Below are 48,693 nucleotides of genomic sequence, written 5' to 3' on the forward strand. Positions count from 1 at the left end.
AAAAAAACCTCAAATGATTGCATAGCAATCATTTGAGGTTTTGGCAATTATGAATTCCTTTGAAATTAAATCTGCTTAAATATCTGCGGAATGTGGGCTTTAACTTCCTCATGTTCGCCTACTGGTTGTGCCATCTCAACAATATCTCCATTATGCAGTTCGTAGCGTACCGCCGAGTTTTCAGGCAGCCACTCCACAAATTCCTCGAAGTTTACGAGTTTGGGTAAAGCTTGAGTCATAGGTTTTCAGAATTACCGATAATAGAAATTATATCTCTATCCATCTGCGTTTATCTGCGTGCATCAGCGGTTACAAATTCCAACTCTGCCAGCCTTGCTAGATTCAGACAATTTAAAATGCTGGATTTAATCGGGCGCTTTTCATCCCAAAATACGAGTGCTGAATAAAAGTTAATTGCCGTCGGTGAATTCAAAAGCTCAAAAGTTTGACGTGCAACTCTCTCGCTGTCAAAGCTGAGAAAGTAAACAGTATCATCGAAAATTGCAGGTTTATTAGCTATTTCACCGATTAACCTAAAATCCAATTTTTTATAAAGCCCGCAAATCGCAATTTTCCAAGGTTGGAAGCTATAATCGCCTACTCCAAAAATCGAAAAGCGAGGGTTATTTTGGTAAATTTTGCTTTTGCGATTATCTAGATATTGCCCGCACTTCTCTAGATAACGTCCGGTTTTAGGGGCTATAGTTTTGATATTTTCGGTTGATTCACCGATAAATTTTTGAGTAACTAAGATATATCGATCTGTAGCATTAATGCGATTTTGAGCAACATCCGATCCTTTAAGTAGCGGAAATAGATAAGTTTCCTCAAGCTCGACAGATTCCCCAAATCCATTGACAAACAAATTATCAATTTTCCGAAACTCCATCACATTCGAGCAGTCATGCTTGACGCCCGATCGCCATTTCGTTCCTGAATTTACAGCATATAAATTAATCAATTTATTGAAAGAGTCTATATCCTTAACCAGGAGAGTGTTGTGATATCCAATGCGGTGACAGCCTGAACTTTCTAAACTGCTAAATACATCGCAGAAGTAGTTTTGCGAATGAGCGTCAAACTTGCAGTATAACAAACAGGCATCCACATTTGCACCAAAATACTTTTTAGCATCTATTTTGTAAGTTGCACAGCTAGCGAGATTAAGTTTTTTTGAATGAATGTAACTCAATAACTTTCTCGCCACGGAAGTCTTGCAAAGCATTGCCAGAGTGGCATCACGATTTTGCAACCATTGTATCGCATGGATCAGCATCCATTCTGAGATATCAAAGTTACTTTTACCTGTTAGTGCATCTAAGCCAGTGTGCTTTTGAAAATTACTTTTTTTGGGCAAGTTTTCACTAGCAATAGTTCCTTGTTGTGAGTTTGTTACCCAAGGAAAGTTGCCAAGTACCAGCACCCTATGGTTAAATTGGCTGATTAATGATGTCCAGTCAAACTCAAAAAAATCTCCGTGATTAACCTCACATCTTTCATCCTGTAATAATTCATGCTTAGCTTTTAATTCTATTAAATAACTTTGATTGATTTCAACCCCGATAATCTTGCTGGCGGATGGAAACGAATTTGCAGCAGCTTTAATGAAATTACCTATGCCGCAAGTTGGCTCAATGATGACTTTGGGGTTAACATCAAGTTCTATCAATTTCCGACACACCATCTCGGCTAATTCCAGCGGTGTCTGAAAATCCCCATATTCTAGTTTTGTTTGGCGATCGTTGGAACTCATCGGTTAGATTTATAAACTCTTAATTACAACTTACTATTGAAGAAATAACTTAGTTCCGACCACATTTCGCCATTACTCCAAAACAAAAATTTACCGGGATAGCTAAACCTATCAGCTAAAGCCACAGCAATATATTCCTTATAAACGGGATGTAATTTATATTCCAAGGATCGAATTTTAGTTACGAGTATCGTATCGATAAAACAAAGTCTACTGATAAGTTCTATGTAAAACTCTTCCGTTTTTTCCCAATCATTTAATTTCTCTATTCCTGAAGCTCCTAAAGATGTTTGAACGAAATAAACTAAATTATTATAATATTTTAATAAATTTATTTCATCATGATGACCCTCTCGTAGTCTTTTTATTATCTCCTTTAGTTGATCTATTTTTGCAAGCAGCAGATTAATTTCCTCATCCCGATTTTCAATTTGCAAACTATTAATTTTTTCCTCAAGAAGTGCAACTTTGTTTCTCTCGTTCTTAAGCTGTAGCTCTAAACTTATTTTGGCTTTTTCTAGCTCTATGGCATTACCTTCTAGTTGCTTAACTTTTGTTTCTAATTGAGGTGAATTGGAGTTTAATGAATTTAACTCATAAACCTTTCTTTCTAGCTGTAGCTCTAAACTTATTTTGGCTTTTTCTAGCTCTATGGCATTCTCTTCTAGTTGCTTAACTTTTGTTTCTAATTGACGTGAATTGGAGTTTAATGAATTTAACTCATAAAGCTTTCTTTCTAATTGGGTTTTTTCTTGCTCTAGCTGGTTATTATCTATCTCTAAAGGTTGAACTCGGTCTAATTCTCGTCTTATTTCTGACTCTAAAGAGTTTTGGCTAGCTCGGAGTTGTAGATTATCTTGTGTCAATCTAGTATTATTATCTTTAACTTGATTTAACTCTCTTCTCAGAACGTCTATTTCTTGCTGTAAATCCGTATTTGTTTTAATGAGGGATTGATTTAGGGCTATGACTTCATTAAGCTGTCTAGTAACCTCTTTAACTTTCTCGATTAAAAATTCCCAGGTTATAAACTCTATATCTTGACTGCTGAGAGAACCACCCAATTCTTGAATAAGAACTTTTTTATGAGCTTCTAGTTCTTCAATTTTTTGTTCAAAGTAAATATTTTCAATACGAAGATTTGTTGAAATTTTCCTTACTTCATCTCTTTCGATCTCAACGCTTGCTAACTGTTGTTGTAGCTTTTGAACCGTCTGCTTCAAAGAATTGTTCTCAGTAGTAGCTGCCTTGAGTTCTGCCTCTGTTTGCTTAAATCTTGCAAGGATTTGAACTATAAAGGCGGTAAATAGGTTATTTGCTTGTTGTAACTGCATTTGCCTCAGCTCAACTTTCTGCACTTCGAGCTGGTTATCATTCGGTTTGTTCTTACCCCTGCGAAGTTGCAGGTAAATTATTACGATACTTAGTAAAGCTATTAAACCAGCAGTTTCGTAAACCATACTAATACTTTTTTGAAAATAGCGTTTTTGGACATCGGTTACCAGGCAGAGCCTAGGAAGCAGTTAATCAAAAAAATAGAGGGCGAGTTTCGCATAAAACTCAACTTTAAAAGCCCAATTTTATGCTCTAAACCCGCCCTCGCAAAACTCTATTAATAAGCGTCTTGCAATTCGTAGAAATCAGGGGAAATGTAATCTTTCCGCAGCGGCCAGCCTACCCAATCTTCGTTCATCAAAATCCGTTTCAGATTCGGATGTCCTTCATAGACAATGCCGTACATATCGTAGGATTCCCGCTCTTGAAAGTCCGCTGCTTTCCAAATCCAGTAGACTGATGGCACTCTGGGATCTTCGCGGGGAATGAATACTTTGACGCGGACTTCTTCGGGATGGGAAGCATTATCTGTCAGCTTAGCCAAGTGGTAGACGCTGACTAAATCTTCTCCCGGCCCTTGGTCGTAGGCGCACTGGCACTGCATATAATTAAACCCGTAGGCATACAGTGCTGTTGACATCGGAATTAAGAAGTCTCGATCGACCTTTAATATCTCCACGCCCAAATTATCGGCCGCTAAAGCTTCGTGTTCAAAGCCATTCTGAGTCAACCACTGGGAAATTTTACCTGCTTCAACAATTGCAGATTCTTGCTCAGCCACGGTTGACCTCCTGTTTTTGTCCTGCAAGCAGGGCCGGTGGTACTGGCATTCCCATTGCTTCGGTCAATTCTTTCGGTGGCGCCATCCGGCCTGGAACTGACAAATATTTGCCATCTAAAATGTCGGCTACTACTTTCATCTTGTGGGGTCTGGTGTAGTAGCGGTGGGTTGGTAGCAAATTGGCCCGTTCTTGCATGGAATCGTTGGCGATTTTTTTCCGCAGTTTGATAATTGCGTCAATAATCGCTTCTGGGCGGGGGGGACAGCCGGGGATGTACACGTCTACAGGAATCAGTTTGTCAACGCCTCTGACTGCTGTGGTGGAGTCTACGCTGAACATTCCGCCGGTGATGGTGCAAGCGCCCATCGCGATGACGTATTTGGGTTCGGGCATTTGTTCGTACAGCCGCACCAAGATGGGGGCGTACTTCATGGTAATTGTGCCGGCGGTGATGATCAAGTCGGCTTGTCGGGGACTCGATCGCGGTACTAAGCCGAATCTGTCGAAGTCGAAGCGCGATCCGATCAAAGCTGCAAATTCGATGAAGCAGCAAGCGGTACCGTAAAGCAGTGGCCACAGGCTCGAAAGTCTCGCCCAATTGTAGAGGTCATCAACCGTAGTTAGGATGACGTTCTCTGATAATTCGGATGTGACTTCAGGGCGAATAGCGGGGTTGACAATTAGAGGTTTTTGTGATTTGTCAGAACTTAAGACCATTCCAAGGCTCCTTTGCGCCATGCATAGACAAGAGCAATAACGAGGATCGTGATAAAAAACAAGGCTTCGATGAAAGCCAACAGTCCTAGCTGGTTGAAAGCAACCGCCCAAGGATAGAGGAAGACCGTCTCTACGTCGAAGATGACGAAGACCAGGGCGAACATATAATATCGGATGTTGAACTGAATCCAGGCTCCGCCGATCGGCTCGACGCCGGATTCGTAGGTAGTGCGTCGGTCGTAGGGACGACTTTTGGGCCGCAGTACCTTAGACGCCGTGAGGGCGAGGATAGGGACTAGGCTGGAAATTAACAGGAAGCCTAAGAAATACTCGTAGCCGCTGAGTGCAAACACGATGAATAATTACTGCCTAGGTGAAAGGGTTCTGTAACTTGTCTGTTACATTATATAGATTTTGGGTAGCTAAAATTACGAGTTAGTTGAGATTAATCCTCCATCTTCTGCAATAATTTTTAATGTATATTTTAATATTGTAACTGCCTGTGGAAGACGGGCGGCTGCCTGTGGACGCTAAGTAAGACCATCCTCGACTTAAGTGTCGAACACCCAAGTGGTGTCCCTAACGTGGCATCGGCGGTTGAGACGGGAAACCTCGAAGACGAATAAGACCGTCCTCATATGAGTTTTAGTTGGAAGCCCCAACTCGAACGAAGTTTAGTTGAGGTACTTCACGATTAGCTGACCCATAATTTTGGATTTATGAGCGATCGAGCCACGGAGACTAATACCCTCGATCGGCACGAGTGCCGAGCCTGCGGCTACGTCTACAATCCTAAAAAAGGCGATCCTAAAAATGCAATTGCCCCTGGCACTGCTTTTACAGATGTCACCCCGACTTGGGTGTGTCCCGTTTGCGGGGCGCGCAAATCGATGTTTCAAAATCTCGGTCAGATGGAAGGGGTATCGGGATTTAAGGCAAATCAGCGCTACGGTGTCGGTGTCAACGGCATGACCGAAGGTCAGAAAAGTTTGCTGATTTTTGGCGGCTTGGTCGTTGGTTTCTTGTTGTTACTTAGTATGTATGGTTTGCAGTAAAACGATTGTGAGATTTTGGCAACGAATTGTAATGTTATTGGCCGCTGCGCTCATCTGTACGAGTTGCAGCACCATCGGTTCTGTGAGTTACAACCCCTGGCAAGTGATTTCCTTGCCGACGTCCGCTAATTTGCAGGATATTGCCTTTACGGGCAATCCTCAGCACGGCTGGGTTGTGGGTTCTGAGGCGACTCTGCTCGAAACGCTGGACGGCGGTACTAGCTGGAAGTCTATAGCACTGGATATCGACGATCCGAGGTCGCGTTTTGCGTCGGTGAGTTTTTCCGGTTCCGAAGGCTGGATTGTCGGCCAGCCTTCAGTTTTGCTCCACACGAACGATGAGGGCAAGTCTTGGACGCGGATTGCTTTGAGCTCTCAGTTGCCCGGTTCTCCGAGTACGATCGCAGCTTTGGGCCCGAATTCCGCCGAGATGACGACCGATGTCGGGGCGATTTACCGGACTTCCGACGGCGGCAAAAATTGGAAAGCTGTTGTGCAGGATTCTTTTGGGGTAGTTCGCAATATCAACCGTTCTGAAGACGGGCAGTATGTTGCAGTTTCCTCGAAGGGCAATTTCTACTCGGTGTGGAAACCCGGACAAGAAGCTTGGGAACCTCACAACCGCAATAGTTCTCGCCGCCTGCAAAATATGGGCTTTACCAAGGACGGGCGTTTGTGGATGCTTGCCCGCGGCGGTCAGATTCAGTTTAGCGACCCGTCCAATCCTGAAGGTTGGGGAAAACCGTTTTTTCCCGATCGCAAGGCGAGTTGGGGTTTGCTGGACATGGCTTACCGGACTGATAATGAAGTTTGGGTAGCCGGCGGCGGAGGCAATTTGCTGTGCAGTTTGGACGGCGGGAAAACTTGGCTAAAAGACCGCGAAGTTGAAGATGTTCCGGCTAATTTTTACAGGATTGTCTTTATGGGCCCCGATCGCGGATTTGTGATCGGCGCGAGCGGTACTCTACTTAAATATCAAGGTTCAGCGCAAGCTGCTTGATAGTAGAATAGTAAGAGAGATTGTCTGTCAATTTGTTGTTGAAAGGAGGATTCTAAATGGCTGGTACAACTGGAGAACGTCCGTTTGGGGACATTATTACAAGTATCCGTTATTGGGTAATTCACAGCATCACCATTCCGGCTTTGTTTATTGCTGGATGGCTGTTTGTGCAAACGGGTTTGGCTTACGATGCTTTCGGAACTCCTCGCCCTAACCAGTATTTCACACCGCAGCGCGAAGAAGTGCCGATTATCTCGGATCGCTTTGAAGCTAAGAAACAAGTAGATCAGTTCATTGCCAAGTAATTTAACAAGGATTTGGAAAAATGACGAGTAGAACCCCCAATAATGAGCCAATTTCGTATCCGATTTTTACGGTGCGCTGGTTGGCAGTTCATACTTTAGGTGTCCCAACAATTTTCTTTTTGGGCGCGATCGCAGCAATGCAATTTATTCAACGATAGGAGTTTACAATGCCTGAGCGCGTTCCTAATCCCAACGAGCAGCCTGTTGAGTTAAACCGGACTTCTTTGTATTTGGGTTTGTTGCTGATTTTTGTTTTGGGTATTTTGTTCTCCAGTTATTTCTTTAATTAACTGGTGTCTGAGTTGGCTTTCGATAGTTCCATCGAATTTGTTGAGCTGTAAATTAGTGAGGTGATGGCTATGTTTAGTGAAAGTGGCAGAATTCCTTTGTGGCTGGTAGCTACTGTTGCAGGCCTCGGTGTTCTCAGCATTGTGAGTCTTTTCTTCTACGGTGCTTATGCCGGTTTGGGTTCTTCGATGTAAGTAGAATCAAGCTGATTTTCGGCTGTTAACCCCCCTTGAAAAAGGGGGGTTTTAATTATGCGAATTGTGTTGGTAAATCTGGTATAGCCTTTCTCAGGAATGAAAATTAAATAACTTCCACAATAACAATTAAAATTGTAAGTTATTTAATTCGCGATCCTCAGTAACATGAGGTGCTCTCGCGGGCCTAGGGCATAGGGCATAGGACTCACCCCATACCTCACCACGCTTGAGAACCGCTATAAATGTTATCGAAAGTATTAATTTTGGGGCAAGTTTATGATAATTTAATTTCCTGGTGAGATCGGGATTTGTTGTGGCTGGGTGGAGATTTGCTCAAGGAAATGCTCGCCTTGCGGGTTCACCAATCACCCCAAAATCGATCGCCATTAGCCGACGATCGCTAAGAGAGTGTGAGCCGATCGTGAAATTAGCCAAAAGTTGCGAGTAGAATGGTGCAAGAGCCGATCGCTCGATCGTAGTCTACAGCGAAATATGACCCCACCGCAGCCGCCCCGCAAACCTCAAACCGTCTTGGGTGCTATTACCCAAGCAGTCCAGACTATTGCCAAGGTTAATTTTAACCAGCTAGCGCTGAAACCGAACGCCAAAGTACCCGAACTGTGGGTGCAGGATGCAGGTGCAGCTAAAGCAGAGGTTTATCCGCTGTTGGGCGATCGATATCTGTTAGGTCGATCGTCCAAATCTTCAGATATAGTAGTTCGCAATCCCGTTGTCAGTCACGTGCACTTATCCCTGTCGCGCGATACTCGGCGACGGACTCCTTTTGTCATCAAAGATGAAGACTCCACAAACGGCATTTACAATGGCAAAAGGCGAGTTAAAAGTATGTCCCTGCGTCACGGAGACGTGTTCACTTTAGGGCCGCCGGAACTAGCCGCCGCTGTCAGAATTCAATTCGTATATCCGCCGCCTTGGTATGTGCAACTTGTGCGTTACAGCTTTTATGGCGTCAGCGGAATCACCGCTTTGATTGCCGTGTTGGTAGGCATGGAATCGACAAAGTTTCAAGTGCGGCCTCTGCCAAGAAGTATCAATGGCCCCGTGATTGTTTACGCCCGCGATGGGCAAACTCCGCTGCGTCCTCCTCAGAATAACGCTCACTTAGAATTAAAGCAATTGCAGGATTTTTCGCCTTATTTATCCAAGGCGGTACTTGCTTCGGAAGACAGTCGCTACAATTGGCATTTGGGAGTAGATCCGATCGGAGTTTTGCGCGCGCTTTTGACTAATGTTCGCGGGGGAGGAATTCGCGAAGGCGGCAGCACTGTGACGCAGCAGTTAGCGAGGAGCTTGTTTCGAGATTATGTGGGCACTCAAGATTCGGCGGGACGCAAGTTACGGGAAGCTGTAGTGGCGTTGAAACTGGAGAATTATTACAGCAAAGATGAGCTGTTGCTGACTTATTTAAATCGGGTGTTTTTGGGGATCGATCTTTACGGTTTTGAGGATGCGGCTCGGTTTTATTTTGGGAAGTCTGCCAGGGATTTAACTTTGTCAGAGGCGGCGACTTTGGCAGGGATTTTGCCTGCTCCCAACAGTTTTAATCCGATTCAAAATTATCAGTTGGCGGTGCAGTACCGCGATCGAGTGATCGAACGGATGCGCGCACTGGGGACGATTTCTCAGGAAGAAGCCGATCGCGCGAGGCGATCGCGAATTGAGATCAATCCTAAAGCCCGCCAATATCTGCAAAGTACGATCGCTCCTTATTTCTACAGTTATGTATTTGACGAATTGGAGTTTTTGCTGGGGGAGCAGTTAGCCAGAGAAGGCAATTTTATTGTAGAAACAGGTTTGAATCCCGGCCTGCAAAAGTTGGCGGAAACTTCCCTCAGAAATGCTGTTGAAAATGCGGGAGCCAGTGCAGGTTTTTCTCAAGGAGCCGTGGTAACTCTCAATAGTACAACCGGGGAAGTCTTAGCTTTAGTTGGGGGCGTAGATTACTTAAAAAGTCAGTTTAATCGGGCTACCCAAGCTTTGAGACAGCCCGGTTCTACATTTAAGATTTTCAGCTATGCAGCCGCCCTGGAACAGGGAATCTCACCCGATAAAACTTATTCTTGCGCTCCCCTTTCTTGGGGCGGACAAAGTTACAGCGGCTGCGAAAGAACCAGCGGTAATGCTGATATGTATCGGGGTTTAGCACAGTCGGAAAATGCAGTTGCTTTGAGAATTGCACAAGATGTCGGTTTAGACAATGTAGTGGGAATGGCCAGACGTTTGGGAATTACTTCGGAACTGCGTTCTAACCCTGGTTTAGTATTAGGTGAAAGTGAAGTTAATGTGTTGCAATTAACGGGTGCATTCGGGGTTTTGGCAAATCGGGGCTTGGGAAATCGTCCCCACGTAATCAAGCGAATTATTGACAGCAGCGATTGCAAAGATCGAAATGATTTTAACAGTTGCCGGGTGATTTATGAGTATCAAAAAGATGGCATTGCCAATCGGCAGTTAGTTTCGGAGGCCGTAGCGGATACGATGACTGATATGCTGCAAGGTGTGGTGCGGGGAGGTACGGGTAGCAGTGCTGCTTTGGGGTTGGGAGAAGCTGGAAAAACAGGCACGACTAATGATAATAGAGATTTGTGGTTTGTCGGTTATATTCCGAGTCAGCAACTGGTGACTGGAGTTTGGTTGGGAAATGATGATAATTCTCCGACTGGGGGAGGTAGTTCAAATGCCGCTCAGTTGTGGGGGGAATATATGCGGCAGGTGGCGCGTTGAGTCATTAGTCATTAGTCATTAGTCATTAGTCATTAGTCATTAGTTAGTGGTTGGTTGTTAGGAATGAGAATTAAATAACTTCCACTCTTGAAAGTTGGATGGGCGTCCCGCCCGTCCTTTTTGGACGGGCGAGACGCCCATCCCACAATAACAATTAAAATTGTAAGTTATTTAATTCGCGATCCTTAGTTGTTGGCGAGCATAACTAATCGCCAAAAATAGATTTAGCAGTAAGGTGCGCGGCCCGGCGCACCCTACGAGGATTTAGGGGCAATTTCCCCGCTTATTCTACAGTCTGAGAAACAGGCCGACAGCCCGACAATATCGAGTGCAAATTGACGACGTTTCCGATGACCGCGATCGCAGGTGCTGCAAATCCGATCGCCTCAACTTGCTCTACAATTGTACCCAAAGTCCCGATCAATTCTTCTTGTTCCGGCCGCGTTCCCCAGCGCACTAACGCTATGGGCGTTTCTGCACTCAATCCTGCATCTGTTAACTGGCCGATAATGTAAGGCAAATTGTGGATTCCCATGTATACTACAATGGTTTCGGAGCCACGGGCGATCGCCTGCCAATTTACCTCCGGTCGATATTTTCCCGCTGATTCGTGACCGGTGACAAAGGTGACAGAGGAACTGTACGATCGATGTGTTAAAGGAATTCCCGCATAAGCAGGGGCCGCAATCCCAGAAGTTACGCCGGGGACGACTTCTACTGACACTCCAGCTTTTACCAACTCTTCCATTTCTTCGCCGCCCCGACCGAAGATAAACGGATCGCCGCCTTTGAGACGAACTACGATCGCATTATCTCCAGCTTTTTCTATCATTAACTGAGTGGTTTCGTCCTGCATTAACGAGTGACGCCCTTTGCGTTTTCCGGCATCAATTCGTTCTGCTTGGGGGTTGATTGCTGCCAAAATTTGAGGGCTGACTAAAGCGTCATAAATCACCACATCCGCACACTCTAACAAAGCTTTTCCCTTCAAGGTCATCAAACCCGGATCTCCGGGCCCCGCACCTACTAAATACACTTTTCCTAAAGACATCTTTCTTGCTTCCTTTACCTCTTCTGTGCCTCTGGGGTTCATTTTTGAATTAAATTCCCAATTAAGTCTGCTAATTGTACACTTGCGCCTAGAGGATTCGCGAGATGAAGTTCCGCCGCAGGAAATTGCTGCTTTAGCTGTGCGACATTTTTGGCGATCGCATCTGTAATTCCTCCATTAAATAAGAAGTATGGCACAATCCCTATTTGCTGCTGTCCACCACGAACCAAACTCTCAATTTGCTCTGACAAACTCGGCTTTACCGACCAATAAGCTGTCAGCGCACCGAGTTGGCTGGCGATTTCCTCAACAATCGAGTTACCTCCGGGGCGACGGCTGCCGTGAGATAATAAAATCCATTTTGGCAATAGCAGATTGGGGAGAAAAGTCACCTCTTCCATCTGACTTTTTACCAATTTTGTTAAGCCTGCTTCCTGGGAACCTAAATGCGGGCGCAATTCAATTTTTAGCTTGTCACCAAAAGTTTGTTGGGCAATTTCGACCTCTGCCGGTATGTCTTCGGCGACGTGAACACCAGGCAATAAAAATACAGGCAGGATTTGCAATTCTGTCAGTCCCAGGGACAGGGTACGTTCGCCAAAACTGCAAATTTGTTCGTGCAGCGGTGCGGGGCCGAGTTCTAAGGTGGCGGTTGCTACTGCTGGGAACGAGTCAGCCAAATTTTGAGACAGCAGTTGACCTAGGTTTTCCAAAGCTAGTTGGGGTCTGGGGTCACGGCTGCCGTGAGAAACTAATAAATAGGTCGATCGCAATTTCAATATAGATTTGATGTTAATGTTCGAGCCGAATTTCAAATAATTATAACACCGTTGGGCGCGTGACTTGAAAAATACTCAACGCAAAAGTTCGATATCCTACGGTGCGTGGCTTAAAAATCAATAAGGTTCAGTTAAGGAAAATTGTAGAGAAAATGTTGGGTTTCGTTCCTCAACCCAACCTACGCACTGGGCTTAAATCTTCTAAGCCGCCCACCTTACAAAAGAAGGTGCGCGGCTTAAAAATTAGTTAATACAGGGCTTAAATCTTCTAAGCCCCACACGCTAAACAAATCTCAAATTAAGCTTTGGGAGCGGGATCTGCAATGTATTTGAAAGTAGGTTCCGAGTTCCAAGGGCCGCGTTCATCCTTGCCATTTGTGGATAAGTTAAAGTAGAGATCCACAGTGGAATCTGGTGGAATATTGCCGAACATCGGATCGGTGAGTTTACCCAGCGATTCCAGCGCTTTCATGAACATTTGAGTGTGAGAAATTTCGCGAGTCAACAGAAACTGCAACGTCTTTTTCGTTCCCATATCCGGCGCTAGTTTAATCAACTCTTCGTAGGTTTGGCGAGCTCCTGCTTCCGCACCGATATTAGCGCGCAAATCGCGCACTACCTCCCCGCCTTCGTTGACATAAGCTGCCGTCCAAGCTTGACCTTGGCTGTCCAACAAGTGCGGGCCTACACCGCGCACCGCAAATAAAGTGCTTTTGTAAGCTTCTGTTTGGTCAACGTTTTTGGTGTGCATTTCGATAAGTTGGCCCACCATTTCTAAGTGGCTGAATTCTTCTATTGCAATATCTTGGAGCATATCCTTAATCCCTGCATCTTCACAGTGAAAGGACTGCACCCAGTATTGCAAAGCTGCTGTCAGTTCTCCGGTTGCTCCGCCAAACTGTTCTAGCAGCAATTGGGCAAAACGGGGGTTGGCTTCGTCTACAGTCACCGCAGCCATTAGTTGTTTTTTGTGAAAAAACATGGATAGATACCTCTCTTTAATTCTGTTGCTACAGTCTCAGGATCGCAGACTTGTAGCTGTGTTCACCTTCTGAATCCATTGTGCGACAATCGATCGCACCGAGCCTCGGTCGATGGATACATCTAGCTCAACAAATTTCTCTGCTTTCCGGTAGAGTTTAAATATGAAATTATACTTAGTGAGTCGGTAGACCGAATTACAATTTAGGAGCAGGATTATTGTCGCACTCGGTTAATTTTGCTGATAGGGCATCGAGGTGTCGCAGCCACTGAATGCCGCCAACCCAACTGCGAGAGGGGAGGTGTCCGATTGGTGCTTGCTGACTAAATTTAATCGGCCCTAAAGTAGTAGCAGAATTGTAGGTTTGCCAGTTGACCCGATCGCAAAATCTGATATAGTCTCCCTTAACGCTTTCATAAATCTCCTTTTGGACGCTGAAGCCAAACCGACCTTGACTGTAGTGCAACCAAAGGCGATCGACTGTTTGCAAATCTTCGCAGGGTAGCTGGTAAATTTGGCTAATTTCTAGCTGAGTTCCCGGTGGCTGAGAAAGAGACTGACACATCAAGCCCCAAGTTTCGCGATCGGCTTCTTTCCATTTTTTGTTTGACAAAAAATCACGCAGTTTGGTATAATCAACTCCCCGTGCCGAAATCATGGTCGGATCGAGATTTGAAGTAACAGATAAGGAAAAAGTTTCTGCGGAATTGGCGACGGCATTTGTGGGTAAAATCCGAGAATCAGAAGTTGGTAGCGCGTTGATATCGGCAGAGTTGTCGCTATTATTAAGAGCAGGAGCGATCGGCTTTTGGGGCGAAAGCAAATTTTGATGGCGAATATCTAAAGCTGCTTTGATATCGTCCAAAACTTCCGTAGCAAAACTGTACCGCTGAGTGAGACGAGTTTGCAGCAATTTATCTAAAATTTCACCTAACTCGTCGCTAATACTTGTGGCTTTGGGAAGAAACTCGCGCCACCACCAGCGCTCGTGGTTGCAGTCGTACATATCCAAGGGAGGAACTTGCGTCATGAGGCGAATGCAAGTAACCCCTAAACTGTAAAGGTCGCTAGCAGGAAATACTTTGCCGCGCATTTGTTCGGGGGCTACATAATCTTGACTGCCGATGAGCGTTGCTGAACGGAGTATGGCTGAATCAGTCAGCAGTTTGGCTATGCCGAAATCGATCAATACGAGTTTGTTGTCCGACTGGCGGCGGATAATATTTTCGGGTTTGATGTCGCGGTGAATGACGCGCTTGTCGTGGATAAATTGCAGCACGGGCAATAAGTCTTGCAGCAGTTGCCAAATTTGATTTTCATCGTAGACACTATTGTCTAATTCTTGTTTAAGAGTCGGCCCGTCTATAAACTCTTGAACTAAATAAATATGACCTTCTTGTTCAAATCCCGCTAATAATGTGGGGATTTGCGGGTGTTTTCCGAGTTCGTCTAAACGGACTGCTTCTTGGCGAAATAATTCAACGGCTTTGTTGAAAATTTCGGGGTCGCGGTCGTAAAAATAAAATTGCTTGACTGCACAGCGGGGATGAGATGGGATGTCTTCATCAATTGCTAGGAAAGTTTTACCAAATCCGCCTCTACCTAAAAGTTCAATCGGGCGATATCGCTGTCTCAGCAACAGGTTAAAGCCGCAGTTTAAGCAAAATTTGGCGGTGTGGGAGTTTTGAGGATTTTGACATTCTGGTTTGATACAGTAGCTCATATCGATTTTAGATTTTAGATTTTAGATTTTAGATTGCACAGAAGACTTTTTTTTAAACGAACCGCGAAGACGCGAAGCGGCGCGAAGGAATAGGGAAGAGAGAAGAGACAGAAGAGAGAGGGTTGATAACTGTCCCGCTTCTGGCGTTGTATTTTTTGGGCGGGCGGGACACCCCACAAGCATTTCATCTGAGATGTTGCACCATTCTCAATCAGGCTTTTAGGGGCGGGCTAGAAGAGCCCACCCTAAAAGAAATTCATTCTTTGTGGAACAGGCCGGAAAGCCTGTTCTTAAAAATGGTGTCAGAGGTGAGTTTTATCAAGCTGGACTGTAGATGCGCCTGGGCTGATAAGGCTATTTTAATGCGCGGGATCGAATCGGGACGCTGCCAGAGCTGCCGAACCCGGGCCCCATGACCGAAAGCATCCAGGATACCCGCCACGTGGTTCATCCGTGGAGACATAAAAAACCTGTATCCGATAAAGGAGCCCCCGAATTTATCTCGCGCAAGTCAATGCTTCAATTCTAAAATCTAAAATCTAAAATCTAAAATCTAAAATCGATTGAGTGCTGGGGGCGGGATAATTGCCGTTGGCGAAGCCCTCGAAGAGGCTCGCACAGGCCGATCGCTCACCCCGATCGCACAGAGCGAAAATTGTGCTAAACTCCTACTGTGCTTGGAATTTGAGGCACCATCGATCTGTCCGGTTCAGGGACGCTCAGAAATATTTCAAAATATTTTTGCCTTACCCCTAGACTTGTGCTGAGATATGATGCTATAGTTAAAACTGATACGGCGAGCGTAGCCAAGTGGTTAAGGCAGTGGTTTGTGGTACCACCATTCGTGGGTTCAAGTCCCATCGTTCGCCCTTTTGATTCTCAACTGTTTAATTCGATCGCCCGTTGCCTGTACGGTAATTTGCGATGGTCGTAGGGTGTGCAATGCACACCTTAATTTTTTTTGGGATGTCGCGGTTCTGTCGGCACAAGTTCCGATGTGCTAATCTTAAATCCAATCTAAAATCTAAAATCTAAAATCTAAAATCAAAATATGCCATCTTTAGTAACAGAAGATTGGGGATATAAATTTAGTGGCGATCGCACAATTAATAAGTTTATTCGGGATATAGAAGGAGAAGCTGCTTTAGGGAAATATTGCGATTGGGAATGCAAAGAACGTGCGGAAATTCTGATGTCGGAGATAGCTGGCAAATCCCACAATCTTTTCTACGTGCGTCGCCAAAAGGTAAATGAGAGATTTTCCGAAGAAGAAATCTGGGAATTGCTGCTTGCTACGGATGGAGATGATTTTGAATTACCTCAATTGTTGCAAAAAGCAGATCGCACTTTGCGGTTGTTAGCAACTGTACGCTGTGAAGACGGAATCGGCGGTTTAAAACTGCTGGATGCTGGTTTGGTGGCGCTTCCCAGAGGGAGGAAAGATGGGTATTCTTTGCCGGTTCAGTTGCGACTTTTGGCTAACAGTAGATCGCCAATTCCTGTAAAGTCGATCGCCCGCGTCCAACAAATGCCATTTTGGGACGACAGGCACATACCGACTACCGAACAACTAAAGGTTTGGCATACTTTTTTAAATGTAGAAAAACGCATTGCGGAAGCGCGTCAATTTTGTGTACCTTTCCGAGGACACAATTACGGTTCCGGCTTCAAAATCGTCACTTTTGAAATCGATCGTAATTCCGCAACTCTTGACGGCTACGAGGAAAATCCCTTACAAGTGGGCGACTTTCGCGACAGGCTGAAAAAAGCCAGAAATGAAGAAATTATCCTGTTTGATTCGCCGCCCGGAAGCAGAAGCAGCCGCGACGGAGAGACATTGGGTAGCATCGCCGAAATTGACTTTGAACATAGTAAATTACGCATTAAGTTAGATGTTGATTTAGGAGCTCGCATGGCGGGCGGCAGATATCAAATGCCCAAACAAGGATTCTTGTATTTTGAGGCTGCGGGCGATATTAGTCAGATCGAACGAAAGAAAAAAGCTTTAAAAATGCTGACAGATGGGCGCGCTCAAAATCCCTATTTGAGTGAGTTTTTATTCGACTCTTCTCAGGCGAGAAAGCCCGAAAAACTGATTAAATTGGATCGGGAAAACTTATTAAATCGCAATGCTAATGAGGACCAACTTGCTGCCGTAGAAACTGTGCTTTCGGCGCGGGATTTAATTTTGATTCAAGGCCCGCCGGGAACGGGCAAAACGACTGTGATTGCGGAAATTTGCTATCAAATTGCCCGTCAGGGTGGCAAAACGCTCATTGCTTCCCAAGCAAATTTGGCTGTAGACAATGCTTTGAGTCGGTTAGTTCACAATCCGGCGATTCGGGCTTTGCGGAAGGGAAAAGCTCATAAGGTGCAGGAAGAAGGGCAGCCGTTTTTGGAGGAAAATGCGATCGGCACTTGGCTGCAAAATACGGCGACAGACTGCGAACAAAAGCTCTCGCAGCGCCTGACTAATGTCAAATCTTTGCGGCAGTTGGTGGCAGAATCCGAGCGATTTACCGCCTACTGTGCCGCAGAGAGAGATTTTTTTAATGAACTAAAACACCTGCACGACAGTAAAGCAAGTATTGAGGAAAAGTGCAACCAGCAAGCAACCAATTATGAACTAATTTTAACCGAAAAAAGCGAGATTGAATCGGTGGTTTCGGGGCTAGAAAATCTACTGGATGCGCCGCAAGTTAACTGGGAATCTCCAGAAGTTGCCGAGTTTATGCCCCGACTAAAACCCTATTCAGAAGGCAATGTTTTAGTAGAAAACTTTATGGCAAAGGTTCGGATTGCTGCTAGCAATGCTATTCAAATAGGGTTCGATCGCCCTGCTTGCGGCGCGTTTGGGATTGCGGTTTGGCTGCAGGAAACTGTAGCAGCGCAAATATCGGAATTTAAGACGGCATTCGATCGCGCGGATGATGTTTGTCACGCTATGTCGGCGGTTGCGGAGTCGTTGCGGGTGTCGCGGCAGATGTCTGAGGCTGTGAATCAACTCGAATTGGGCGATCGGCAAAATCAGACGCACCGCCACAATCTCGAACAGAAAATCAAGAATTTGGAACTGCGAAAAGCGGAAATTGCAGCCGTTGTCGTCGCCGTTGCACAGTGGATTGAGACGGCGGATACGGGACTATATGAAGTCGTGAAAACTTGCTGGGAAACGGGCGCAATGCTGACGGATGATATGGTAGAATTGCCCGCAGGATTGCTGAAAATTGCCCGATCGCTCAAATTGCCGATCGTGCCGCCCAAATGCAAAATCAATTTGCCCGATTTGGATCGGTTGCAAAAGGCGATATCCCACGAAGAAAGCGCAGGTTTTAAGGATATACAAGGGCAACAATTTCGGTTTAGCGAGTTTCTGCACCTAAATTTGAGTCAAACGCCGATCGTGCTCTCTGCGGGCGATCGTACACAGTGGCAGCAACTAGCTAAAGACTTCGCCAGCTACTCCCAAGTCAGCCAAAGTCAGCGCAAATTTATCATCGAAAAAGCAGCGACTTTCTTAGCTAGCATTCAACAATTTTACAGTCAATCCTTGCAGCCAAATAATATCCAGGCTACGTTCGATCGCCTAGTCAAAGAATTGCTGCACAGTATCCTAGCAAATGCCCGTCAGTGCGTGGTTCCCCTGAAAACCGAAACCGAACAGCAGCTTATAAAACAGCAACAATTATTAGATAAAATCGGTCAAACCTTGAGCCAGCAGCAAATATCCGCCGCTAAACTTCAGGTAGAAACAGCGCAGCAAGAGGCAAACTTAAAAATTAGCGAAGTTACTACTTTGTTGCAAGCAATTTTCCAACAGCCAAACGTACCTGAAAAATTGCGAATTTTATCCGAACAATATCTCGCCCAAAAATCGAATATTTGGGAGCAACCGCAGCAGTTTGTCAAGCAAGTTGAGGCTTGGAAAGCCAGCACGATTCAGCTTGAAAAATCCATTGCTGACTTAGATCCTTTTGGTGTTTTGGAGACAATCAAAAACACTCTTGACGAGCATTTATCCCCCCTGCGAATTGCGGCTGCAACTTCGCAGCAGCAACTCGCTCAACTACAAGCAGAATTGAGCGAAATTAATGCTCAACTGCAACAGCAGCAACCAACAGCAGCATTACTTGTTGAGAGAAATTGGTGGGAGTCAGCATGGCAAACTATCCCGACTCAATATCAGCCAGAAGTTCCGAATACAGGATTATTCACCGTAGCTTTTTTGAACAAAATTAAGCGTTTATTCAAAACTTGGCAACGTAAATTAGAACAAGAAGAAACCGCACTAAATCGCTCTCAAACGTTTGTGACAGATTGGATTCAAAAACTCCGCAATCCATCAGAAAAAGACCGCAACGATTTAAAGCAAATTTATATTGACAATGCTAACGTAATCGGCATTACTTGCGTGCAAGCTGCTAGTTTCGATTTTACTAAAAACTTTCCCAGCTTTGATGCAGTTATCATTGACGAAGTTAGCAAATGCACTCCGCCAGAGTTGTTAATTCCCGCTTTGAAAGGCAGAAAGTTAGTATTAGTGGGCGATCACAGGCAATTGCCGCCGATGTTTAATCAAAGTACGATCGACGATATTGCCGAAGACATCGGCTGTACAGGAGACGAACTTAACTTTATCAAAGAATCGCTGTTCAAAGTTTTGTTTGAAACTGCCAGCGACAGCATCAAAAAAATGCTGACAACTCAATACCGAATGCACCCACAAATCATGGGCGCAATCAATCAGTTTTACCAGCAAAAACTCAACTGTGGCATTCAGGAAGCTGACACCAAACGCGCCCACAACCTCGCAGGTAAAATTATTCAAGAAAATAATCACATTCTGTGGGTGAAAACGCCGATAGGACAAGGGTTTGAAGAGGAAAAGCAGGGGACTTCGCGGTTGAATGTCAAGGAGATTGATGCGATCGAGCGTTTGTGCGAACAAATGGAGATAGCTTGGCAGCCCAAAGTTGCCGACGGTGAACCACCGAAAGAAATCGGAATTATCACTTTTTATGCTGCTCAATTAAATGCAATTAAAGACAGAATCGAAGGCGAAAGATTCCCAGCTTTGAGCATCCGTACTGGTACGGTTGACATATTTCAAGGCATGGAAAGACCTGTAATTATTGTCAGCACAGTGTGCAATAATGTTAGGGGCGATATTGGATTTGCTAAGGAACCGGAACGGGTGAATGTGGCATTTTCCCGCGCTCAAGAATTGCTGGTAGTTGTCGGCTGCCACGATTTATTTACCCAACAAACAGGTACAGTGGGGAAAATGTATCAGGAAGTTTCAAAAACGGTGCGTCACTGCGGAGGTTTTGTAGATGTTTCTAGCGTCCTCAACTAAACCAATAGACTCGAATTTAAGTTCGCTAGCCGAACAAATTGAGCAACAAAATCCGGGTTTGTCAGTGTTGGCGGCGCGTCAATTCCGCTTCGCAATCCGCCAAACTCCGCTGGAGGTGGCGGTTAGCGAACCGCGCGAGTTTAACGTGTTGGAAGAGTTCATTTTGCGGGCGGGTGTTGAGTTTGAACCTGCACCAACTTTGAAGGAATTGGCGGATTTGCTGGGGTTGGACGAGATTTTTGTGAAGACTACGGCGGCGACTCTGGTTAGTTTGGAAAGCTTGGAGGTGGCTGAAAATGGAAAAATTGCGTTAGCGAAGCCCTCGAAGAGGATCGCCCCACAAGGGAGAAATTTTTTCGAGAAAGGTGCGGTTAGTCGATCGCAAATTCAATCACTTTATGCCATTTCCGATCCGCTGAATCAAACTCTTACCTTTAAATTCGATGCTTTAGCCGCAGAATCGGTCAACTTACCCGATTTAGCAGATTTAGTTTCGCTCGAACATAAAATTACTGACCTTGCGAATTTAAGTCTAGCAGAAATCCAGCCGTTAATTCAAGATTCCGGCTTAGGAATTCACGCCCCACAAAACGGCAAAATTGTCTCTGCTTGCGATGTCGTCGGCGACGATTTAGATATTTGGCAAACAGTCTCGGTTTTTGTGTTGCTAGATGCGATCGAAAATAAAACTACTATTCAAGTCCGACAGGGAAAACAAATATTAGAAACTGCTTCAAACTTGCTAAACGAACTTGAATCGCAACAAAAACTTTCCTTAAATGACTTTTGTAACTCAACCTCAGATATCGCACAGCAAGAATTAGAGACAATCCCGGTTCCGAAAACTCCTAAAAAGCTATCTAAGAAGAAACCCAAGTAAACGATATGATGAAATCTAAAGTCCTGATTACGAACTGGTTTGTAATCAGGACTAAAGTCCTGATTAACTGATATCTTGCACCCTTCTCAATTACTTGTTTAGGAACGGGCTCTCCGGCCCATTCCACAATAAAATCAAGTTTTGTGGAACGGGCCGGAGAGCCCGTTCTTGAAAAGATTACAACATAATATAAGTATTAACAAACAAATGAGGTAATTGTGCAATGGACAAACTAGCTCAATATCGTCAATATGTTCAGACATTAATGAGCCGTTATTCTAAAAAAGTTTTAGACGGCTCTTTAGCAACTAAATTTGGCTGCATTCCCGCCGAAAAACCGAATTCCGCCTCTCGACGGCGCACCCCCATCAATTCAGCGCGAGTGACGGGCTGGGTAGGTTTAAAAGTTCCATCTTGATAGCCGCTAACTATCTTGTTGTCCCGCGCAAATAGAACTTTTCCGGCACTCCAGTGGGAAATAGGAACGTCGCTATAGGGAGGGATAGAAACATAGCTAGGAAATGTGATATTAGCACCTTGTATTCATTTCAAGAATTCCCAAACTAAAGATACCAATTGCTCTCTGGTAACAGCAAGTTGTGGTCGAAAGGTATTATCTTGAGAAAACCCGGCTACAAACCCCAGGTTCACAGCTTCTTTAATTTCGGAAGCGTAGATATCATCGGTAGCTATCTCCAAATTGTAGAAAAGGCAGTATTGCCTACGGTATTGGTATTTCCTGCGGTATTGGCTGCGGTATTGGTATTTCCTGCGGTATTGGCTGCGGTGTTGGCTGCGGTGTTGGTATTGGTATTGGTATTGGCTGCGGTATTGCTTCGGTATTGCCTCCGGTATTGCCAATTTCTTCCGGTGCGGCTTGATTGGTAGTGAAATAAAAGTGACCTAATGTGCGGCCTTGATAAGCTCTTTTGCTCAAGCGCCAAGCAGGATCGAGAGTGATTTTCATAAATTCGTTAGCATCGCCATTTGTGCGGCCTATTACCACCGATTTACCTTGGTAATCTACGGGAGTTCCAATTAGTAGAACATCGCCATCAACAATTTCCAAAGTCAGGGCGTATTTTAATGCTAAATCGGTGCCTGCCATGCGAATTGAAAAGCCGTTGCTGTCTGTTGCACGGCCACAAATACCGGTGAAATCAAAACTAACTAATAATGGATCGACTTTCACGGGATTAGAGCCACTTTCGCTCCAGCATTGTCGCGTGTTAGATACCTGTTCTACAATTAGCAATTGGTAGCCGCCGGAAGGGCGGGGTTGGGCGATGACAATTACTCGGTCTTGGTTAATTTCGGTTTCGTCAAAAGTAAATGCTTTAGCCGAACCGATCGCGCCAAGTGTTAAAATTGCTGAACCTGCCAGTGCGGCCACTGTTCGTACAAGTGAATGTTTCATGATTTTTCCCTATTGGCTCCTTATTGTGATGAGACTTATCTAGAATATAAAAAAGTCGCCCTCTTCCAACAACAAGATAGAATTTTACCATCTCTTGTTCCGGTGGTACCAAGTGCGATCGGCGATCGTCACCTTGGTTCGTAGCGAAAACTCAAGTCCGAGCGAATTTTATGAGGGCGTTAGTCCTCAGTACAAACTTATAACCGTTATTTTACCGAGGAACTTGATAAGCTGTTCGACCTCTAAATTGTATTTTCCGGGCGGGCGGGACGCCCACTCACAAGAATTTGATGGGACTTGAGAGTAAAATTTAGATGAGCCTGGGCTGATTACTTGGGGGAAACGATCGCACTATTGGGCAAAAAAACGGTGCGTTACACTCTTGTTAACGCACCCTAAAACAAACATTCAAAAAGTGTCTTTGCCCTCTAGCGGAACATACTGCTAACAGAACTATCTTCGTGAATCCGCCAAATAGTTTCTCCGAGCAAATTGGCTACCGAAAGCACCGTCAACTGCTTAAAACGGTTCTCTTCCGGCACAGGAATTGTATTCGTAACAATTACCTCTTCCAAAACCCCGCTAGACAAACGCTCGATGGCTGGAGGCGAAAACACCGCATGAGTAGCACAAGCATAAACCTGCCTCGCACCCTCGTGGCGCAACAATCTCGCGCCCTCAGAAATCGTGCCGGCAGTATCGATCATGTCGTCCACCAAAACAGCAGTTTTGCCCCTGACATCACCGATGAGGTTCATCACTTCTGCCACGTTGTGAGCTTGGCGGCGCTTGTCAATAATTGCCAGGGGAGCATCACCAAGCTTTTTGGCAAAAGCTCTCGCCCTAGCGACTCCGCCAACATCCGGCGAAACCACAACAATATCCGTCAATTGCTTGCTCGCCAGATAATCCAAAAGCACCGGCGAACCGTAAACGTGATCGAAAGGAATGTCAAAATAACCTTGAATTTGAGCCGAGTGCAAATCCATCGCCAAAATGCGACCTGCCCCAGCTTCCGTAATCAAATTAGCCACTAATTTTGCCGTAATCGACTCTCTTCCGGCCGTTTTGCGGTCAGCCCTAGCATATCCGTAATAGGGAATGACAGCAGTAATTTGTCTAGCCGAAGCGCGGCGACAAGCATCGATCATAATTAACAATTCCATCAGGCGATCGTTTACCGGACAGCAAGTTGGCTGAATCAAGTAAACATCGCAACCCCGAATCGATTCTTGAATTTGAACGTAGAGTTCCCCATCAGCAAACCGCTTGCGAACCATCGGCCCCAAATCGATCCCCAGATAGCGAGCCACCTCTTGGGCGAGGGGAATATTAGCAGAACCGGAAAACAGCCGCAGACGGTCATGGGCGGAAATTGGCGGCTCGGGAAGCGGAAGCGGTAAAGTAGCAGAACGGATCACAGCAGGCCTCTTGCAGGACGTTTATTCCATCGCTATCTTACCATCTGAAACTAGAAATATTCAGCCAATTTTTTAAGAGATTTAACATTCGAGGCGACCACAAGTGTTAAGTTAGGCGAATTGAATAGGACTTGCAGAAATATGTCCGAGAAACCGGGTTTCTAGCCCACATTCGACACCTTCAACGGTCACAATCGGTTTTTACTTATTTTGATCCAGCAATAAAACTATAAATTATACTAAAATACCGTATATTAACGGATAAATTACTTTTAAAAGGCATAATTTATTACTTTAAAGATAGAGTTTTCTGCGTAATTATGCTGTGTGACACCCCAGGGTGTGGAATGTGGGTTCTAGCTGAAATGTTGCACCATTGTCAATAAGCTTTTTAGGAACAGGCTGGACGGCCTGTTCCACAAGAAAATCTACTCTTTGTGGAACAGGTCGTCCAGCCTGTTAAGCGAGAATGGTGCAAGATGTGAGTTCTAGCGAACTCTGTACTGGCAGAAGTACGATCGCACTTGTGCCCCTGCGTCTAAAAGTTCTAGGGTGAGTCAATTTGGGGGTGAGGCTGCACTTGCAGTCTCACCCCCAAATTCCGTCGAAAGCCGAAGGCATCCGGGTTCAAGGCGATAAAAATGCCACCAACAGGCAATAAACTGGAAAAATACTGTAAAAAAAGTTAAGAATCGGAAGCACACTTCAGATTTTTGATATCGGGCAAAGCAAGGTAGAAATCGATGAGCTTAAGAGAACGCATTGACGCAGAAATCAAAGCAGCTATGAAGTCCAAGGACAAAGTTCGCTTGGAAACAGTTCGCGGCATCAAGAAATTTATTCTCGAAAAAGAAGTCAGCCTCCGTCCCTCCGGGCAAGAAACGCTGACAGAAGCTCAAGAAATGGAAATTTTGATGCAAATAGCCAAACAGCGCCGGGATTCGATCGAACAATACCGCAAAGGTGGCCGCGAAGATTTAGTGGCACAAGAGGAGGCGGAGTTGGCAATTGTTGAAGAGTATTTGCCGGCGCAGATGTCAGACGAAGAGGTGAGTCAAGTCGTTGACGAAGTGATTGCTTCGGTTGGCGCTACTTCTGCAAAAGATATGGGCAAGGTGATGGGCAAGGCAATGCAGCAGCTTAAGGGCAAAGCAGACGGTAACAGAATTCAAGACATGGTGAAAGCAAAGCTTAGTCAGTAGTCAGTAGTCAGTAGTCAGTAGTCAGTAGTCAGTAGTCAGTAGACATCTCCCATAAATAATCTCAAGCTTTATAGAGATGTAGGGCTTAGGTCGGGGGCGACAATTTATTAGGGCTAAGGCCAAAAAACCCGGTTTCTACGAAAAATCGTGCATTTCTCCCTTGAGATATTGACGCAGAAACCGGGTTTTTGATCGGATCTGCAGGTGGCAACCTCTGTGTTTTCGTGAAAAAACCCGGTTTCTGACCATCATTGCGTCCAAGAATGTCATAAAAAATGTAAAATACTAACTTTGGTCGGGACTGGGGACTACAGATAGTGAAGTATGCTCAAGAGCATTAAAGACCTAGCATTACTAAGTCTGTGAGCGATCGTCTATTTTTTAACAGTTTCTACTTAAACTTATGCAGCCACCTATTGCTATTGGAACTCTCCTACAAAACCGCTACCGCTTGGTGAATATTTTAGGTCAAGGAGGATTTGGCCGGACTTATTTAGTAGAAGATTTGGGACGGTTTCAAGAACGCTGCGCCCTGAAGGAATTGATTCCGGTGCAAAGCGGGCCATACGTTTTGGAAAAATCGAAGGAATTGTTTCAAAGAGAGGCGGCAATACTTTACCAAATTGGGCACCCACAAATTCCCCAGTTTCGAGCAATATTTGAAGAGAACCAGCGTTTGTTTTTAGTGCAGGATTACGTGGAAGGGATGACTTACCGCGAACTGTTGCTCGATCGAACTTCAAAGGGTCGCACCTTCACCGAAGCCGAAGTGTTGGTATTTATCCGGCAAATGCTGCCGGTACTGGCTCACATCCACGCCCGCGGCATCATCCACCGCGACATCTCCCCAGAAAATATAATTCGGCGCGAAAACGACCAGTTGCCGGTGCTGATTGACTTTGGAGTGGTGAAGGAACTCGCCACCAAAGTCCAGTCTCCCGAAGGAACAGCCCACGCGACAACAGTCGGTAAAATCGGCTACGCACCGATGGAACAGTTGCAAAGCGGGCGGGCAACAGCCAGCAGCGACCTCTACGCTTTAGCCGTAACGGCGATCGTCCTGCTGACAGGCAAAGAACCGCAGGAATTGCTCGATCAAACAACGCTGCAGTGGAATTGGCAGCAGCAAGCGCAGGTGAGCACGGGTTTGGCTTTGGTGCTAAATCGGATGTTGAGCCGATCTCCGGGCGATCGATATCAATCTGTCAGCGAAGTCGCCCAAGCACTCGACGCCCAAACTAATCCTAAACCTAGCCAGCCAACTGTACCGCCCGCGCCAGTAGTGGTGCAGACAAACCCTTCGCTAATAGCAACGGTGGCCGTGGGCAGGCCGCCAGAGCCCGCCGCCCAGAGTTCCCACCCCCAAAAAAACCAGCCAGACCCGTTAATTGAGCCTGCTGCCGACACTTTTTGGGACAATCCCATTGCTGCGATCGGACTGCTGGCCGGCTTAGTAATCTTGACGGGCTTCGGTTCCTGGGCTTTAGTCGGCTCATTTCTCAACAATTCGCGCCCCAAACCCACTCCGACACCGCCAGCACTTACAAGTCCGACGCCGACACTAACTCCGGTACCAAACCCGCTACCTTTGCCAACCCCAACCCCGCAACCTTTGGCAACCCCAAGCCCAGAACCTTTACCAGAACCAAGCCCAGAACCTTTGCCGGAACCAACCCTAGAACCTGTGCCGGAACCAAGCCCAGAACCTTTACCAGAACCGAACCCAGAACCTTTGCCTGAACCAAGCCCAGAACCTTTACCAGAACCAAGCCCAGAACCAAGCCCAGCGCCAACTCCGACCCCAGCGCCGACTCCAGCGCCGACTCCAGCGCCCAAACCTGCGCCCAAACCGGCGCCCGCACCCAAACCAACACCCGCGCCGTCGCCAACACCGTCGCCAACACCAGCACCAACTCCCGCGCCAACACCGGAACCAGCCCCAACACCCGCGCCCTCGCCGGAACCAGCGCCAACACCGGAACCATCGCCGGAACCGGAACCAACTCCTGCACCGTCGCCGGAACCGGAACCGGAACCCGCGCCGGAACCGGAACCAGCACCAACACCCGCACCATCGCCCGAACTATAAACTTCTGGCAAAATTCCCCTAGACTGAGGTTGAGGCCAATTACTTGTTAGCTATTTGCCAATGAACTCGCTGCTAATTGCTGGAACTGATACCGACGCGGGCAAAACTGTTTTGACCACCGCTCTGGCTGCTTATTGGCAAATGTATTTTCCCGATCGCAGTTTGGGAATTATGAAACTCATGCAAACAGGAACGGGCGATCGCGAACTCTACACCCGTTTGTTTGCCCTCGACCAATCCCCCGAAGAACTCAATCCGCTGCACTTTGATGCGCCTCTAGCACCACCAATTGCAGCCGAACGGGAGGGGAGACGTATCGAACTCGAAAAGGTCTGGACAGCGTGGCAAAGCCTCTCTGAACGCAAGGATTTTGTGTTGGTGGAAGCTTTGGGAGGGCTGGGATCGCCTGTAACGTGGGAACTGACGGTGGCCGATATTGCTAGGGATTGGCGGCTGAGAGGGGTTTTGGTAGTACCTGTGAAGTTGGGGGCGATCGGGCAAGCTGTGGCGAATGTTGCTCTCGCCAAACACACTGGTTTTAAGCTCAGAGGAATTGTGCTCAATTGCGTTAAAGCTTATTCTGAACAAGAAATTGCCGATTTAGCGCCCGTTGACTTGATCCAGTCGCTGACTCAAATACCTGTGTTGGGTATTTTGCCGCATTTAGATGACCCGACTGACCTTGCTAAATTAGCTAAAATTGCTTCAGATTTAGATTTAGAACAGTTACTGCCAGGGGTTAATTTAGTTCCTCAGACTTCTAAATAACCCTATTCTCAACACCTCTCTTTCTCATTCTTCTCTTCCTCTGCGTACTCTGCGTCCTCTGTGGTTAAAAACTAAGATTTTATTTGAACCGCAGAGAGCGCAGAGAGCACAGAGAAAGAAAAGAGAGAGTTTTACAAATTGCTATAAGGAGAATAAAACATGGTTTCTACTTTACCGAATTTAACCTCTGTCGATTTATCTCAGTTGCGGCTGGAAATTAGAAATTTGCAGCCTCAGCTAGTCGAATGGCGTCGCCTTTTGCATCAAAGGCCGGAGTTGAGTTTTGATGAAAATTTAACGGCGCAGTTTATCTCACAAAAGTTGCAGGAATGGGGCATTGAGCATGAAACTAATATTGCTAAAACTGGTATTGTCGCCACTATAGACAGCGGCAAACCGGGGCGGGTTTTGGCAATTCGGGCGGATATGGATGCTTTGCCTATTCAAGAAGAAAATGAGGTGGATTATCGATCGCAGCATGATGGAATTATGCACGCTTGCGGCCACGACGGCCACACTGCGATCGCCCTTGGTACTGTCTGTTATCTTGCTAAGCACAAACACAGCTTTTCGGGGAAAGTAAAATTTATCTTTCAGCCCGCCGAAGAAGGGCCAGGAGGCGCAAAACCGATGATTGAAGCGGGAGTTTTGAAGAATCCTGATGTTGATGCGATCGTCGGTTTGCATTTGTGGAACAATCTACCTTTGGGCACTGTAGGCGTCCGCAGCGGCGCGCTGATGGCGGCTGTGGAAGTTTTTGACTGCACGATTTTTGGCAAAGGTGGGCACGGTGCAATGCCACATCAGACTGTGGACTCGATCGTAGTTACAGCCCAAATTGTCAGCGCTTTGCAGGCTATTGTCGCGCGGAATATTGACCCGATCGACTCAGCGGTAGTAACTGTCGGCAAATTCCACGCAGGCCACACCCACAACGTGATTGCCGATACTGCTCAAATCGGTGGTACGGTGCGCTATTTCAATCCTGCATATCAAGGTTATTTTGCACAGCGAATCGAGCAAGTAATTGCTGGAATTTGTCAGAGTCACGGCGCTAATTACCAATTAGATTATTGTGCGCTTTATCCGCCAGTTATTAATGATTCGAGAATAGCTGAATTGGTGCGCGGCGTCGCAGAATCCGTTGTCGAAACTCCTGCAGGAATCGTGCCGGAATGTCAAACAATGGGCGGCGAGGATATGTCGTTCTTTTTGCAAGAAGTCCCCGGTTGTTATTTCTTTTTAGGTTCGGCAAATCCAGAGAAAAACTTGGCTTACCCGCACCATCACCCGCGTTTTGATTTTGATGAAACTGCGCTGGGGATGGGTGTAGAAATGTTTGTGCGGTGTGTGGAAAAGTTTTGTGTGAATCAATGAAAGATTGTGTCATTCGGTGGGGGCGGGTTTATGAGATTATTGATTTTAGGCAATGATAGTTTGTAAAACCCGCCCCTACAGCAATCATATCTATTTAATTCGATCTCTTGCACCCGCCGTCAAAAAACTGTAGGGGCGGGTTCACCAAAAGATTTAAAGAATGCAGACAGCTTAAATAAACCCGCCCCCACCCCACGCGAGAGTCTTTTTACCGAGTTTGAAAGATATTCTGCACCATTTTTTTATCTACACTCGCCGCCGCCTTATCCAATTCGGCAATCTCCCCGGAGTCTAACTCCCACCCCAAAGCACCAATATTATCCCTCGCCTGTGCCGCAGATTTCGCCCCCGGAATCGGAATAGTTTCTTTGCAGATGCACCAGTTGATTGCTACCTGCGAAACAGTCTTGTTTCTGAATGCCGCTATTTCTCGCAAACATTCCAAAAGCGATCGCATTCCCGGAAGTAGCTGCTTGCACGCCAAACCTCGAATACCTTTAGGAAGAGGGCCGTTTTCGGAATATTTACCCGTCAGCAACCCCAAGGCTAGAGGACTGTAAGCAATCAATTTTATCCCCAATTCATCGCAAACATCTTTCAATCCAAGTTCTGTCACTGGATAGGTAGAAAGTAGCGAATATTGCACTTGTAAAGTAACAATAGGAATTTGGCGATCGCTAAATCTTTGATGCACCCATTTCAGCCGTTTCGGCCCGTAATTAGACAAGCCCACTCCCTTGACCAATCCTTGCTCGTAAAGGTCAGCCAGACCATCCAAAAGAGCCCCCTCTTGCCAAGGAGCGTAATTAGCTGTAGACCAGTGCATTTGCACCAAATCTACATTTTTTCCGAGGCGCGCCGCAGAGGCTTTGCCAGCCGATATCATTGATTGTCGCGTCAGTCTCCAAGGATAAGCAGCCAGTTTTGTCGCAATACAAATACTCTCTTTATTTGCACCTTGATATTGTTGAGAAAACAGCCCCAAAAGCTGTTCGCTACGTCCGTTTAATTTCCCCGTTCCGTAAGAGTCCCCGGTATCGAATAAAGTGACACCGTTACTAACACAAAGATTGAAAACGGCTTGCAATTCCTCGTCCATACTTTCATTGTAGCCCCAGAGGAATCTGTTGCCCCATGCCCAAGTGCCGCAGCCCATTTTTGGAAGTAAAATTTTTTGGTTAGTTGGCATTTTTTGATGGTAGTTGTTGGTAATACGGATATTTTATAGGAACATAATTCGGTATCCCCTAGCCCCCAGTAGAGCTGTTTCATACTGCCACAGGCTGCCAGGGACTCAAGTCCCTGTCTAATAGCATAAGTCGGTTAAAACCGACTGAAATAGTAATCTCAATTTTGAAAATTAGAGTTACACATATATTCTGCGCTAACTCTATACAAAAACAGCTTTGATAGAATTGCTACAGTCGTCTTTAGACGACTTCAGCTATGAGACAGGGGTTTAAACCCCTGTCGGACTGTCGGACTAATGGCACACCCTACAAAGTTACTAATGACTGATGACTCTTTAATTCTTTTACGTGGTTGGTGATGGCGAAGGTGGGCTGTTTTTGGTAGGTTGCTCTGGCTTAGCTTTGGGGTCTGGTTTTGGTGGCGCAGGTGGAGGGAAAGTCGCCGCGCGTCTGGGTATTTGTAGCGCTGTTCGGAATGCAGAAGACGGGAAGAAAGCACTAAATTGAGAAAGTCGAACTGCTAGAGGTTCGGGTGCATATTCCCACAAGCTTTCGTAGTAGAAGAAAGCGGCGCCTAAGCCGTATTCTTGGACTGCTCGCACCTGAGATTTAATTTGCTGAATCGGTACTGGGTTATTTCTCAAACCAGTCATAATCCCAACTCCGGTGGGAATTTTTTGCTGTGCTTCTTGCATTTCTGGACGGTTAAGCTTGTCTACAAATGATTCTAGATTGGAACGGTAGACTTGCACGATTAGCTCGTCGGCAATATCCAAACGCACCCAAGTCAGCCAATCTTGTAGGTGATGTTTGTAAGCAAACTCGTAGTAATTGGGAGAAATTGAGAAAATTGCATTGGGTTTGACTGCTTTGACGGCTTGATTTAGCTGCGACATAAAAGCGGTGATTTTATTGGCTCGCCACCGCACCCATGCTGGGTTTTGAAAATCTTTTGGCGGAGCTTTTTTTGTTTCTTTGGTATACAAAGCAACTGTGTAGTCATCGTATCCAAATTCAGACGGCAAACTCATGTGATCGTCAAATTGAATGCCGTCGGCGTTGTATTGAGTGGTAATTTCTAGTACGAGTTTGGTAATGAATTGCTGAACTTCTGGATGAAAGGGATTGAGCCAAACTACTTCGCCACCTGCACCGATTGATGTTTGGCTGCCGTCCTGTTTTTGTGTCAGCCAATCGGGATGATTTAAGGCTAATTCTGAGGTGGGAGGAGCCATGAAACCAAACTCAAACCAAGGAATTACTAGCAGGCCTTGGCGGTGAGATTGAGCGATTAAATCGGCGATCGTATCTTGTCCGTCTAACCCTCTGTAAACAAAGGGTTGAATGTCTTTTTGCTGCGCTACATTGCTGGGATACATTGCATAGCCAGAATTCCAGACTACGGGATAGATTGTGTTAAAATTTAACCGTTTTAGTTTGCTGACAGCATCTCCTAGTTTGCGACGATCTCTGAGGATGTCTTTGTCGTTTGTCGTCATCCAAACGCCGCGAATTTCCTGGCGGGGTTCCTGGGCGATCGCCGGAATGAAGTTGTTCGCCAGCAATACTATAATGAATGAGAGGGCAAACAGAAGCGGGAAAAGAGTTTTAATCGATCGCTGCCAACGGCGCGGAATGATGCGTAATGTCATAGTTTTGAATGGTGAGTTAGCTATTGAAACACACCCTGGCATAATTTGGTGATAAAATTTGCTCGCTCTACAGTCTACAGCCATTTGCGCTGAATGTGGAATCGGTTAACTGAAATGGGTGAATTGATGTGCTGCGATCGCAACTGAGCCAAGTATAATCTGCGATACAGAGGGTAGGTGACAGGATTCTGTCTAACTGCTGGGAAATCATTAATTACGCACTGCCAGCTTTCCTTACCGGACAGTGCGGCCCCAGGAGTGCGAGTGCTGTACAATATTGGTGCTGGAACATCTCGATCGAACATCTGTAATTGTGAAACATTTAGTGTTAATTGGCGGCGGTCACAGTCATGCTATCGTATTAAAAATGTTCGGTATCAACCCGCTGCCCGGTGTGCGTTTGACTCTGATTAGCGACGTGCTGCACGCGCCTTATTCCGGGATGCTGCCGGGACACGTTGCCGGGTTTTACGATTATGATGAATGTCACATTGATTTGCGATCGCTCGCGGAATTTGCCGGGTGTCAAATATTGGTCGATCGGGCGATCGCGATCGACCTTAACAAAAATTTAGTTATTTGTCAAACTTGTCCTCCGATTAATTTTGATGTGCTTTCTGTGGATATCGGCAGCACTCCTGCGACTTTATCTGTACCGGGTGCGGCAGAATATGCAATTGCAGCTAAACCCGTACCGGAGTTTTTATCTAGCTGGAATCAGTTAATTTCCGAAAGGCAAAACTCTCTCCAAAAACTGCTGCGGATAGCCATTGTCGGCGGCGGTGCAGGCGGCGTAGAATTAGCATTAAATATGCAATCTCGATTGGGGAAGGAAGAAGGGTTCGGCAACAGATTGTGTAACGGATTTAACGGATGGATATTAAGGTACAGCGAAAGACGTAAGAGAGAAAAGGGAAGGGGGAAGAAAGAAGAAGAATTAGAAATTCATTTGTTTCACAGCGGTGCGGAATTGATGCAGGGACACAATCAGCGGGTGCGTCGCCGCCTTCAAGAAATTCTCATAAGTCGCGGCATTCAATTGCATTTAAAGGAAAAAGTTTGTGCTGTAAAAAAAATCGAGAGGGAAACCAATCCTCAATTCCCTACCAATTACCAAATTTCCTGTAAATCCGGTTTAAAATTAGAGTGCGATCGCATATTTTGGGTGACACAAGCATCGGCAGCCAATTGGATAAGAGAATCCGGTTTAGCAGCCGACTCAAACGGCTTTATGCAAGTCAACGATTGCCTGCAATCAGTCTCTCACCCCAACGTATTTGGGGCTGGCGATATCGCTGCGATGGTTAATTATCCGCGCCCCAAAGCAGGCGTTTTTGCCGTGCGTCAGGGCAAACCGCTGTTTGAGAATTTGCAGCAGTTTTTATTAGAAAAACCGCTGAAACCCTTTGCACCGCAGGAACAGTACCTAGGGTTAATTGGTACTGGGAATAAAAGGGCGATCGCATCTCGCGGCAATTTCATGTGGGAATCACGGTTGTTGTGGTATTGGAAAGATTGGATCGATCGCCAATTTATGCAAAAATTTAGCAATCTGCCCAAAACCCGCCATACCAAATAGCAATACATTCAAATATTCTCCTCTGTTCCTCTGCGTTCTCTGCGTCCTCTGCGGTAAAGAAAAAAAGTATTATTCAAAAACCCTTTAAGCTTGCTATAGTAATATCAGAAGTCAGAAAAACTAACTATGTTCAGAAAAATTGGATTTGGGCTGCTTTGGATTGCATTTATCACCTACGCCTTTGTATTTGCACCACCCGACAGCCCTGAAAAAACCATCACACTAATTACCAATATTTCCACAGGCAAAATAGCAGACATCAACCCTTTAATTGTAGCGTTATTCAACCTCATGGGAGTCTGGCCGCTCATCTACAGTTGCGTCTTATTTGCTGACGGCAGGGGCCAGAAAATACCTGCATGGTTATTTGCCACTTTATCCTTTGGCGTCGGCGCCGTTGCCTTGCTGCCTTATTTAGCCCTGCGCGAACCTAATCCAGAATTTGCCGATCATAAAAATATCTTTTTAAAGATATTAGACTCCCGTTTTACTGGAATTTTCTTAACATTAGCTGCGGTTGGTTTAGTTGCCTTTGGCTTGACAAACGGCGATTGGTCTGATTTTATTCAGCAGTGGCAAACCAGCCGTTTTATCCACGTAATGAGTTTAGATTTTTGTATGCTTTGCCTACTATTTCCTGCCTTATTAGGAGACGATATGGCGCGCCGAGGAATGCAGAACTCTACAGCATTTTGGGCAGTAACATTAGTGCCGCTGTTCGGGCCGTTGGCTTATCTTTGCACGCGCAAACCGCTGCCGGAAACTAATACTAAAACTGTTACAAATTAGACAGCAGTGCTGGTAATTTTCAGTTTAATCTATGGATCATCCATCACAAGTAATCAGAGAAGAAACAGGCAAGATGCCTGTTTCACAATAAGTAAGTTTTATTGTGGGGAGTAGGGTTGGGCTTATAGCCCGCCCATGAAACACTGATTACAAATAGTGCCAAATCTGAGTATGAATGTAAATAATTATCTCCCAGTCTCTAGCAAATGAAAAAATTTCCTATTGTTGGCATCACAACATACAACCGCTGTCCAGCAGGCGAATATCGCTTAAATGGAACTTATATTGATGCAGTTCAGGCGGCTGGTGGCATTCCGATTTTACTGCCTCCCAATCAATTAGATCCGGCTAGTATTTTGGATGCAGTAGATGGTTTGATTTTTTCCGGGGGCGGAGATATCAACCCAGAACTTTATGGCGGTTATGTCGATCGCACAGTTTACTCGGTTAATGCAGAACGCGACAATTTTGAATTAAGCTTAGCAAAGCTAGCTTTGAAGGCTGACATACCTGTGTTGGGGATTTGCCGGGGAATGCAAATGTTGAACGTAGCCAGCGGCGGCAGTTTGGTGATTCACGTACCGGATGCTTACGGAGACGAGGTTAATCACGGATCGGGAATTCCCCCGCGCGCGATCGAGCATACCATTGAAATTGAACCCAACAGTCGGCTAGCAAAAATTATGGGAAAAACTTCAACAACAGTTGTTTCCTGGCATCATCAAGCAGTGCGAAAGGTAACATCCGATTGGCGAATTGTAGCCGATGCACCTGACACTTTGGTAGAAGCAATGGAGCACTGCTATCACCCTTGGATGATAGCAATTCAATGGCACCCAGAAATGTCGCCAAACTGTTCGGTAAACTCTCGAATTTTTCAGGCTTTCGTAGAAGCAGCAGCTTCAAGATTTATGAATTCTACCAAGTCAGAATCCCAAGCAATTCCTACATTTTTGTAGTCACTTATTCTTGATAGTCAGTATCTATTTCAATATCCAGGGTATCTTCATCTATTCTGACATACAGAACATTCGGGCGACAGCAAACCTGACAATCTTCGATATAAGATTGCTCCATACCACCGCTGATATCAACAAAAGTTGTACTCGGTTCGCCGCAGAAAGCACAGTAATATTCAGCCGTTGTTTGCATTTTTCTCGCACTCTCTTTTTGTGACTTCGTGGCGGTAGCGAAACATATCTGTTAACCGCATTTCCACCCACCAACCTAACAGCAAATCGACAATCGGGCCGCCGGGAATCGAAAATGCGTTAGCGAAGCCCTCGAAGAGGATCGCATCTGTCAATCTAGTCTTGCCATTTTCTGCTGTAAACTCGTGTCGGTGAACCCAACGTGCCATTGGCCCCTCAGTTTGTTCATCAACAAACAACCGATATTGTTCGCACTCAGTGTGAGTCGCCACCCATTTTACAGGAATCGGCCCCAATAACAGGCGAAATTCTGATACAGCACCCACATCGAGTCCCCCTTCGTGGCGAATGATTTTCACCGGTTGCCAAGGCGGAGTCAAAAGTTGCAGAATGTCGGGCCTTTCGTGAAAGTTCCAGACTGTTTCAACAGTTGCATTAATTAGGGATGAATATCGAAAATTAGGCATTTTGTAGATTAAGTTAAACAGTTATTTGCGATCGCGTTTCAGCATTTGCAGTATTATCCTCTGTATCAGTACAAACAGCAACAGTTAGTCTCAATCCCAAAGCATTCAGCCAAGTTCCCAGATTATAAATCGCATCACTTCCTTGCTGCGACAGCAATTCATCCAGTTTTTTTAAGTGCAATTCATATTGTTCAGGAGTCATTTTTGGTTGACCCAAAGCTTCTGCTACATCGCTGAGAGCTCGTTTTAGCAGTTCAGGTTCCGGCTCTTCCTCCTCTAATGTCGCCGTTATATAGGCGGCTGACAATGCCGGGTTTTTTCTCAGAGATTCAATCAAAAACGGATGATAAGGTAGGCTTTTAGGCATTGTCTTAACTCCTATAATCTGTCCAGTATTCTTTAGCTTGGCGGATATCTCTGTCTTGAGTGCTTTTATCGCCTCCGCAGATGAGAATCACAATTGTTATTCCTATTTGTCCAAAATAGATGCGGTAGCCAGGCCCATAATTGATTTTGAGTTCGCATACGCCTTCCCCCACGGATCGATAATCTCCTAAATTACCATCAGCAATTCGGTTAAGCCTAGATATAATCTTGGCTTGAGCATTGATATCTCTCAGCGAATCAAACCACTGATCGAAAGGCACTTTGTTATCTGGCGTCGTATAACGCTGAATTTCTCTCGGTTGGACTTCGGGCATAATTATATTATAGTGCGTCACTCATCCCAGTATCCTGGCAATTAATTATACTCAAGAAATGCCACAGGGGAAAGATGGAAAAACTTAGCTAACTTTTGAATTTGACTCGCCGTCAGTTCCCGCTTTCCCTTCATCACCTCAGATACCCAAGACTCGGATTCAAAAATATCAACCAAATCTTTTTCTTGAATATTGTCTTCAACCATCAATGCTTTCAGTAGTGCGATACCTTTCAAAACTGGCATTGGCTCATGTTTTTGTTCGTAATCATAAACAAGAGTACCCAACACGTTTAAGTAATCCCGATCGTCCTGCGTGAGATTTCTCCGACTCACAATAGAATCAATCCGATTTTGTGTAGCGATTAACTCAGCTTCACAAGTAATGGGACGCGGTGGAAAAGTTGTGATTATCTCAATATAGTAGCTACTAGGAGTTTTTAAACCAGTCGTCATTTTTCCAGTTCTCCTTATTATATTCTGCATGAGTTAAAACACAGCGGACAAACACTATCTGGTATTCATAATCGATAAAAGCAATTAACCGATAGTTATTGCCACCAATATTAAATACCGTAAAGCTACCTACTAAGTCAGCCGAAGGAAATACTTTACGAATATCTACTAAACTTTGCCATTCAGCATCACAGCTACGCTGATACCATAGCAACAGACTTGTTTCAGCATTGGGGTGTGTTTCCCAAAATTCTTTTAGTCGTTTTCGGCTAATGACACGCATGAGGCTATTATAATCTAATTTACTAAACGCGACTTAGTGAATTCTCACATTCTTGATTTGGCTGTCGTGTTGTATGACTCATCGCCTCAGCCAAATGCTTCTTCAAAGTCGCCTCCGGTAGCGGTCCTTTTAAATGACTCCAAGGCAAAACCTGCTCCAATTCCCACTCTTGAAAAACATAAAAATTCATCTCCGGCAACTGTCCCCGCAACTCCTTAAACGCCCGCCGATAACTGCCCAAAGTATCGCCGTAATGCCGCACTAATTCCAACAGCCGAGACAACCGCCGATCGCCCTTTGACAACAACCCCTGAATCACCGACCAGTTATAGCTTTCAGGTCTAAATTCTAAACCCAACTTCCGCAATTCTTTATCTAAAAACTTCAGCCTCTTCTCCGCATCTTTATTCACTCCAAACCACTGAAAAGGAGTGTGAGATTTCGGGACAAAAGTGCTGCATCCCAGAGTCAACCGCAAACCGGGAACAGCTTTTCTAATCGCCCGCATCATCGCCACCGTCTCCTCTAAATCCTCCATTTCTTCGCCGGGAATTCCCGCCATCCCGTAAAGTTTAATTCCCTTTAATCCGCCAGCCTTAGCATTGATAGCAGCTTGAATAATTTCGTCATTTGTGAGTTTTTTGTTAACGATTTTGCGGAGGCGATCGCTCCCGCTTTCCACCGCAATCGTCACAGATTTGCTGTCTCTGTTTGTCAATATTTCGGCTAGCTTAACTGTCACAGTATTCGTCCTTACCGAAGAAAGACTCAACCGCACGCCGTCGTATTTCGGATGATTCAAATGATCCAGCAACGCTTCAAATTCCGGGTGCTGAGTCACCGAAGCACCCAACAAACCCAAACGATTAGTCACAGCTAAACCCCGATCGATCGCCGGAATTAACGAATCCTCCAAACTCGCAGTTCTAAACGGCAAAGTCAGATAACTTGCCAAACAAAAACGGCACATTTCTGGACAACTACGAACCACTTCCACCATGTAAATATTTTCCCAAGCAGCTTTTTCTGTCACCACAGTGGAAGCAGATAAAGTATTGCCGCGGTACGTCTGTTTTTCAACCATACTGGGAATTCCCGAATCGACAGGATGAATCGATTTAATCCCCTCAGCCGCATCCAGATAAGTTACTTCGTACAAACTGGGGACGTAAACTCCCGGAACTTGGGCTAAATGCCGCAATTTAGTTTGTCTGTCGGCGCTACGGACTTCTTTATAAGCATCAATAAAATTGTCAATGAGATGTTCGCCATCTCCCAGCAAAATCACATCAAAAAAATCGGCAAAAGGTTCTGGATTCGCCGTGAAAACCGGGCCACCCCCGAAGACGATCGGATGATTATCAGTTCGTCGTGACGCCCAAATCGGAATTTCTAGAGATTCCAATAAATTTAGAATATTTACATAGTCTAGTTCCCAAGAAAGCGAAAATCCCAGTAATTCTGGATTTCGGGGAAGTTGTTCGCTGATATCAGTAAATAAACGACTGACTTCAATATCCGATCGCACAGCCAAAGTGGCCCACACTATCTGATAGCCGAGACTGGTAATACCCACCGTGTACTCGTTGGGAAAAGCAAAAATAGTCGGGATAGCATCAGCATCGGGGGTTGCTGGGGCAAATAGTAAGCGTTCTTGGGCAAATGGATTAGGATTCATCCGATTTTAGATTTTAGATTTTAGATTTTAGATTAAGCTGTTGTGCATTTAAATAGAATGTCAAAAAACAATCTAATTCTTGTGGGGTGGGCGTCTCGCCCGCCCTGAATATGCAATTTAAATGCGTGACAGCTTAGGGAATTTATCCCACGGATAAATCCGGGAGTTTGTGACCAAATTGCTTTTGATCGCGGGCAAGTTTAGCCTTAGCAATAAAAAATCTAATTATAGCTCATAAATGACTCTAACCTGAAGTTGACACCTGTACCTTCTGGTAACAGACAACTGACAAATGACCGAAAACAATTGGTTGCGAGGCCGCCGGATTCATCAGCGGATAAGGAATGAGAATTAAATAACTTCCACTCTTGAAAGTGGGATGGGCGTCCCGCCCGTCATGAGTGGACGGGCGGGACGCCCATCCCACAAGAACAATTAAAATTGTAAGTTATTTAATTCGCGAGCCTAAGCAAAAAAAGCTCGGCATCCCATAAACCTGAGAACGGTACAGCCCGTGGGTGGTTAATCGAAAATCGAAAATCGAAAATCGAAAATCGATTGACTTGTTGAAAGTTAGTCTGAAATAGAATCGCGATCGTCCTGACTTTTCGGAGTCGGCGGTGCACTGTGAAAAGTTGCAATCAGCAAACAGATAATCCCAGCATTAATAAACACATCGGCTAGATTAAATACGGGGAACCGAATGATCCGAAAATCGATAAAATCTACAACATGGCCCGAAACAAATCGATCGATCCCATTCCCTAGTGCTCCCCCCAAAATCAAACCGTAGCCAGCTTGTTCCCAGCGGTTAATTCGCGGCCCGAACCAAGCCAGCACCATCAATCCCACACTAACGGCCAAAGACAGCCACCGCAACCAAATCGCCCCGCCATTGCTGAACAGACTAAAAGCCGCACCGGTATTAACAACATAAGTGAAGTGAAACACTCCGGGTAACAGCGGCTGCGTCTGCGGAGGAACCGTCAATTCAAAATTTTGCACCACCCAAAACTTAGCCAGGTGGTCTAAAACTAAACTGATAACAGCAGCAACCCAGAACAAGGGATTTCTTTTAAAACGCATGAATTAAGCAATAGAAAATGGGGCATCGGGCATGAGAGAATTTACTCCAATCTCACGTGTCATTATGAGCAGAATGCAGTGCAGGAAAGCAATCCCAGCCGCAGCGCGATGACTCTCTCGTTGGGCAATGTATAGTATAACCTTATTTGACACAACAACCAATCCCCGATTACCAATTCCCAATTCCCAATTACCCAATCAATAAAACATCAAGCGGCGCAAAGTAAATGACAACACTGCGATCGCACAAACTACCGCCAATTGTCCCGGCAGAGGATAAACCGAATATTTAAGAATCTCATCGAATAAAGGTGTTTTTTTTGCTGGAGGCAGCCAGTAAGTAAAAATTAGATAAATTAAGCCGATCGCGTGAACTGTGAACAAACCGCACAAACAGCTAAAAGCCATAGATTCCAGCCGCGAAGCCACCTTAAAAGCCACCCAGCCGCACACCCAAGCACCAGGCACAAAACCCAGCAAATACCCAAAACTCGCTTCTTTGAGATAGCCGATGCCGCCGCCTTGAGAAAAAACTGGCCACAAAGTTAATCCTAATGCCAAATAGGCAATTTGCGAGAGAGCCGCAGCATTTTTTCCCCCCATGCAGCCTACTAGCAAAACGGCTCCAATTTGATAGGTAACACCTAAAGAGTACGCCTGAAGTCCTCGATCGTCCCACAACCCAATCGGGATTGTGACAGATGCAGGCAAAAAAGTGCCTCCTATCGTCAGGAGCAAACCAATAACAGCCCAGATTAATTCAATAGGAGCAGGCATTATAGCAGAAGAAAGAAGGAAGACCGAAGTTGCAATCGACCGTTTATGTTTGTGCAATTAAGAACGTCCTCACCGTCAGGGCGGTTGCTATATCATCAAACAGCATTCCTCAGAATGTATTTGTCAGATGCAAGCTTCAATGCCCGCAGCTTTTAAATTCTTAATCCTAGCACTACTATCAAAATAACCACCATTGTATGGTTTTCTGGTTCTCAAGCTTCGATCTTGTGATAATTTAATGGAGAATTTTTCGCGATCCTCTTCGAGGGCTTCGCTAACGGGCGATCGACTGGTTTCCGTACAAATCTATCTTGCCTATATCTCATGAAATCACAATTGTCAAGATCATCTCTTAATTAATAATATTAATTAATATTAAATTGCCATTAAATGTAAAGATTCTTAACCTAACCTTTACTTTTGCGCGCTATGCTGATGCGGGACACCCATATAACGATCGCAGATTTTTTATACCTATGCTTTTTCGTCTCAACTTGATTAATCCAAACCGTCTGACTACAGCAATTTCCGCTATGGCGATCGCCCTGAGTGTAGCAGCTTGCGGCGGCGGCACAACCACAAGCAGCAGTCCCAGCCCCGGCGACACCGCAGCATCCCCCGGCGCATCCCCCGTTGCAGCCACCGGCACAACACCAAACACCAAACTCGCCCTAGCCTCAGACGTAGCCCTGACGGGTGCCGGCGCGTCATTCCCAGCACCCCTGTACCAGCGCTGGTTTCAAGATTTCAACACAGCCAATCCCAAATTACAGATCAATTATCAGTCAGTGGGCAGCGGTGCCGGAGTCGAACAGTTTACCAAAGGTACGGTAGACTTTGGAGCCAGCGACACCGCCATGAGTGACGAGGAAATTGGGAAGGTGCCAGCGGACAAAGGCGTGCTCTTGCTGCCGATGTCGGCTGGCAGCATCGTGATCGCCTACAACCTGCCAGACGTACCCGAACTGAAGTTGCCAAGAGCCGTTTACACAGATATCTTCTTGGGGAACATCACCAAGTGGAACGACCCCAAAATTGCAGCAGCTAACCCAGGCGCTAAACTGCCAGACCAAAATATCACAGTTGTACACCGTTCTGACGGCAGTGGTACGACAGACGTATTCACAAAACACCTCAGCGCCATCAGTCCAGAATGGAAAGAAAAAGTAGGGGAAGGCAAGACAGTAGAGTGGCCTTCTGCCGGTAAGATTGGTGGCAAGGGGAATGAAGGTGTGACAGCTTCTATTCAACAAACCGTTGGCGCTATAGGCTACATTGAGTACGGCTACGCCAAGAACAACAATATCAAGTTTGCTGCCCTGGAGAATAAAGCCGGCAATTTTGTAGTCTACAACGACGCAGCGGGGGCCAAAACCCTTGAAGCAGTGGTACTACCGGAGAATCTGCGGGCGTTCATTCCCGATCCGGAAGGGGCAGAGTCCTATCCTATTGTTAGCTACACTTGGATGCTCATCCCCAAAACAGTTGCTGACCCCAACAAAGCCAAAGCAATCGAGGCCATGATTGAATACGGCTTGAATGAAGGTCAAAAGGTCAGCCCTGAATTGGGCTACGTTCCTCTGCCCCAAAACGTTAAAGAAAAAGTAGCAGCGGCCGCCGACGGCATCAGCCCCGACTACAAAATTGAGGTGGCCAAATAGTAATTGTTGACTGTTGACTGTTGACTGTTGACTGTTGGAAAAAAGGGGAAAGAAAAAAGCAAGAGAGATATTTGTGTAGGGGCGGGTTCACCGACAATAATTGCCTAAAATCAATAATCCGATCGACCCGCCCCACCCAACGGTAAATCGCCATTTACCTCTTTGAAAATACAATGGTCAGGTTTTACCCGAAATAATTGTTGAAATGTCAGGGGATTAATAAACCCGCCCCTCTTTGATTTTATTTATGGTCTTTCTTTCTGCTTCTTTCTAGCTTTTTCCGAAACAGACTATTTTCCGCTACTATATATTTGGTTTTTTTTCTATGATTTCAGACAATCACAGCGCTCAATCACAGAGCAGATCGCGCTCTGGGGCAGAAAAATCCTTAGACCAAGGCTTTATCTGGCTGACTCGGATTTTGGGAATAGGAGTTGGTGTAATTTTGCTGCTAATCGCCCTCACCGTTGGTTACAGGGCTTTACCGGCGATTCAAGAGTACGGTTTGGGATTTCTATTTGGCAGTAGCTGGAATCCGGTTAAAGAAGAGTACGGTGCGCTGCCAATGATTTACGGGACGATCGTCAGTTCGGCGATCGCGCTCCTAATTGCTGTACCATTAGGAGTAGGGACTGCCATCTTCTTGAGTGAAGATTTTTTGCCGCTGCCAGTGCGTACAGCTTTAGTTTTTTTAGTAGAACTTTTAGCCGCCATTCCCAGCGTAGTCTACGGTTTGTGGGGAATTGCTGTATTGATTCCCATGATTACCACTCTCGGCAAGTTTCTCAACGGTAACTTCGGATGGCTGCCGATTTTTAGCACCTCGCCAGTTGGGCCGGGAATGTTACCAGCAGGAGTAATATTGGGAATCATGACTTTGCCCATTATTACTGCTATCTCCCGCGACTCTTTGGCAAGTCTCCCGCCCGAATTGCGGCAAGCATCTCTAGGTTTAGGAGCTACTCGCTGGACAACAATTTTTAGAGTGCTCGTACCGGCGGCTTTTTCCGGCATTGTCGGCGGAATTATGCTTGGGCTCGGTCGCGCTATGGGAGAAACAATGGCTGCAACTCTGTTAATTGGCAATTCCAATCAGTTAAGTCTTTCTGTGCTAGCTCCAGCAAATACTATTGCTTCTCTGATGGCAAATCAGTTTGCGGAAGCTTCGGGATTGCAAGTAGCAGCTCTGATGTACACTGGGCTAATTCTGTTTATTCTGACGCTGATTGTTAATATTTTGGCAGAGTGGATTGTTTCTCAAGTAAGAGCGAAGTACAACTAGAATTTTGCCCCAATTTCCTACATAGTTTTAGTTTATGTCAAATAGCGTCTCCGATGAGAATCCTTTAGTATCGAAAGCAGGCAGTTTGAAGAAGGTTAAAAACAGCCCGCAAGCGCTGTTTAATCTGGGGATGACTGTAGTGGCTGGAGCTAGTCTGGCCATCACTCTGCTGCCTTTGTTTGCCGTTCTTTCCTATGTCACCGTACAAGGTTTCAATCGCCTGAATTTAGACTTGTTTACCAAGCTGCCGCCGCCGCCCGGACTGTCGGGAGGCGGTATCGCCAATGCAATTGTCGGTACGTTAATGACCGTAGGAATTGCTTCTTTAATTGCTGTTCCTTTTGGTGTATTAGCAGCAGTTTATTTGTCGGAGTTCAGCAGCGGCCAAGTAGCTCGCTGGGTACGCTTTGCTACCAACGTCCTCAGCGGCGTTCCTTCGATTATTGCAGGGGTGTTTGCCTACGGTTTGTTCGTGGTAAATATGGGAGGTTTTTCGGCAATTGCAGGGGGTGCGGCGCTAGCTGTGCTGATGTTGCCGACGATTGTGCGGACTACTGACGAAGCTCTACAAATCGTCCCGCAAGATATTAGATGGGCGTCGGTTGGTGTGGGTGCTTCTAATTATCAGACGGTATTGCAGGTGGTTTTGCCTGCGGCAATTCCGGCTATTTTAACGGGCGTGACGCTGGCAATTGCTCGCGCTGCTGGAGAAACTGCTCCTTTGATTTTTACGGCGCTGAATTCGCCTTTTTGGCCGGCTGGATTTGATAAGCCAACTCCGAGTCTTTCGGTTTTGGTGTACAACTTTGCAACGGTTCCTTTTAAGGCACAGAAAGAATTGGCCTGGGCGGCATCTTTGATTTTGGTGATTATGGTTTTGCTGACGAGTATTCTTTCTCGCTGGGCTACTCGCCAAAAAGTTTATTGAAGGAAGAAGGGCACGACACGGATTTGGACACCGATACACGGATGAATTTAACTGTTTTTCCTTTCGTCTCCTACTTTCTGTGTCTCCCAGTCTCGCCTTCTTGTTATTTTGTAAAATTCGATTGGATAATTAGCTGTATGATGATGGATTTAGACCAGCAAACGGAAACAATTTTACGGACAGAAAATATCAATATTTTTTACGGCGCTTTTCACGCGGTTAAAAATGTTTGTATGGAGATTCCTAAAAATCGCATTACTGCTTTGATTGGGCCGTCTGGCTGCGGTAAAAGTACAATTCTGCGATGTTTTAACCGCCTCAACGATTTAGTTAACGGTTTTCGTTTAGAGGGTAGAATTGATTACTACGATCAAAATCTTTACGCTCCTGATATTGATGCTGTAGAGGTGCGCCGCAAGATTGGGATGGTATTCCAAAAGCCGAATCCTTTCCCGAAGTCGATTTATGACAATATTGCTTACGGTGCGAGGGTAAACAATTATAAGGGGGATATGGATGAGCTGGTGGAAAAATCGCTCCGCCAAGCTTATTTGTGGGATGAGGTGAAGGATAAGTTGAAGCAAAGTGGTTTTTCTCTTTCGGGTGGCCAGCAGCAGCGTTTGTGTATTGCTAGGGCGATCGCGATTAATCCTGATGTAGTGTTAATGGATGAACCTTGCGCTTCTCTTGACCCGATTTCTACGATTAAGATTGAGGAGTTGATGCGGGAACTCAAGGAGAAGTATACGATTGTGATTGTTACTCACAATATGCAGCAGGCTTCTAGGGTTTCTGACCTGACTGCTTTTTTCAATGCTAAACTTTCTGACGATGGGAAGCGGTTTGGCTATCTTGTGGAGTGTGACAAGACTGAGGTAATTTTCCAAAGTCCGAAGGAAGAGTCTACTTTAGATTATGTGAGTGGCCGTTTTGGTTGAGTCCCCGACAGGTTGAAACAATCGGGCTACAAAAACTCTCGTCTCTCTCACTTGAGACTAAAAAGATTTAATTTGCTGAGTATGGTAGCGACAAAAAAAACTGCATAAAACTTTTGTCAATTTAGAATCCCGCTTTCTTGGAGGAAGCGGGATTCTGGATTTTATGATTAAAAGCTCGATCTGAGATGTTGCACCATTCTCAATAAGCTTTTTAGGAACAGGCTTTCCGGCCTGTTCCACAAGAAAATTCACTCTTTGTGGAACAGGCCGGAAAGCCTGTTCTTGACAATGGTGCAAGATGTGAGTCGATCGTACTTTTTGCAGATACAAGCCACTGATTGTTGTGAAGAAATGCTCGAAGAGTTCACATATTCTTCATCCAATGCTTGAACAGGTTTTCTTTGACCATACTTTGCCGCATAACTTCGAGCAAGTATTCCTGAGCTTGGTCTTGGCTTAACCTTTTGACTTCTTCGCGCAGCACTTGAAGTTTGAACTGCTGTTCCATGCTGAGGTTGGTTGTAGGCATATCCATAAATCGCTCCTCCAGTTTGCTGAGATTAATGCGAAATTGATCGGAATGACCTTTCGCAGGATTTGTTGTGTCTCCTACATTGTAAACTATCATAACATTCCCTTGACAATATGTCCAAAGTAGACATTTTGAAACTAATTTGTGTCGCAAAAGTACATCAAAGTGAGGGGAGCCTTATCATAAAAAGGCGTAAAGACAGGGAAGCCTAAGCCAAAGGAGCTAGTTCGTATGGATGCCATGGAGTTTTTTCAAAGCAGTGCTGGGGAGTGGCGTTCTCAGCGCAGCACTCACCACCTCGCTTTCCGCCAAGCGGAGATTGGGGATTCAAATATTCAGGTAACGGCGCTGGGTGCGGATGACGCGCGAGTCGCCGATATTTGCAAGATGCACGAAGTCGATCCGAGCCGGGCTGCTGGGGGGGCTTTTGTGACTTGGCACGGCTCGATGGCGTGGGATAAGGATGATGAGAATCATAAAGGGTCTACGGTGTTCGCGATCGTCCCCGATCCTGAAAATCCCCGACAGGGCTTGATGTTGCGCGAACGGGGCTATGCGGAAATTGTGCCGGTGGCTGGCCGTTTTGAGATGGATGATGAGGATGGGCTGCTGCTGATTACCGAATACGAGACGATGAGTTCGATCGAGCGTTTTTGGTTTGCTAATCCGAACGTGCGGATGCGGACGAGTACCGTAAAGCGCTTTGGCGGTTTCAGCACATCGACTTTTTGTACCGAAATTCGGGTGCAACCAGACTCGGATGCAGCATCAGAACCCGCAGCCGATCAAGTGGCCGGCAGCGAGTTTTATTCGGCTCTGGGTTGGTAATTTAGTCATTAGTCATTAGTCTTTACTTTGGCTTCATTTCCAGCCTGGGCCTGGGCCTGGTGGGGTTCAGGCTCTGCCTCCGGTTAGAGTAGACGAGGCAGAGCCTCTAAAGTGGCGTTCCCAGCCAGAGACTCGAAGAGTGACTTCTAACTACTGACTACTGACTTCCCCAAAGTCAACAAATGTTACAGATTGTTGCAAAAATTCAGGAAAATCAGATTTAGATTGCGGGAATCCCCTAATCTGTATGTTGGTTAGTTGTATCCGTTTTGCTGGCAGCTCACGGTGTCAACTATTTCTGAAATTTGAGATAACGGAGATTTTAACGTGGCGCTTCCTTTATTAAGCTACGCCCCCAAGAGCCAAAACCAGCGCGTTGCTGGTTATGAAGTGGGGAGCGACGAGCAGCCGAGAATTTTCACAACTGAAAATGTGCTCTCGTCTGGAGACATGGAAAATTTGATTTGGGCTGGATATCGCCAGATTTACAGCGAACACCAAATCCTCAAGAGCAACCGCCAAACGTCTTTGGAGTCGCAACTCAAGTTCGGCCAAATTACTGTGCGGGACTTTATTCGCGGTTTGGCGACTTCTTCTCCTTTCTTGGAGCGGAATTATCAAACTAACAGCAACTACCGGTTTGTAGAAATGTGCGTGCAGCGCATTTTGGGTCGGGATGTGTACAGCGAGCGCGAAAAGATTGCTTGGTCGATCGTCGTAGCCAATAAGGGGCCTCAAGGCTTTATTGACGAGTTGGTCAATAGCGAAGAGTACCTGGATAAGTTCGGTTATGACACAATACCTTACCAGCAGCGCCGAATTTTGCCTCAGCGAGTTGGAGGGGAAACTCCTTTCAACTTGAAGACGCCCCGCTACAGCGAATACCACCGTTCGCAGCTTGGCTTCCCGCAAATCATCTGGCAAACAAGTGTCCGCCGTTTTGTTCCTCAAGAACAGCAGCCGAAAGCTGGCGATCCGTCGAACTATTTGGGTATGGCGCGCAATATGCCCATGCCTGCTACTCCGCCCCAGCGCGTGCCTCTGGCTAATATCAATATCGACACGATGGTTCCCCGTCGCCGGTAATTGATGCTGCCCTGATGCGATTATTTGTGTCGGGCGATCGACTGAATCGATCGGCTTTTAGGCTGAGAGAGTTTTGAGTCTTGAGTTTTGAGGTTTGAGTTTTTTGATAAACTTGGAATCCAAAACTCAGGGCTCATAATTTTTGGGGAAAAAAGGAAGTTCGGCAACGAGCAATCTACAGGATTTAACCGATAAATATTAGACTTGAATTGAAGCTATTCTTTGCTCTCCTATCTTGAAATGTATCTGCGTTCCTCTGCGTGCATCTGCCTTCATCGGATCGCGAATTAAATAACTTACAATTTTAATTGTTATTGTGGAAGTTATTTAACCCACATTCCGCAGATATTCAAGCAGATTTAATTTCAAAGGAATTCATAATTGCCAAAACCTCAAATGATTGCTATG

At 45.7% G+C, this 48,693-nt stretch carries 50 protein-coding genes, 1 tRNA gene and 1 pseudogene; 25 read left to right on the forward strand and 27 right to left on the reverse strand.

All coding sequences use genetic code 11. The features are described from left to right. Window positions 1–65: 65 nt before the first annotated feature. From QUB51_RS22480 to ndhC, 6 genes are all read right to left on the reverse strand, one after another. Window positions 66–239 carry a Uma2 family endonuclease gene (locus QUB51_RS22480; protein WP_333263399.1) on the reverse strand — a complete coding sequence of 58 codons (174 nt, stop codon included), beginning with the start codon at window positions 237–239 and terminating at the stop codon, window positions 66–68. A 50-nt stretch (window positions 240–289) separates the two neighbouring features. Beyond that, window positions 290–1,753: a class I SAM-dependent methyltransferase gene (locus QUB51_RS22485; RefSeq protein WP_333207764.1), complete on the reverse strand. Its 1,464-nt coding sequence runs from the start codon at window positions 1,751–1,753 to the stop codon at window positions 290–292. A gap of 23 nt (window positions 1,754–1,776) precedes the next feature. Further along, window positions 1,777–3,213 carry a hypothetical protein gene (locus QUB51_RS22490; protein WP_333207765.1) on the reverse strand — a complete coding sequence of 479 codons (1,437 nt, stop codon included), beginning with the start codon at window positions 3,211–3,213 and terminating at the stop codon, window positions 1,777–1,779. A gap of 152 nt (window positions 3,214–3,365) precedes the next feature. Beyond that, window positions 3,366–3,869: an NAD(P)H-quinone oxidoreductase subunit J gene (locus tag QUB51_RS22495; RefSeq protein ID WP_333052109.1), complete on the reverse strand. Its 504-nt coding sequence runs from the start codon at window positions 3,867–3,869 to the stop codon at window positions 3,366–3,368. Next, window positions 3,862–4,587, reverse strand: a complete 726-nt coding sequence (gene ndhK / locus QUB51_RS22500; protein WP_333207767.1) for a photosynthetic/respiratory NAD(P)H-quinone oxidoreductase subunit K — start codon at window positions 4,585–4,587, stop codon at window positions 3,862–3,864. Before ndhK ends, QUB51_RS22495 begins: the two co-directional genes overlap by 8 nt. Next, complete coding sequence (ndhC, locus tag QUB51_RS22505; RefSeq protein WP_006635500.1) at window positions 4,578–4,940, reverse strand: photosynthetic/respiratory NAD(P)H-quinone oxidoreductase subunit C; 363 nt, start codon at window positions 4,938–4,940, stop codon at window positions 4,578–4,580. The genes ndhK and ndhC overlap by 10 nt, the downstream gene beginning before the upstream one ends. 366 nt (window positions 4,941–5,306) lie before the next feature. On the opposite strand from ndhC, the gene QUB51_RS22510 reads away from it, so the two are divergent. The 7 genes from QUB51_RS22510 (at window position 5,307) to QUB51_RS22540 (ending at window position 10,177) form a co-directional block, all read left to right on the forward strand. Beyond that, window positions 5,307–5,642, forward strand: coding sequence for a rubredoxin (locus QUB51_RS22510; protein WP_333052113.1), 336 nt, complete (start codon window positions 5,307–5,309; stop codon window positions 5,640–5,642). After that, complete coding sequence (locus QUB51_RS22515) at window positions 5,629–6,642, forward strand: photosynthesis system II assembly factor Ycf48 (RefSeq protein WP_333052116.1); 1,014 nt, start codon at window positions 5,629–5,631, stop codon at window positions 6,640–6,642. Before QUB51_RS22510 ends, QUB51_RS22515 begins: the two co-directional genes overlap by 14 nt. Before the next feature lie 56 nt (window positions 6,643–6,698). Beyond that, on the forward strand, window positions 6,699–6,947 hold the full coding sequence (psbE, locus tag QUB51_RS22520) for a cytochrome b559 subunit alpha (protein ID WP_006635503.1): 249 nt from the start codon (window positions 6,699–6,701) through the stop codon (window positions 6,945–6,947). A gap of 20 nt (window positions 6,948–6,967) precedes the next feature. Continuing rightward, window positions 6,968–7,105: a cytochrome b559 subunit beta gene (gene psbF, locus QUB51_RS22525; RefSeq protein WP_006635504.1), complete on the forward strand. Its 138-nt coding sequence runs from the start codon at window positions 6,968–6,970 to the stop codon at window positions 7,103–7,105. Window positions 7,106–7,114: 9 nt separating this feature from the next. After that, complete coding sequence (locus QUB51_RS22530) at window positions 7,115–7,237, forward strand: photosystem II reaction center protein L (protein ID WP_015176850.1); 123 nt, start codon at window positions 7,115–7,117, stop codon at window positions 7,235–7,237. Between the two features lie 69 nt (window positions 7,238–7,306). Further along, window positions 7,307–7,429 carry a photosystem II reaction center protein J gene (locus tag QUB51_RS22535; RefSeq protein WP_006635506.1) on the forward strand — a complete coding sequence of 41 codons (123 nt, stop codon included), beginning with the start codon at window positions 7,307–7,309 and terminating at the stop codon, window positions 7,427–7,429. Window positions 7,430–7,924: 495 nt separating this feature from the next. Continuing rightward, window positions 7,925–10,177: a transglycosylase domain-containing protein gene (locus QUB51_RS22540; protein ID WP_333263403.1), complete on the forward strand. Its 2,253-nt coding sequence runs from the start codon at window positions 7,925–7,927 to the stop codon at window positions 10,175–10,177. A 283-nt stretch (window positions 10,178–10,460) separates the two neighbouring features. Here QUB51_RS22540 and cobA read toward each other — a convergent pair whose 3' ends face one another. The 4 genes from cobA to QUB51_RS22560 form a co-directional block, all read right to left on the reverse strand. Further along, window positions 10,461–11,270, reverse strand: coding sequence for a uroporphyrinogen-III C-methyltransferase (gene cobA / locus QUB51_RS22545; RefSeq protein WP_333207769.1), 810 nt, complete (start codon window positions 11,268–11,270; stop codon window positions 10,461–10,463). Continuing rightward, a complete protein-coding gene (locus QUB51_RS22550; protein WP_333207770.1) occupies window positions 11,267–12,001 on the reverse strand; it encodes a sirohydrochlorin chelatase in 735 nt (244 codons plus the stop codon). The genes cobA and QUB51_RS22550 overlap by 4 nt, the downstream gene beginning before the upstream one ends. A 304-nt stretch (window positions 12,002–12,305) precedes the next feature. Beyond that, window positions 12,306–12,989, reverse strand: coding sequence for a manganese catalase family protein (locus QUB51_RS22555; RefSeq protein WP_333052129.1), 684 nt, complete (start codon window positions 12,987–12,989; stop codon window positions 12,306–12,308). 196 nt (window positions 12,990–13,185) lie between these two features. Next, window positions 13,186–14,712: a serine/threonine-protein kinase gene (locus QUB51_RS22560; protein WP_333207772.1), complete on the reverse strand. Its 1,527-nt coding sequence runs from the start codon at window positions 14,710–14,712 to the stop codon at window positions 13,186–13,188. Window positions 14,713–15,275: 563 nt separating this feature from the next. On the opposite strand from QUB51_RS22560, the gene QUB51_RS22565 reads away from it, so the two are divergent. The 5 genes from QUB51_RS22565 to QUB51_RS22585 all read left to right on the forward strand — a co-directional run bounded on the left by QUB51_RS22565 (window position 15,276) and on the right by QUB51_RS22585 (window position 21,366). After that, window positions 15,276–15,479, forward strand: a complete 204-nt coding sequence (locus QUB51_RS22565; protein ID WP_333052131.1) for a hypothetical protein — start codon at window positions 15,276–15,278, stop codon at window positions 15,477–15,479. Between the two features lie 29 nt (window positions 15,480–15,508). Further along, window positions 15,509–15,581: transfer RNA gene (locus QUB51_RS22570), tRNA-His, on the forward strand. A gap of 182 nt (window positions 15,582–15,763) precedes the next feature. Beyond that, on the forward strand, window positions 15,764–20,068 hold the full coding sequence (locus tag QUB51_RS22575) for an AAA domain-containing protein (RefSeq protein ID WP_333263408.1): 4,305 nt from the start codon (window positions 15,764–15,766) through the stop codon (window positions 20,066–20,068). After that, a complete protein-coding gene (locus QUB51_RS22580; protein ID WP_333263411.1) occupies window positions 20,046–20,948 on the forward strand; it encodes a hypothetical protein in 903 nt (300 codons plus the stop codon). The genes QUB51_RS22575 and QUB51_RS22580 overlap by 23 nt, the downstream gene beginning before the upstream one ends. Before the next feature lie 223 nt (window positions 20,949–21,171). Continuing rightward, a complete protein-coding gene (locus QUB51_RS22585) occupies window positions 21,172–21,366 on the forward strand; it encodes a hypothetical protein (RefSeq protein ID WP_333052140.1) in 195 nt (64 codons plus the stop codon). Window positions 21,367–21,377: 11 nt separating this feature from the next. On the opposite strand, the pseudogene QUB51_RS22590 reads toward QUB51_RS22585, so the two are convergent. From QUB51_RS22590 to QUB51_RS22605, 4 genes and pseudogenes are all read right to left on the reverse strand, one after another. After that, window positions 21,378–21,491: pseudogene (locus QUB51_RS22590) on the reverse strand (hypothetical protein); the annotation flags it as partial. Further along, window positions 21,492–21,647: an S-layer homology domain-containing protein gene (locus QUB51_RS22595; protein ID WP_333052143.1), complete on the reverse strand. Its 156-nt coding sequence runs from the start codon at window positions 21,645–21,647 to the stop codon at window positions 21,492–21,494. A 22-nt stretch (window positions 21,648–21,669) separates the two neighbouring features. After that, the gene (locus QUB51_RS22600) at window positions 21,670–22,365 is read right to left on the reverse strand and encodes a DUF3747 domain-containing protein (protein WP_333052146.1); all 696 of its coding nucleotides are present in this window, start codon (window positions 22,363–22,365) and stop codon (window positions 21,670–21,672) included. A gap of 428 nt (window positions 22,366–22,793) precedes the next feature. After that, complete coding sequence (locus QUB51_RS22605; protein ID WP_333207776.1) at window positions 22,794–23,786, reverse strand: ribose-phosphate pyrophosphokinase; 993 nt, start codon at window positions 23,784–23,786, stop codon at window positions 22,794–22,796. A gap of 743 nt (window positions 23,787–24,529) precedes the next feature. On the opposite strand from QUB51_RS22605, the gene QUB51_RS22610 reads away from it, so the two are divergent. The 4 genes from QUB51_RS22610 to QUB51_RS22625 all read left to right on the forward strand — a co-directional run bounded on the left by QUB51_RS22610 (window position 24,530) and on the right by QUB51_RS22625 (window position 29,222). Further along, window positions 24,530–24,988: a GatB/YqeY domain-containing protein gene (locus QUB51_RS22610; protein WP_333052152.1), complete on the forward strand. Its 459-nt coding sequence runs from the start codon at window positions 24,530–24,532 to the stop codon at window positions 24,986–24,988. A 403-nt stretch (window positions 24,989–25,391) separates the two neighbouring features. Next, on the forward strand, window positions 25,392–27,077 hold the full coding sequence (locus QUB51_RS22615) for a serine/threonine-protein kinase (protein WP_333263415.1): 1,686 nt from the start codon (window positions 25,392–25,394) through the stop codon (window positions 27,075–27,077). Between the two features lie 60 nt (window positions 27,078–27,137). Beyond that, the gene (gene bioD, locus QUB51_RS22620; protein ID WP_333263419.1) at window positions 27,138–27,845 is read left to right on the forward strand and encodes a dethiobiotin synthase; all 708 of its coding nucleotides are present in this window, start codon (window positions 27,138–27,140) and stop codon (window positions 27,843–27,845) included. A 159-nt stretch (window positions 27,846–28,004) separates the two neighbouring features. Next, entirely contained in the window at window positions 28,005–29,222 is a 1,218-nt protein-coding gene (locus QUB51_RS22625) for a M20 family metallopeptidase (RefSeq protein WP_333052161.1), read from the forward strand. Between the two features lie 208 nt (window positions 29,223–29,430). On the opposite strand, the gene QUB51_RS22630 is transcribed toward QUB51_RS22625, so the two are convergent. The 3 genes from QUB51_RS22630 to QUB51_RS22640 all read right to left on the reverse strand — a co-directional run bounded on the left by QUB51_RS22630 (window position 29,431) and on the right by QUB51_RS22640 (window position 32,369). Then, entirely contained in the window at window positions 29,431–30,411 is a 981-nt protein-coding gene (locus tag QUB51_RS22630; protein ID WP_333052163.1) for an aldo/keto reductase, read from the reverse strand. Window positions 30,412–30,756: 345 nt separating this feature from the next. Next, a complete protein-coding gene (locus QUB51_RS22635; RefSeq protein WP_333052166.1) occupies window positions 30,757–32,148 on the reverse strand; it encodes a glycoside hydrolase family 10 protein in 1,392 nt (463 codons plus the stop codon). Further along, window positions 32,139–32,369 (reverse strand): hypothetical protein, encoded by a 231-nt coding sequence (locus QUB51_RS22640; RefSeq protein WP_333052169.1) that lies wholly within the window; start codon window positions 32,367–32,369, stop codon window positions 32,139–32,141. Before QUB51_RS22640 ends, QUB51_RS22635 begins: the two co-directional genes overlap by 10 nt. Before the next feature lie 8 nt (window positions 32,370–32,377). On the opposite strand from QUB51_RS22640, the gene QUB51_RS22645 reads away from it, so the two are divergent. The 3 genes from QUB51_RS22645 (at window position 32,378) to QUB51_RS22655 (ending at window position 35,391) form a co-directional block, all read left to right on the forward strand. Then, the gene (locus QUB51_RS22645; protein ID WP_333052171.1) at window positions 32,378–33,643 is read left to right on the forward strand and encodes an FAD-dependent oxidoreductase; all 1,266 of its coding nucleotides are present in this window, start codon (window positions 32,378–32,380) and stop codon (window positions 33,641–33,643) included. 126 nt (window positions 33,644–33,769) lie between these two features. Beyond that, on the forward strand, window positions 33,770–34,432 hold the full coding sequence (locus QUB51_RS22650; protein ID WP_333052174.1) for a DUF2834 domain-containing protein: 663 nt from the start codon (window positions 33,770–33,772) through the stop codon (window positions 34,430–34,432). A 206-nt stretch (window positions 34,433–34,638) separates the two neighbouring features. Continuing rightward, window positions 34,639–35,391, forward strand: coding sequence for a gamma-glutamyl-gamma-aminobutyrate hydrolase family protein (locus QUB51_RS22655; protein WP_333052175.1), 753 nt, complete (start codon window positions 34,639–34,641; stop codon window positions 35,389–35,391). Between the two features lie 4 nt (window positions 35,392–35,395). Here QUB51_RS22655 and QUB51_RS22660 read toward each other — a convergent pair whose 3' ends face one another. From QUB51_RS22660 to QUB51_RS22700, 9 genes are all read right to left on the reverse strand, one after another. Further along, window positions 35,396–35,584 carry a CPXCG motif-containing cysteine-rich protein gene (locus QUB51_RS22660; protein ID WP_006635525.1) on the reverse strand — a complete coding sequence of 63 codons (189 nt, stop codon included), beginning with the start codon at window positions 35,582–35,584 and terminating at the stop codon, window positions 35,396–35,398. Beyond that, window positions 35,568–36,050 carry an SRPBCC family protein gene (locus QUB51_RS22665; protein ID WP_333207782.1) on the reverse strand — a complete coding sequence of 161 codons (483 nt, stop codon included), beginning with the start codon at window positions 36,048–36,050 and terminating at the stop codon, window positions 35,568–35,570. The genes QUB51_RS22660 and QUB51_RS22665 overlap by 17 nt, the downstream gene beginning before the upstream one ends. A gap of 13 nt (window positions 36,051–36,063) precedes the next feature. Next, on the reverse strand, window positions 36,064–36,417 hold the full coding sequence (locus QUB51_RS22670) for a transcriptional regulator (RefSeq protein WP_333052181.1): 354 nt from the start codon (window positions 36,415–36,417) through the stop codon (window positions 36,064–36,066). Between the two features lie 4 nt (window positions 36,418–36,421). Further along, window positions 36,422–36,751: a type II toxin-antitoxin system RelE/ParE family toxin gene (locus tag QUB51_RS22675; protein ID WP_333052183.1), complete on the reverse strand. Its 330-nt coding sequence runs from the start codon at window positions 36,749–36,751 to the stop codon at window positions 36,422–36,424. Between the two features lie 41 nt (window positions 36,752–36,792). Continuing rightward, the gene (locus QUB51_RS22680) at window positions 36,793–37,206 is read right to left on the reverse strand and encodes a transcriptional regulator (RefSeq protein ID WP_333052185.1); all 414 of its coding nucleotides are present in this window, start codon (window positions 37,204–37,206) and stop codon (window positions 36,793–36,795) included. Then, on the reverse strand, window positions 37,181–37,489 hold the full coding sequence (locus QUB51_RS22685) for a type II toxin-antitoxin system HigB family toxin (protein WP_333052186.1): 309 nt from the start codon (window positions 37,487–37,489) through the stop codon (window positions 37,181–37,183). Before QUB51_RS22685 ends, QUB51_RS22680 begins: the two co-directional genes overlap by 26 nt. 22 nt (window positions 37,490–37,511) lie before the next feature. Next, window positions 37,512–39,167: a radical SAM protein gene (locus QUB51_RS22690; RefSeq protein WP_333052188.1), complete on the reverse strand. Its 1,656-nt coding sequence runs from the start codon at window positions 39,165–39,167 to the stop codon at window positions 37,512–37,514. Window positions 39,168–39,740: 573 nt separating this feature from the next. Continuing rightward, window positions 39,741–40,253: a signal peptidase II gene (lspA, locus tag QUB51_RS22695; RefSeq protein ID WP_333052190.1), complete on the reverse strand. Its 513-nt coding sequence runs from the start codon at window positions 40,251–40,253 to the stop codon at window positions 39,741–39,743. A gap of 198 nt (window positions 40,254–40,451) precedes the next feature. Next, the gene (locus QUB51_RS22700; RefSeq protein WP_006635529.1) at window positions 40,452–41,030 is read right to left on the reverse strand and encodes a biotin transporter BioY; all 579 of its coding nucleotides are present in this window, start codon (window positions 41,028–41,030) and stop codon (window positions 40,452–40,454) included. A 476-nt stretch (window positions 41,031–41,506) separates the two neighbouring features. On the opposite strand from QUB51_RS22700, the gene pstS reads away from it, so the two are divergent. The 4 genes from pstS (at window position 41,507) to pstB (ending at window position 45,839) form a co-directional block, all read left to right on the forward strand. After that, complete coding sequence (gene pstS, locus QUB51_RS22705) at window positions 41,507–42,691, forward strand: phosphate ABC transporter substrate-binding protein PstS (protein WP_333263423.1); 1,185 nt, start codon at window positions 41,507–41,509, stop codon at window positions 42,689–42,691. A gap of 325 nt (window positions 42,692–43,016) precedes the next feature. Then, window positions 43,017–43,973 carry a phosphate ABC transporter permease subunit PstC gene (gene pstC, locus QUB51_RS22710; RefSeq protein ID WP_333052197.1) on the forward strand — a complete coding sequence of 319 codons (957 nt, stop codon included), beginning with the start codon at window positions 43,017–43,019 and terminating at the stop codon, window positions 43,971–43,973. Between the two features lie 34 nt (window positions 43,974–44,007). Continuing rightward, window positions 44,008–44,901, forward strand: a complete 894-nt coding sequence (gene pstA, locus QUB51_RS22715; RefSeq protein WP_333263426.1) for a phosphate ABC transporter permease PstA — start codon at window positions 44,008–44,010, stop codon at window positions 44,899–44,901. Window positions 44,902–45,038: 137 nt separating this feature from the next. After that, the gene (pstB, locus tag QUB51_RS22720) at window positions 45,039–45,839 is read left to right on the forward strand and encodes a phosphate ABC transporter ATP-binding protein PstB (protein WP_333052302.1); all 801 of its coding nucleotides are present in this window, start codon (window positions 45,039–45,041) and stop codon (window positions 45,837–45,839) included. A 364-nt stretch (window positions 45,840–46,203) separates the two neighbouring features. Here the strand turns inward: pstB and QUB51_RS30470 are convergent, their stop codons facing one another. Continuing rightward, window positions 46,204–46,467, reverse strand: a complete 264-nt coding sequence (locus tag QUB51_RS30470; protein ID WP_445242989.1) for an NblA/ycf18 family protein — start codon at window positions 46,465–46,467, stop codon at window positions 46,204–46,206. 135 nt (window positions 46,468–46,602) lie between these two features. Here QUB51_RS30470 and QUB51_RS22730 point away from each other — a divergent pair, with 135 nt between their 5' ends. Both QUB51_RS22730 and QUB51_RS22735 read left to right on the forward strand, forming a co-directional pair. Continuing rightward, the gene (locus QUB51_RS22730) at window positions 46,603–47,199 is read left to right on the forward strand and encodes a phycobiliprotein lyase (RefSeq protein ID WP_333052203.1); all 597 of its coding nucleotides are present in this window, start codon (window positions 46,603–46,605) and stop codon (window positions 47,197–47,199) included. Between the two features lie 327 nt (window positions 47,200–47,526). Further along, entirely contained in the window at window positions 47,527–48,285 is a 759-nt protein-coding gene (locus QUB51_RS22735) for a phycobilisome rod-core linker polypeptide (RefSeq protein WP_333052205.1), read from the forward strand. Window positions 48,286–48,693: the final 408 nt, after the last annotated feature.

It is taken from the genome of Microcoleus sp. AT8-A3 (assembly GCF_036705675.1).
GTDB lineage: Bacteria > Cyanobacteriota > Cyanobacteriia > Cyanobacteriales > Microcoleaceae > Microcoleus.

Excerpts from the sequence above, each read along its gene's own strand:
- QUB51_RS22480 (WP_333263399.1), bottom strand. The coding sequence starts at position 239 with ATGACTCAAGCTTTACCCAAACTCGTAAACTTCGAGGAATTTGTGGAG.
- QUB51_RS22485 (WP_333207764.1), bottom strand. The coding sequence starts at position 1,753 with ATGAGTTCCAACGATCGCCAAACAAAACTAGAATATGGGGATTTTCAG.
- QUB51_RS22490 (WP_333207765.1), bottom strand. The coding sequence starts at position 3,213 with ATGGTTTACGAAACTGCTGGTTTAATAGCTTTACTAAGTATCGTAATA.
- ndhK (WP_333207767.1), bottom strand. The coding sequence starts at position 4,587 with ATGGTCTTAAGTTCTGACAAATCACAAAAACCTCTAATTGTCAACCCC.
- QUB51_RS22510 (WP_333052113.1), top strand. The coding sequence starts at position 5,307 with ATGAGCGATCGAGCCACGGAGACTAATACCCTCGATCGGCACGAGTGC.
- QUB51_RS22515 (WP_333052116.1), top strand. The coding sequence starts at position 5,629 with ATGGTTTGCAGTAAAACGATTGTGAGATTTTGGCAACGAATTGTAATG.
- psbE (WP_006635503.1), top strand. The coding sequence starts at position 6,699 with ATGGCTGGTACAACTGGAGAACGTCCGTTTGGGGACATTATTACAAGT.
- psbF (WP_006635504.1), top strand. The coding sequence starts at position 6,968 with ATGACGAGTAGAACCCCCAATAATGAGCCAATTTCGTATCCGATTTTT.
- QUB51_RS22530 (WP_015176850.1), top strand. The coding sequence starts at position 7,115 with ATGCCTGAGCGCGTTCCTAATCCCAACGAGCAGCCTGTTGAGTTAAAC.
- QUB51_RS22535 (WP_006635506.1), top strand. The coding sequence starts at position 7,307 with ATGTTTAGTGAAAGTGGCAGAATTCCTTTGTGGCTGGTAGCTACTGTT.
- QUB51_RS22540 (WP_333263403.1), top strand. The coding sequence starts at position 7,925 with ATGACCCCACCGCAGCCGCCCCGCAAACCTCAAACCGTCTTGGGTGCT.
- cobA (WP_333207769.1), bottom strand. The coding sequence starts at position 11,270 with ATGAACCCCAGAGGCACAGAAGAGGTAAAGGAAGCAAGAAAGATGTCT.
- QUB51_RS22555 (WP_333052129.1), bottom strand. The coding sequence starts at position 12,989 with ATGTTTTTTCACAAAAAACAACTAATGGCTGCGGTGACTGTAGACGAA.
- QUB51_RS22560 (WP_333207772.1), bottom strand. The coding sequence starts at position 14,712 with ATGAGCTACTGTATCAAACCAGAATGTCAAAATCCTCAAAACTCCCAC.
- QUB51_RS22575 (WP_333263408.1), top strand. The coding sequence starts at position 15,764 with ATGCCATCTTTAGTAACAGAAGATTGGGGATATAAATTTAGTGGCGAT.
- QUB51_RS22580 (WP_333263411.1), top strand. The coding sequence starts at position 20,046 with ATGTTTCTAGCGTCCTCAACTAAACCAATAGACTCGAATTTAAGTTCG.
- QUB51_RS22585 (WP_333052140.1), top strand. The coding sequence starts at position 21,172 with ATGGACAAACTAGCTCAATATCGTCAATATGTTCAGACATTAATGAGC.
- QUB51_RS22600 (WP_333052146.1), bottom strand. The coding sequence starts at position 22,365 with ATGAAACATTCACTTGTACGAACAGTGGCCGCACTGGCAGGTTCAGCA.
- QUB51_RS22610 (WP_333052152.1), top strand. The coding sequence starts at position 24,530 with ATGAGCTTAAGAGAACGCATTGACGCAGAAATCAAAGCAGCTATGAAG.
- QUB51_RS22615 (WP_333263415.1), top strand. The coding sequence starts at position 25,392 with ATGCAGCCACCTATTGCTATTGGAACTCTCCTACAAAACCGCTACCGC.
- bioD (WP_333263419.1), top strand. The coding sequence starts at position 27,138 with ATGAACTCGCTGCTAATTGCTGGAACTGATACCGACGCGGGCAAAACT.
- QUB51_RS22625 (WP_333052161.1), top strand. The coding sequence starts at position 28,005 with ATGGTTTCTACTTTACCGAATTTAACCTCTGTCGATTTATCTCAGTTG.
- QUB51_RS22630 (WP_333052163.1), bottom strand. The coding sequence starts at position 30,411 with ATGCCAACTAACCAAAAAATTTTACTTCCAAAAATGGGCTGCGGCACT.
- QUB51_RS22635 (WP_333052166.1), bottom strand. The coding sequence starts at position 32,148 with ATGGCTGTAGACTGTAGAGCGAGCAAATTTTATCACCAAATTATGCCA.
- QUB51_RS22640 (WP_333052169.1), bottom strand. The coding sequence starts at position 32,369 with ATGTTCGATCGAGATGTTCCAGCACCAATATTGTACAGCACTCGCACT.
- QUB51_RS22650 (WP_333052174.1), top strand. The coding sequence starts at position 33,770 with ATGTTCAGAAAAATTGGATTTGGGCTGCTTTGGATTGCATTTATCACC.
- QUB51_RS22655 (WP_333052175.1), top strand. The coding sequence starts at position 34,639 with ATGAAAAAATTTCCTATTGTTGGCATCACAACATACAACCGCTGTCCA.
- QUB51_RS22660 (WP_006635525.1), bottom strand. The coding sequence starts at position 35,584 with ATGCAAACAACGGCTGAATATTACTGTGCTTTCTGCGGCGAACCGAGT.
- QUB51_RS22665 (WP_333207782.1), bottom strand. The coding sequence starts at position 36,050 with ATGCCTAATTTTCGATATTCATCCCTAATTAATGCAACTGTTGAAACA.
- QUB51_RS22670 (WP_333052181.1), bottom strand. The coding sequence starts at position 36,417 with ATGCCTAAAAGCCTACCTTATCATCCGTTTTTGATTGAATCTCTGAGA.
- QUB51_RS22675 (WP_333052183.1), bottom strand. The coding sequence starts at position 36,751 with ATGCCCGAAGTCCAACCGAGAGAAATTCAGCGTTATACGACGCCAGAT.
- QUB51_RS22680 (WP_333052185.1), bottom strand. The coding sequence starts at position 37,206 with ATGACGACTGGTTTAAAAACTCCTAGTAGCTACTATATTGAGATAATC.
- QUB51_RS22685 (WP_333052186.1), bottom strand. The coding sequence starts at position 37,489 with ATGCGTGTCATTAGCCGAAAACGACTAAAAGAATTTTGGGAAACACAC.
- QUB51_RS22690 (WP_333052188.1), bottom strand. The coding sequence starts at position 39,167 with ATGAATCCTAATCCATTTGCCCAAGAACGCTTACTATTTGCCCCAGCA.
- lspA (WP_333052190.1), bottom strand. The coding sequence starts at position 40,253 with ATGCGTTTTAAAAGAAATCCCTTGTTCTGGGTTGCTGCTGTTATCAGT.
- QUB51_RS22700 (WP_006635529.1), bottom strand. The coding sequence starts at position 41,030 with ATGCCTGCTCCTATTGAATTAATCTGGGCTGTTATTGGTTTGCTCCTG.
- pstS (WP_333263423.1), top strand. The coding sequence starts at position 41,507 with ATGCTTTTTCGTCTCAACTTGATTAATCCAAACCGTCTGACTACAGCA.
- pstC (WP_333052197.1), top strand. The coding sequence starts at position 43,017 with ATGATTTCAGACAATCACAGCGCTCAATCACAGAGCAGATCGCGCTCT.
- pstA (WP_333263426.1), top strand. The coding sequence starts at position 44,008 with ATGTCAAATAGCGTCTCCGATGAGAATCCTTTAGTATCGAAAGCAGGC.
- pstB (WP_333052302.1), top strand. The coding sequence starts at position 45,039 with ATGATGATGGATTTAGACCAGCAAACGGAAACAATTTTACGGACAGAA.
- QUB51_RS30470 (WP_445242989.1), bottom strand. The coding sequence starts at position 46,467 with ATGATAGTTTACAATGTAGGAGACACAACAAATCCTGCGAAAGGTCAT.
- QUB51_RS22730 (WP_333052203.1), top strand. The coding sequence starts at position 46,603 with ATGGATGCCATGGAGTTTTTTCAAAGCAGTGCTGGGGAGTGGCGTTCT.